Genomic DNA, 50,709 nt, shown 5'->3' with positions numbered 1-50,709 from the left:
GGATTGTGCGGATATTGGTCAGCAAAACCAAATCTTTGCGTTGACGTTCAGACATGGGCCGCTTTCGCCAATCATAATAACCGCTGAGGCTGACGTTGAAGGCTTTGCACAGCAGGTCAAGCGGATGGTCGGCCTTTTTCGCATCAATGAACTTGAACCTCATCGCTTTTGACTCGCAAAGAAGGCCGTCGCTTTTTTTAGAATCTCCCTCTCCTCCCGCAATATTCGGTTTTCTTTGCGAAGGCGAGCCAGTTCCTTATGAAGGTCATCGTGCGGTCCTGACATCAAATCGTCATGCTTATGTTTAGCAACCCATTTGTTCAACGTGGAAAAGCCGATGCCAAGATCGGCGGCAACTTGTTTGCAAGATAAGCCACTTGTCAGTGCAAGCTGGACGGCTTCGCTTTTAAATTCATCAGATTTTTTGAGACTCATTTATTCCTCCTGTAAATCTCAGTTTAACAGAAGGTGCTCTCCAGTTTTAGGGGACGGGTCCAAATTCAATCTGGCAGGAAAAGTTTATAGCTTAAACCCGACCTGACAGTCACCGCATCAAAGCGGTTCAGTGTCAGATCAAGTAGCGACTACTACACCTGATGGGTAGCTTCTGAAAAGCCAGTCAGGTCGCGACAAATCAGCTTTATGGGCATTCTTTGCTCGTAAAAAAATATACTGCCCCAAATCATTCTTTCGAAATTCAATGTGATCTCTCAAAATGTTTAAATCAAAATAAGAAGTTGCATGAGGCGGGTTTACATCAGATGTAAACATTTCTACGATCTCAAACCCAAGTTGGCTAAGTAATAAATAAAGCTCATGCTTGTTATATTCTCTATTGTGTCGCCCATAAATCCCATAACCAGAATATGGATCGTAAATATTTGCTCCAGCAAGCATTTTTGCAATATTTTCCAGTCGTGCTACGTTAGGCGTTGTCAAAATTAAGTCACCTCCCGTTTTTAAGACTTCTTTAATTCGTAACAGAGCGTGTAATGGGTCATTGATCAAGTGCTCTAAGACTTCACAAAAAAGAACGACATCCACCTGCTCTTTAAGGGGGAGGGGAGAGTGGTCAATGCTATGGTTAACATATTGGAACTCAATTTCTTCACCTGTTTCTTTATGTCGGTGAAATTGCGTTTCGGTTTCACTGTTTTCAAAGCCAAAATAATTGGTACTTTGAAAATTAAAACAGGTGAATTTTTTAACCAAAATTGACATAAAAAACGGATGACTACCGATTTCCAGAAGTTTTTTATTCTCGCCATCGTTGACTCGCATCAATAGGTTCAACGTTAGTACAAATCGTTTGAAATCAGATTTCAAGTATTCAACCATTTCTTGATGATGCTCTCCATTAATTTCAAAAGCTGACAGATAGGACAATAAGGCCTGCTCATCATAACCTTCTGGATAGAAAATCGGATAGTTTTGCTCTGGAAACAAGGTCATTGAAAACTTTCCCTCTATAGCTTTCGACAATGGAAATATTGGATGTAGCAATCATCCATATTACGCGAAATGGCATTGCCACGAATAAAATCTTTGTAATCAAATTCTTTCGTCTTTGCTGTGACAGGCATTTCGCAAATACCGTATTCATCTTGAATCGTAAAATTGGTATCTAGAAGAATTTTTCTCAGTTGCGCAGGTGTATATTCCAAAAAATGTTCTGGATGGATAAAACCGCCCCCTACAGTTGCAGTGTGAATTTCCGTGATCAGCCTATTGGGTGTATCCAAGCAAAAATGTCCACCAGGTTTCAATACACGGAAAGCTTCTTCACACATTATTATGCCTGCTGCGGCAGGGATATGCTCAATGCTTTGCCCCGACCAAACAAAATCGACGGAGTTGTCTGGAATATGTGCGAGGTTTGTCATGTCAGAGTAGTGGATTACAACTTCGCCTTCCACGCCTTCAGAATCTAAGGACACATTGCCATAGAGCTCATGGCGTTCATCTTCTGGTAAGTCGACAAGTGTGAGTTTCTTGAAGTTATACTTGTATCCCATACGGTAGAGTGGCGCATTAGCTCCTCCAAGGTCAAGAATGATATCACCATCGGGCAGTAGTTCATGAATCATCTTGATCCTAGCGCTGTGAATACAATAGAGATGGTTTTCAATAGATCTTGAAAGAGACTTCTCGTAAAACTCGGTTGATAACATCATGCGATAGACTAGATCGAATTCTGAAACGTGCCCGGATTCGAAAAGTTCTTTGGTATGTTGTAATTCCCCACAGGTATAAGAGGCATCAAAGATTAGTTGGTGTAAGTGAGAAAGCCGTTCGGTAAGCTCGGATGAAAAAACATTAGACATAAGACTACAATCGACAATTTCATGGAATAACGCATAGAAATTATACAATACACTGGATGAGCGGGATGTCTAGTGGATTGGCTCCAACGTTTGGCCCCCTCTTTTGACAGCGGCGATAATTTCATCGGGGTCAGCTTTCCAATTGAAAGGCTCGGGGCTTTGATTATTTGTAGAAGTCGCGACTTGATCTGACGCTTACCCGCTTTGATGGGGTGTCTGTCAGGTCGGGTTTAAGCTATAAACTTTTCCTGCCAGATTGAATTCCCATCCAACAAGGTCTCCATGGGTGTGCGTCCACAGCAGATTTTTCCTTGATGGGTGCGTTTATTGTTATAGTAATCCAGCCATTCGTCCAGATCATTTCGTAATTGTTCAATGGTTTCATAGATTTTCTTGCGGAATGTAACCTGATAAAACTCCTGCAAAATAGTCTTGTGAAAGCGTTCACAAATGCCATTTGTCTGCGGGTGTTTAACTTTCGTTTTTTTGTGTAAATCCTGGAGCAATAATCCCCCACAGTAGCGGTCATATCGTTTGATTGCAGTGGAGTAAAATTCCGCTACTGTTGAGCCTTTCGTTTTTGTTGCATATCTAACCGATGTGAAAAACGTCTTAACTTAGTGCCATACGGATCTGCTCTAGGCAATGAATTACGGCGATTCGACCGAGGTCAATCAAAAAATGAGTAATCTAAAAACTTATGGGTAATTGAAAGGTGGCCGCATTGCTTACTTATATTTTGATATCAGTTGAATTCGTTAAACGGGTTCTCAGCTCTTTCATAAATGTCCTCAAATCTAACGATGTCATCTTCACCAAGATACTGACCACACTGTACTTCAATTACTTGCAAAGGAAGCACGCCTGGGTTTTCAAGACGGTGGGTGTGACCCGCAGGTATGAAGGTGGATTCATTGACACTAAGCAGTAATTTGTTTTCACCATTTTGGACTTTAGCCATACCTGAAACGACAACCCAATGCTCACTTCTGTGATGGTGCATTTGCAGGCTTAACACGCCTCCAGGCTTTACATCAATTCTCTTAATTTTATAGTTTGGAGCTTCTAGTAATACAGAATAACTACCCCAAGGGCGATGGACCGTTGTGTGGTTTTTATAGGCTTCAGAGCCAATTGCCTTTAGGTGTTCATAAACTTTTTTTACGTCTTGTGCGTTATCTTTATTTAAAACCAGTAATGCATCAGGCTCTTCAATGATTGCGAGATTATCGACACCTACAGCAGCTATTTTGCGCTTAGTTGAGCGGATAAAGCAATTGGTTGAATTGATAAGAATATTGTCATTTGTCGTTTGATTATTGTTCGAGTCGCAATCACCAATTTCACTGAATGATTTCCAATCACCGACATCCCGCCACCCGATGCTGCAAGGAACAACTGCAGCAGATTTTGTCTTTTCCATAATTGCATAATCGAAAGATATTTTTCGGATATTTTGAAAAGATTTATTGTCGATTTTTAAGTGAGAGAAATGATCTGTTTTTTCAAGAGAAGATTTAGCAAGGCATTCTGAAGTTGTTTCATAAACGTCTGAAGCATATTCCTTAAGTTCTCTTTGCAATGTTGTCGCGAGAAAGCAAAACATCCCTGAATTCCAGAGGAATTGTTTTTGAGCGGCTTGAGTGAACTCAACGGCTTTTTCATAGTTTGGTTTCTCAATAAATCGTAAAACCTTGTTACCGTCTGATTCGATATACCCATAGCCTGTTTCAGGACTAGTCGGAGTAATGCCAAAGGTTACAATCCGTCCGTCACCAGCAAGTGCAGACGCTTCTTGAACAGCTTGAATATAGGCATCTGGATTTTCAATCAAATGGTCGGAAGGCATTACGAGTATTGTTGCGTTCTCACCGTGTTTTGCAGAAATATGTGCCACTGCTATTGCAATTGCGGCCAGCGTGTCTCTTCCGCAGGGTTCAGAAAGAATGCTGAAAGGATGATTTGTATCATTTATTTCTGTGATGCAGTTTTTGGTTTCAAAAAAGAAATTTTTACTGGTAACAAAAGATACTTCGCCAGCATTAGGTAGTGATGTGGCTCGTCTAAATGTTTTTTGAAGAAAGTTTTCTTTGTTATCAACGCGTATAAATGGTTTGGGGTGCATTTCTCGGGAAGCTGGCCAAAGACGAGAACCTGCTCCGCCACATAAAATTATTGGATAAATCACGTTATTACCTCATTTAGAGTGATACACAAAATATGGATATATCTACATGTAGGTCATGTGCTTTCCCATCCATTTTGCAAAGCGATGCGGACGGCTTGGGCGCGGTTGGCGGCTTCCATTTTGCGATAGATGTTGCGCAAATGTACTTTGACGGTGATCTCTTGTAAGCCGAGTTTGCGGGCAATTTCTTTATTCGTACTGCCTTCAATTAGATGGCCGAGAATTTCTTTTTCACGGTCACTTAAGCGTGACAGCGGGCCGTTTTCCATGTTGTTGCTGGTGGCACTGCGCCCGATCGGGCTGTCGTCATTTGATTCAGGCGTATCCTGAAAGGCGGCAGAGGGAATGTATTTTTCACCGGACAAGACCAGACGGAGCGCATTGACCATAGCGGACCCGCTGATGGTTTTGGGGACGTATCCTGCCGCGCCGCGTTCAACGGCTTCCAGAACATCATGGCGATTGAAATGACCGGATAAGATGACAACGGGGACATCTTTATGGGCCTCGCACATTTTGACCAGACCATCGAAGGCATTCATTCCTGGCATTTTAAGGTCCATTAGAATAAGACCCCAGCCAGTACTGGCCTGAGAAATTTCATAAGCCTGATCGAAGGATGCTGCTTCCATGATTTCAACGTCCGGGCTTAGCTCTTCAAGAAAGGGACGAAGGCCTTCGCGAACGAGATTGTGGTCATCTGCAATAAGAATTTTCATGTGCGCTTTTTCTTTTTTACCAATAATTGTGCATATCATATTGTAATATTATATATTTCTCAATCCTCAATAGTAGAAAACCTGTTTTCGTTGACGGATTGCAGGGCTTCTTCAATGCTTTCGGATAAATAAGAAAGGCTGACCGGCTTTTTGAGGATTTTAAAAGCCAGCGTATTCAGGTCATGTTGATCGGCATCATCCATCCCGGTATGCCCAGTGACAACGATGACGGGAAGGGAGGGATTGCGCTTTTTCAAATTCTGGATCAAGACATAACCGTCCATGCGGGGCATGCGCATATCGGTGACGACCACATCAACGGCTTCCATGTCGTAGAGTTCTAGGGCTTCTTCGCCGTCACCTGCAATATTGACCTGATATCCTTGGTCGAACAAATATTCCATCATGGCTTCGGCGGCGTATATCTCGTCATCGACAACCAGAACTTTTGCGCCATCGGCGTTCATATCCAGATCGTCGTCTTCATCCTCAGTCAATTCGATGATTGGCAGTGGTGTGTTTTTGTTGACCATTTTTTCGGCAAGACGCAGGGGAGAGAATTTTTCCTCTTCTTCGATGGCACAAGGCAAGGTGATATCAAACCGCGCCCCCTTATGAATGTTGCGTGCCCGAATGGTCCCGCCCATAGCGGCAATGATTCCATAACTGACGGAAAGCCCAAGACCGGTTCCTTTGCCCACTTCTTTGGTGGTGAAAAAGGGATCAAATAATTTGGCAAGGGCATCTTCGGGAATGCCGCCACCGTTATCTGTAATCGCAATATTGATTTTATGGTCTGCCTGATCATAGGTGATTTGCAGGATGATTTGTTTATTCTCGTCTTCTTCCCAGTTTGCTGTTTTGTGTCGTTGATTTATCGCATCACGTGCGTTGTTAACGAGGTTCAGAATCACTTGTTCCAACTGAATGGGGCGCCCGTTTAGCATGGCGTAATGGGCAGGATAGCGGACATCCAAATGAATACCTTCTGCAAGGAATTGAGATTCAATCAAATCCACAGATTGTCGAACAACTAAAGTCGGATCAAAAAGTTCAAGATCCCCGGTATCTTTGCGGCTGAAAATGCGCATGTGATCAATAATGTCTGCCATGCGTCCGCATTGCATGCTGATGAGATCAAATTTCTTCTGGCTTTCGTCCTTTTCAAGTTTGCCACGTTGCATTTTAAGCAAGGAACCTTCAGCCGCAAAACGCATGATGTTGAGCGGTTGGCTGAGTTCATGGGTGATCCCGGCGGCCATTTCCCCCAAGGTTGCCAGTTTGGAAGTCTGTGCAAGATGTTCATTAACGCGGTTGCGTTCGGTTACGTCACGGATAATGAGCAACCGGGTTGTAAGGCCCGCATAAGAAACCGGACGGGCGGTGATATCGGCTTCGAATAATCGACCATCCATACGCTGCAAGGTGACCGACCCGATAAATTGTGTCGGGTCATCATCGGTGATGCGCGGCGCATTGGCAAAAAGATCCTGTTCTTTCTCCAGAAAATCATAGAAGGATTTGTGATAGATTTCCGCCCGGTTTGTGGTGGCAAACAACACATGACCTTCGGGGTTGGAGAAAACGATTTTATGCTGTTCGTCCAAAACCAAAATAGCATCCGGTGACATATCAACCAGACTGCGGTATCGGCTTTCACTTTCACGTAAGGCTTCTTCTGCAATTAATCGACTGTGTTCGCTGCGCAAACTGGTCAGGCCATATCCGACATCATTGGCAAGTTCAGACATAAGATTGATATAACGATTATGGAACGTTCCCGGGTCGCTTGATACAACGCTTAGAAAGCCTGTGAGTTTTGTATCGATCCAAATTGGAAAAATTCCGGCCGTGCGTGCACCTGTGTCTTGAAAGAAGGCTTTGAAGTCAGGGTAAGCCTGCATCAAAAGATTTTCATTCAGGATCATATATTCTTGTTTGATGAAAGCCTGCTTTAGTGTGCTGGACGGGCGATAGGAGGTCAGCGGAAGTTGACGACCACGCAGCATATTCACTTTTAGAAATTCCGGTAATTGCCCTGTTGTATTGAACAGAGAAATCCACGCCGTATCAAAGGGAAAGGTGTCGGTGATAATGCGGCAAATTTCTGAAAGAATGAAACTTTCGTTGCGGGCATGAAACAGGATGTTGCTGCAAGAACTAAGGGTTTCGGATATTTTCTTGCCTTCAAGGATTTCCTTTTCACGCTCTTTCAACGCGGTAATGTCGGTGTAAATGCCCACAATCCCGCCCTCGGATGTTTTGTGTTCGTGAACGAGAAGGTGGCGTCCATTGGTCAGTTCAACTTCGTTAATGCCACAGGTTTGGTGTGCGTGCACAATGGCTTTTGCGTAAGTTTTGGTAAAGGGGCGCGGGTATTTAATGACCTTTTCACGATGACAAATTTGCATCAATTTAAGAAACGTTGGTTTTTTGTTGGCATAAGGGGTGAGGGCAGGGAACATATCGAAGATGGTATTGTTCCACATGATTAAACGGTCTTGAGAATCCCACATTAAAAAACCATTGGGCAGTGCGTTTAGTCCCTCTTCAAAACGGGCTTTGAAAACGGTGCTTTCCGTGTGATCGGAACCGGTACCACGATATCCGGCAAATTCGCCATTTTTATCAAAAAATGGTTTGCCGTTGCTGGTGACGCTGATTTCGCGATCATTTATACGGGTTGTGTATTGGAAATTGCGAAACGGTCTGTGGTTGTCCAGATCTTCCAGATGTTGTTTCCATTTGGCGCTTTGTGATGCGTGCGGTTTTAAGTCGAGACGTGTTTTTCCAATGAGTTGTGTTTCATCAATGCCGGTTAATCGTGTGAACTGGTCTGAAAAATAGCTAAAACAATGATTACGGTCCGTTTCCCAATACCAATCGGAACTGGCATCCACAAGGTCGCGCAATTTCGTTTCGTTATCGGTTAAGTTTTCTTGTGCTTTTTGTAATTCCGTTGTCGATAGATAAAGGGAAACCAGATCCGCAACGGCGTTGGCAAATTGTCGGTCGCTGTCATCCCAATGACGGTGTTGTCGTCGGGTATGTATTTGCAGAATACCGTGTGTTTTTTGTCCGAAATTAATAGGCACCATCAATACGGATAACGGCCTGTCATTTTTTGCGTATATTTTATCCAGTTCTATAGAGCGAAGATCGTTTTTAATATCTGGAATACTCAAGGCCTTTTCACGTTGAAGGGTCGCAAAAAGGGTCGGGTGCAGCTCTGAGGAAACTTGCAGAGAGGGCGTGGGATTATCGTGCTGGCTCTCAAAACAATAACATTGGGTGAGGGTGCTGTTTTCCTCATCAAAACGCCATAAACTGACTTGTGCACTATCAATCGTTTTTGCAGTTTCTTTCAAAAGCCAATGGATCGTTTCTTCTGGGGTGTTTTCAGGCGAGGGTTGCAGAAGATGGGGCTGCAACTTGTGTGACATGCTTTCAATTGCGCCGAGATATCGCTTTAATTTTACAGTGATGTTATTGCGAGGTTTAAGTCGGGGAATGAAATGCATTGCAACAGAGATGATCATCAAAATGGCAAGAACGAGAATAAGAAGGGTCTCGGGCGATGTATCGCTCGGCGTGACACTTGCGAGTGCAGCATTGGGGATGATGCTTAACCCAAGAAAAAGAAGCTTGTGAAAGCGTGGATGCATGGTCTGTTGTACGCTTTTGATGAATTGGGCCAGAGTGTTCTTTAATCAACGTTTGATCACTCTATCTCATTGCCTGACAATGGCAAAGTGTTGAGAGTGAATAATTTGTGACACTCAATCGCAACCAATATGATTGTGTGAATTCTAATTTGCCACTTGCGTTAATTTTCTGCGCATTTTACAATTTAAAGTAAGTAAAATATGACACTATTGTTACATTTATTTTTTGCTGTGTACTTTTTATGACGTAAAAGTTACAAGCTCCTGACTTCAATAGGGCGAATGGTGTTCAAATGGCTGAGAATCCTCTTCCATCCGGTGATCTGAAGAAACTCGATAAAGAGTTGAAAAACATCAGTAGATTCGAAGACGCGGTACAAGAAATTAGTCGCGGGAATCTGAAATTCGGTATTTGTATTCTTTTTTTGGTGATGGTCGGATTCTTCGCCTTCACCCAGGTTGCGGATGCCAGTAATCAGGTCTTTATTGTACTAGCAGGCTTGCTGGGTGCCTATATGGCATTGAATATTGGGGCCAATGATGTGGCTAACAATATTGGTCCGGCGGTTGGTTCCAAAGCATTGACCATGACCGGTGCGCTTATCATTGCCGCTGTTTTTGAAGCGGCGGGGGCCATTATTGCCGGCGGTGATGTTGTGTCGACGGTACGCAAGGGTATTGTCAACCCGGCTGCGATGGAAAGCGACGTCATGTTTATTCATGCTATGATGTCGGCTTTATTTGCTGCTGCATTATGGGTAAACCTTGCGACATTTATTGGCGCGCCTGTCTCCACAACACATTCTGTAGTCGGTGGTGTTATGGGGGCCGGGATTGCGGCAACGGGTCTAGGGGCTGTTAATTGGGCGACAATGGGAAAAATTGCAGCAAGTTGGGTCATTTCACCCGTGATGGGCGGGATTATCGCAGCGGCCTTTCTTGCGCTGATTAAATTCCAGATTCTCTTTAAAGAAGATAAGGTCACGGCAGCTAAAAAATGGGTTCCGGTTCTTGTTGGTTTTATGGCGGGTGCTTTTGCCATGTACCTGACGATGAAGGGCTTGAAAAAGCTGTGGAAGCCGAGTGGCGAAGTTGTCATGCTGATCGGCCTTGTTTTCTTTGTCAGTACGTGGGTGATCGTGAAGCCTGTTGTGGCCAAGGCGGCTGAAAAAATTGAAAACCGTCGTCGTGCAGTTAGTGATCTCTTCACGATTCCGTTGATTTTCTCTGCGGCTCTGTTGTCCTTCGCGCACGGTGCAAACGATGTTGCAAATGCTGTTGGACCCTTGGCAGCGGTTGTCGGTGTTGCCAGTGGGGCGGACATGACGGGCAATGTTGGCTTGCCGATGTGGATTTTGGTCGTAGGTGCCTTGGGTATAGCGGCTGGCCTACTGTTGTTTGGTCCCAAACTGGTGCGTACAGTCGGTGAAAAAATTACCAAATTGGACCGCGCGCGCGCCTATTGTGTGGCCTTGTCAGCGGCGATTACGGTTATTATCGCCTCTGCGTTGGGGTTACCGGTGAGTTCGACGCATATCGCGGTTGGCGGTGTATTTGGTGTCGGTTTCTTCCGTGAATTTCTGAATAATAAGAAAAAACGGGAACGTCTGGAGAAGGTTTTACCGGAAGCCGGTGAACCCGGTGTGGATAAAGGCCGGGGTGAAGCGTTGGAACGCCTGACCAAAAAACAGGAAAAATCACGCCGCCGAAAGCTGGTTCGTCGTCAGCATTTAACAACGATTGTGGCTGCCTGGTTGATTACCGTACCGCTTTCGGCCTTATTGGCGGCGATCCTTTATTGGATGATGTCCACGTTGATGTAAGTCAAAACGATTATAAAATACTACTTAAAACGGCCTTCAGTTGAATGAAGGCCGTTTTTCTTTGGGGGAGAGGGCATTGATTGGTTGTTGTTGATTTTGAAAATTGCTATACCTTTCACCCAAATAGGAAAGTGTGTTTTATCCGTTTGAAAAGCATGCTTTTAATGAAGATATAACAGATTGGGTTAGTCACTTGACCAGCGACAACGAACAAACACCATCACGTATGGACATTGCACCGGTTTCTATCGTCGACGAAATGCGCAGCAGCTATCTCGATTACGCGATGAGCGTAATTGTTTCCCGGGCACTGCCGGATGTGCGCGACGGCCTAAAGCCGGTACATCGTCGTATTCTCTATGCCATGAAAGAAAGTGGTTACGAGTACAATAAACCTTATCGTAAATCGGCCCGTATCGTCGGGGATGTCATGGGTAAGTATCACCCGCATGGCGACAGCGCGATTTACGATGCGATGGTGCGTATGGCGCAGGATTTCTCGATGCGCCTGCCTTTGATTGATGGGCAGGGGAACTTTGGTTCTATGGACGGTGATCCGCCCGCTGCCATGCGTTACACCGAAGCCCGTATGGATAAGGCTGCGCATAACCTGATTGCCGATATCGACAAAGAAACGGTCGATTTTAAAGCCAACTATGATGATTCTACGGTTGAGCCCAGTGTTCTGCCTGCGCAATTCCCCAATCTGCTTGTGAATGGGGCAGGCGGTATTGCGGTTGGTATGGCGACGAATATCCCGCCCCATAACCTTGGGGAATTGATCGATGCCTGTTGTGCGCTCATTGATGACCCGCACCTGTCGATTGACGATTTAATCCGGGATTATGTTTTCGGTCCCGATTTCCCGACCGGGGGGATTATCCTCGGCCAATCCGGTTTGCGCTCCGCGTTTCATACCGGGCGTGGCTCCGTCATTATGCGCGGACGCACGGAAATCGAGGAAATTCGCAAAGACCGCATGGCGATCATCATTACGGAAGTTCCGTATCAGGTCAATAAGGCCCGCATGATCGAAACGATGGCGGGTCTGGTGCGTGATAAGAAGATCGAAGGCATTTCCGACCTGCGTGACGAGTCGGACCGTCACGGTGTTCGTGTGGTTGTCGAAATCAAAAAAGGCCATCACCCGGAAATCGTCCTTAATCAGCTCTTTAAATTCACACCGCTGCAAACAAGTTTCGGTGTGAATATGCTGGCCCTGAACCAAGGCCGCCCGGAATTGATGAACCTGAAGCAGATTTTGCAGGCCTTCATTGCATTCCGTGAAGAAGTTATCACCCGCCGTACTGTGTATGAACTGGGTAAAGCCCGCGATAAAGCACACGTATTGGCCGGTCTGGCTGTTGCGGTTGTCAATATTGATGAAATTATTGCACTGATCCGTCAGGCGGCTGACCCGCAAATTGCACGTGCGGCCTTGATGGAACGCGCGTGGGAAGCGGGCGAAGTTGAACCGTTGATCCAATTGCTGGATGAACCGGACCGTCAGGTTGTTGACGGGAAATACAAACTGTCTGAAACACAGGCCAAAGCCATTCTGGATTTACGCCTGCACAAATTGACAGGTCTGGAACGCGATAAAATCGCCAATGATTTACGTGAGCTAGGTGCAGAGATCGAAGAATATCTTTCTATCTTGCGTTCGCGTGAAAAATTGATGACCTTAATGCGCAACGAATTGTTGGATATGCGCACACAGTTTGCAACACCGCGCCGTTCTGAAATTCAGGAAGCGGAATTTGAACACGATATCGAAGATTTGATCCAGCGCGAAGATATGGTCGTAACTGTGACCAATTCCGGCTATATCAAGCGGGTACCGCTGGATACATATCGGGCACAGCGCCGGGGCGGTAAGGGCCGTTCGGGGATGAGCACCAAGGAAGAAGATATCGTCGAAAAGGTTTTTGTCGCCAATACCCACACACCGCTGTTGTTCTTCTCTTCCAGCGGGATGGTGTACAAAATGAAAGTATATCGCCTGCCGTTGGGTAACCCGCAATCCAAAGGTAAGGCAATGGTGAACTTGTTGCCGTTGGATGAAGGGGAAACCATTTCAACCGTGATGGAACTGCCGGAAGACGAGAGCATTGCAAAAGATATGCATATCATGTTCTCGACCGCATCGGGTGGCGTGCGCCGTAACCTGTTGTCCGATTTCACAAATGTGAAGGCCAATGGGAAAATCGCGATGAAACTGGACGAAGGCGATTCGATGGTGGCCGTTTCTGTCTGTTCACCGGAAGATCATGTCTTCCTGACCACACACAATGGTCAGTGTATTCGTTTTGCGGTTGAAGATGTCCGCGTCTTTGCCGGGCGAAATTCGACAGGTGTGCGCGGCATCCGTTTGCAGGGCGAAGATCGCGTGATTAGTATGTCGATCCTGCATGGCGGGAAATGGACATCGGAAGAACGTGACAGCTATTTACGTTATGCCAATGCGAAACGCCGTGGTGAAGAGGTTGTTGCAGAAGGACTGAGCGAAGAACAAATCGCGGAAATGGAAGCGGCAGAAGAATTCCTGCTGTCCGTTACCGAACGTGGTTTTGGGAAACGGTCTTCTTCCTTTGAATATCGTACAACCGGGCGCGGCGGTAAAGGGATTGCCAATATTGAAATGTCCGAACGCAATGGCAAGGTTGCAGCCTCCTTCCCGGTCGAAGTTGAAGACGAGATCATTATGGTGACCGATGGCGGACAACTGATCCGCACGGGCGTTGACCAAATCCGTATTGCCGGGCGTAAGACCCAGGGCGTGACCCTCTTCCGTGTTGCAGAAGGGGAGAGCGTTGTCTCCGTCAGCTGTTTCCGGGATATGGGTGACGATTCTGATATAGATGTGGAAGGTGGTGACACCGAGGCCACATCCGAAAATGAGACACCTTCTACAGAAGGTATGGAACAACAGGCAGAACAAACTGCCGATATACAGGAAGGCACTGACGAAGGCGTGGAAGGCTAAAAGCTTTCTACGCACTGCCTGTTATGCTTTTGAGGAGTGATGTCTCATGGTTAAAAAGCGCATTGGTATTTACCCGGGAACCTTCGACCCGGTAACAAACGGTCATCTGGATATTATTGAAAGAGCGACCAATATTGTTGATCACCTGATCCTCGCCGTTGCAATTAATCGCGGCAAAGGCCCTTTATTTTCGTTGGAAGAACGTGTTGCAATGGTCGAACATGAGCTTTCTGCCATCATGGAACGTACTGGTGCCACGATCGAGGTCAAACCCTTTGAAAGCTTGCTGATGAATTTTGCAGCGGCACAAGGGGCGAAAACCATTGTGCGGGGGTTACGTGCCGTGTCGGATTTTGAATATGAATTCCAGATGGCGGGGATGAATTCCCATTTGGAACCGGATATCGAAACGGTTTTTTTGATGGCTTCAGATAAATGTCAGTTTATCTCCTCTCGCTTTGTCAAAGAGATTGGCAAATTAGGGGGCGATATCAGTAACTTCGTCACACCGAATGTGCGTGAAAAGCTTATGGAACGTTTTAACACGGACGAATAGGATAGAATCAGAACAATGCGCCGTTTTCAAAACGGGGTGATCTCGTGGTTTCGACTGAACGAGATTCCCAGCTAAATTGAGAACGGCGCTTTTTTTTGTCATGAATGTACAAGAAAAGGGTCTGTAACTATTTGTTTCTAAATATTTTTAAAAGAAAATGCATTTTTTTAAAATTCTTTGTTGACCAGAGGCTTCGACCCCACTATGTTCCGCCTCACCAAACGGGACGGACACACCGCCAAGCGGTACAACGGACCACCTCAAATGAGGGCACTTAGCTCAGTTGGTAGAGCATTCGACTTTTAATCGAACGGTCACAGGTTCGAATCCTGTAGTGCCTACCATTCAAAAAACCTCGCTTACTCAAGCGAGGTTTTTTTGTTTTGGGATTTGAGTGTATCAAATATGATTTTCCTTTCATTAATTGATAATGATTATGAAAAACACTTGCAATTGAGGGTGATGTTTATTAAAAGCAACTTGTTGATAATGATTATCGTTATCTATAACCTTTTAATTTTGAGCAAACCGGTAAGTGAATCAAATGTCATTAACGTTTCCATTCAAAAAAATTGCCCTCATGGGGGTGACTTCTGCCTTAACCTTAACGTCCGTTTCTGCAATGGCGGCTGAGCCAACGCGTGAAGAATTGTTGGCTATGCTGTACAAGCAGCAGAGCCAGTTGAATGAGCTTCATAAAATGTTGAAACAGACTCAGGCGCAAGTTGAGAAAACCGAACAGAAAGTAGAAGAAGAAAAGGCTTCTCCTGCGTTTTTGGATACGGTCCAAATCGGCGGTGTTCTGGAATTTGAAGCAACATCCACAGAAGACTTTGCCGGTGCCGACAGCAGCGATTTGTCCTTGGCAAAGGCTGAGTTGTCTTTTTCTGCAAAACCGCACGAATACGTGACCACAAACATTGTCGCCTTGTATGAAGATGGTTCCAACAATATCACGTTGGATGAAGCAACCATCGAGATTGCGAACAAAGAAAACTTCCCGCTCTATACAACAGTTGGGAAATGGGCTTTGCCGTTTGGCAATTATGATACGGCGATGAGCTCTGACCCGATTACAAAAACATTGGGTGAAACCAAAGAGAACGCCATTTTGGTCGGTGCGACATATGCAGGCTTTAGCGTCGAAGGTTTTGCCTTTAATGGTGATACACAGCAAGCCGGGGAAGGCAACAACATCGACCAATATGGTTTAAATGTTGCTTATGAAGGTGAAGATGCAGGTCTGACTTATGTATTGGGTGCCGGGTATATTAATAACATTGCAGATTCTGATGGGGTTACCGATGTTGTGACCGGCCCGAGCGCATTGAACAGCTATGTGGGGGGCATGAGCCTGAACGGTTCTGTCACGGTTTCCGATATTACATTCAATGCGGGTTATGTGAAGGCAACGGATACGTTTAAAGTTGGCGAACTGGCCTTTAACGGTCAAGGGGCGCAACCGCGCGCATGGAATACGGAACTCTCCTATGCAACTGAAATTATGGGTAAACCGACCACTTTTGCGGCGACTTACCAAGGTTCGGATGAAGCATTGGCTTTGAGCCTGCCGGAAACACGTGTGGGTGCGGCGGTAACTGTTGAAGTTTACGATAAAACGGCTTTGACGTTAGAATATCTTGCGGATGAAGATTACAGCACGACAGAAGGCGGTACAGGTGCTGATGGCCATACGGCAACGGCAAAACTGGCTGTTGAATTCTAAAACTTAAAAGCCCTGAAAACGATAAAAATCTTTTCAGGGCTTTTTGCCTATAACCGGAAACTGCTTTTACGCGAATTAAGCTGGTTTAACGGGTAAAAATATGCGACTAAAGAAATCTACGGATTACTTTAGCGCATTTTTTTATGACATTACCTGATCAAAATAACCGACTGGCGGCATTGGAAGCTGAAAATAAGCGATTAAAAGAGGAAGTGGAGCGTGCACGCCTTTCCGAAAGACGCTTTCTGGATGCTCTGCGCCTCAGTCCGATGGCGATGTGTCACCATGATCGGGATTTGCGTTACACATGGCTCTATAACGGTCATATGGGCTTTGTGCAGGATGATGTCATCGGACTGACCGACTGGGACATTCTCGATAAAGATTTAGCCGACCGTATGGGGACGATTAAACGCCGGGTTCTGGAAACGGGAAGAGGCGAACGTGTCGAGATGCCTACAGTCGCAGGGGACGAAAATTCTGAATATTTTGACCTGGTTGTCGAACCGTTAAAAGATGAGGCAACAGGCGATATTGTCGGTTTGTCTTGCAGCGGTATTGATGTCACACAGGATCGGCGGCGCCGCGAAGCCTATAAGGCAAGTGAAGAAAATCTGCGTTTTATTTTTAATGCGTCCCCCATGCCGATTGTTGTGGTCGAACAACACGATGACCGGGTCTTGTTTTTCAATCGGGCGGCACAAGCCGTTTTCAATCTGGAGAATAATCAGAAAATATTTGATGAACTTGATCTACCGGCGGATGTTCGTCAAAACTTGATCGATCAGCAGGGGATCGAAGATTACAAACTTAGCTTCTGTAACCGCACAGGGGAAATTTTGGTTTTAACGCTTTCCTGTACGCCCATTTTTTATGATGGGCTGTCGGCTTTTCTGTGTACATTTCATAATTTAACCAAGGAAGTGCACTATCAGCGCCAATTGGAAGAGGCCAAGGAAAAAGCCGAACTGGCAAGTCTGGCCAAGTCGCAGTTTCTGGCAGCGGCCAGCCATGACCTGCGCCAACCTCTCCATGCCATCGGGTTGTTGTTAGGGGTTCTGGAACAACATATCCCCGGCCCAGAAGGGCTTCAGGTTCTGGAACGTGTTATGACATCTTTGGAAACCATGAATGAACTGTTTTCCGGTATCCTTGACATATCCAAGCTGGATGCAAACGCGGTTCCCGTCAGGCTGGAACCTGTGAACGTGGCGCGGTGTTTTGAGTCTTTGGAAGACGAGTTTGCACCGATTGCCGCCAGCAAGGGATTGAAACTTGTTTTCGTGAAATCATCTCTTTGGATTCTCAGTGATCCCCTACAGTTTGATCGTATTTTGCGAAACCTGATCGCAAACGCTGTGCGTTATACGCAAAGCGGTCGAATTTTAGTCGGTGCTCGTCGCGAAGGAGAACGTTTGCGCATATGCGTTCTGGATACCGGCATCGGTATTGAAGAAAAAGATCATGAAATCATTTTTCAGGAGTTTCGCCAAATTGGCAACCGGGAACGCGACCGCCGTAAGGGACTCGGTTTGGGATTGGCAATTTGTGAACGGGTTGCCAAACTTTTAAAGACGAAAATCCAGCTCACATCGGTCTTGGGAAAAGGCTCCATGTTCAGTTTTGACGTTCAGACCTGTGAGGTCAAAGAAAGTGAGCGGGCCAATACTTCACGGGCGGGCGGTTCGGTCCTGCAGGGAAAGCGCATTTTATTTATTGAGGATGAAATTGACGTTCAAACCGCCACAAAATATATGCTGGAGGCATGGGGGTGTGTGACTTTCCTGGCCGCGACAGAACAAGAAGCCCTTGAATTTTGTACGCAGGTTGATCAGGGGTTGCCCTTTGATGCGATTGTTGCCGATTTCCGTTTACGCGGTGAGGAAACAGGTTTGGACGTCATTTTGTCGTTGCGGCGCAAGCTCGGGGTGAATGTGCCTGCCATCGTGCTTTCCGGTGAGACGGCAGCGTCTTTAATTCGTAAACTGGAAATACAAAATGTACCTTTACTGACAAAACCTGTTATGCCTGCTAATTTGAGAGAGGCACTCAACAATCTTGTGACTTAAAAAGTGTTATTTTTTAATATAATAGCATAAGAAGCTTGTGTTTTTTCGAGCAATAAGTCAATTTATGGGAGGTGCAGGGGTGAAAAATAGGCTGAATAGATAAGGCATGAACGAACAGCTAAAAATTTTGCTGGTGGAAGATTCTGAAGACGATTGCGAACTCCTTGGGTTGGAGTTGCGACGTGGCGGTTTGAACACGGCTATCACGCGGGTTGAAACCGCACGTGAATTTGAAGAACAATTGATTTCCGGCGAATGGGATCTCATTCTATCCGATTATAATTTACCTGCCTTTAATGCGCCTGCGGCCCTGAATATTGCCGTTAAACACGAAAGCGATTTGCCTTTTATCATTATCTCCGGGGCCGTAAGTGCCAAGGATGCGGTGATCTTGCTTAAGGCAGGTGCGCATGACTTTATCGAAAAAGGCGACTATGCCCGACTGGTGCCCGCGATCGAGCGCGAATTGCGCGAAGTGAAAATGCGCAAGGAACGTTTGGGGGATCAAGCAACGCTGCGTAAACTGTTCCGCGCGGTGGAACAAAGTCCGATCAGTATTATGATTACGGACGGTAAAGGGCGGCTGGAATATGTAAACCCCCATTACGAACAGATTACCGGGATCGGGCGTAAAGAAGTGCTGGGTCAATTACCGGATATTCTTGCGGGTGATTTTGTGTCTTTGGAACAAAATGCCGCTGTCTGGGAAGCGGTTAACAATGGCAAGGAATGGCGCGGTGAATTTTGTAACCAGCGCAAAAATGGTGAACTTTTTTGGGAAAATGTCAGCGTTGCCCCGATCCGTGATGAAAATGGTATTTTGACCAACCTATTGATTTCCAAGGAAGATATTACCTATCGCAAAGAGACGGAAGAAAAACTCTATCGTCAGGCAAATTTTGATGAATTAACCGGGCTTCCCAACAGGGGGCTGATTTTGGATCGATTGGGGCAGGCGTTGCGACGTTCCGATACTGTCGCGCTGATGACCGTCGATATGGATAATTTTAAAAAGGTCAATGAATCGTTAGGCCATAGTTTTGGGGATGAACTGTTGGTCATGGCCTCTCTTCGTTTGAAAAACTGTTTGGATAATAATTACGGGATCGGGCGTGTAAGTGGTGATGAATTTGCCATTGTGATGTCCGATATTTCGCGGATCGGTGATGTTGAAAATGTGGTGCGTGATGTTTTGGATGCCTTCAGCGCGCCATTTGATATCCGTGGGCATGAATTGTTTGTAACGATCAGTGCTGGTTTGACGGTTTGCCCGGAAGATGGCAACGATGCCTCTATATTATTTAAGAATGCAGAAGCCGCCATGCGTCTGGCAAAAGAAGACGGGCGCAACGGGTTTCGTTTCTTCCGTCCGAATATGAACCGTGCTGCGGAAGAACGCCTCGTTCTGGAAGCCTGGCTGAGAAAGGCGTTGGAAAAAGAAGAATTGACCCTATATTACCAGCCGATTATTGAACCCAAAACCGGACATATTGCCGGCGCGGAAGCGTTGATCCGTTGGTTGCATCCTGAAAAAGGGTTGATCCCGCCTGATAAATTTATTCCGTTGGCAGAAGAAACCGGCCTGATCGTTTCTATCGGGCAATGGGTTATTGAAACAGCCTGTCAGGCCTTGAAGGAACTACATGCCAGTGGGTTTGATGACCTTTATATTGCGGTCAACGTATCACCCCAGCAAATCTGGTCCCAGACTTTGGTCGATGTCGTGAAAAATGCCCTTGTCCAATATGACGTCCCAAAAGGAAGTTTGGTGATTGAGGTGACGGAAAGCGTTTGTATGGCTGAAACAGAAACCACGTTGACCGCTTTGAAGGCCATGTCGGATTTGGGTGTCCGTCTGGCAGTAGATGATTTTGGGACCGGGTTTTCGTCCCTGAATTATTTAAAACGTTATCCGTTTAATATTTTGAAGATTGATCGGGCCTTTATTTCCGATTTGCCGGAATCCAATGATGATGCAGCTTTGGTCAATGCCATGCTTGCGATGGGGCATAGTCTGGGGCTGAGTATTGTTGCCGAAGGGGTAGAGACAGAAGAACATGTGGCGTTTTTGGAAGAACGCGACTGTGACTTGCTGCAAGGCTATTATTTTAACCCGCCAATGGAAAAAGAAAAGTTCCTTAAACTTAAGGACTATACGTGAGGATAGGTTTCTTTTACCTGTCGTTATAGTTTAATAGTTCGCGCATAACGTTCTTTAATGGGACGACATAAAAATCACGGCGCGGAATATCTCACATATGGCAAAATATCAAATTGAAAATATTAGTATCCTTATTGCGGATAGTAATCGTCAACTGCGAAGCAGTTTAAAGGGTGTTCTACACCATTACGGTTTTCGTAAAATTACAGATGCCTACGACATCGAAAGTTTTGAAGACGCCATTCGGGCGCATAGCCCTGATCTGATTTTATGTGATGTCAATTTAAAGGGCGAACAGGTTTGCGAAGTGATCCATCGCCTGCGCCATAACCATTTAGGGCAAAATCCTTTTGCAGCCGTGATTCTGTTTATTGACGAGGCGGGTGAAGAAATCGTTCGTCAGGCCTCTCGGGCGGGTCTGGATGATTTACAGATAAAGCCGGTTGTGGCCCAAAAAATCATCGACCGTGTGAAATTCCTGATCGAAAAAAGAAAACCGTTTGTGGTAACAACGGACTATATAGGGCCGGACCGTCGTAAAGAAACGCGTCCAGAAGGCCAAGAAGTTCCGCTTGTCACGGTTCCCAATACCTTGGCGCTAAAGGCCACAGGGGATTTTGATCCCAATAAAACACAACGCCAAATCGCCAATGCCGTGTGGAGTGTGAATGCACAAAAGATTGAACGTCATGTGTTTCAGGTTAAATATCTGGTGGACCGGATTGTGCCAGCCTTTAAAACAGGGCAGGTTACAAAGGAAAGTGCCGAAATGGTGCAACGTTTGATGAACGTTGGTCAGGATATCAGCAAACGACTGAAAAACAGCGATTATGCACATGTTTCAACATTGGCGGCGACATTGGTGACTGTGACCAAATCCATTTGGCAAAGTGGTGGACAGCCCAAAAATAAAGATTTGGATTTATTGCCCGAGCTTGCAACCGCATTGTGCACAACGGTAAATGCAGGAAATGCGGAAAATACAACGGTCAGCGAGATACAATCATCCATTAAACAGGTGTATGGCAAATAAATTTATAGTTTATGCCTATGGGTTGAGTTAAGATAACCCTGATAATAAAGGGCATCGAAAGTATTTGAATTTGTTGGATGAGATTCAAAAAACAAGGTATGGTACTTTCAGATATAAAAGGTGCAAGTTGGAAAGCAGCACTGTTTAGTTTAGACGAGGAAAGAACATGGAATATAACGTTCGTGGCGATGACAATAGTAAGGAACTGTTCCTTCAGGGGCGCTTGACATTTTCCGACAATGTTGTGTTTCGTAAAATTGTTGATGACTTGAAAGAGTACAACGGTACGAAATGTGTTTTTGATTTGAGCAGTCTGGAATTCATCGATTCTGCGGGTTTGGGTATGTTGATGTTGTTGCGCGATGCAACTGTGGGAAAACCTTTTACCCTGTCTATCCGAAATGCAGACGGTCAGGTACGCCGTATGTTGGAAATTGCAAAATTTGATGCATTAATCCCGTTTGAAGACTGATTTAGAAATAAAAGTTAGTGAAAGAAAGCACCTGATTTCAGGTGCTTTTTTGATTTTGGTTTGAGAATTTGTCTCCCAAAAAAGTAACAGCAGCGTGACATCCTTCTTCATCAATTGCATGGGGCAGGTGGGGGCGTTTTAAGACTGAAACGTCAATGCCGCCTTGTGTTAATCCCTCAGCAGCCAAATCCACGGCGTGAATGGGGAGCATCTCGTCCGCTTCGCCGTGAACCAGTAAGACGGGGCATGTGCATGTCTTGTCCGATATCAGGTGGGATGCACCGACGAGCGCCCCGGAAAAACCGACAATCCCGGCAAATGGTGTCTTTTGCCTGAAAGCAAGATGTAGCGCCATCATGGTGCCTTGTGAAAAACCAACCAAAGCGATTTTGTCTGCACTGACGTTGTGCTTTTTTTGCACATGGTCAATGTAAGACTGAAGGCTGCCTGAGGCATCTTGTGCCCCTTCGTACATGGCTTCAAAGGCTGTTGCCTGGGTTGCGGTTTGTCGCCGCAAGTAATCGGCATCGTAACGCGCAAGGCTGAACCATTGTCTGCCAAAGGGGGAGATTTCACATATTTCCGGGCCGTCGGGGGCATAAAAGGCTGTTGTCGGTAAGTGAGAGGCAAAAAAAGGTGCCAATCCAATCAGGTCCTGCCCATCCGCGCCAAAACCGTGAAGGAAAATAACAACAGAATCTATTTGGTTGTGATCGGGAAGATATTCGGGGCCGTTTAAGCGGGGCATAGGCTGTATCCTTGTGTTTCTTATTCCCAAGGATGTAGCTAATCTTTCCTTCTTCATCAAATACATATTTTAAGTGTTAATTTAAATAAATAACAAAAATAATTGACAAAATTAAAGGATTGAACTAAATCGTAAGAACCAAAATGAAATAAGTTGAGATAGACAAAATGAGCGCAACATCAACAGCCGTTTCTTTTAGCCCTTTGAACGCCACCTCGAGCGATAAAGAAGCTCGTTTGCAGGAATTGATGCAGCGCTATGGCAAACTTGAAGGTCAGGCGTTGTTGGAAGTCATGTTAAAAGAGGAATTCCCCGCCAAGATTGCCATTAGTTCGTCTTTCGGGGCTGAGGCGGCTGTTTTGTTGAAACTGGTCGCTGAAGTGGATAAAGCCACGCCAGTTTTGTTTATCGACACCGGGCATTTGTTTGAAGAAACACTTCAATATAAATCGACGATCGAAGAACATTTGGGGTTAAGCAATATTATCACGGTTCAGCCGGAACAAATCCATCTGGACAATGCCGATCGTGATGCCACCCTTTATCAACGTGATACGGATTATTGTTGTCATATCCGCAAGGTTCTACCGTTTGAAAAAGCCTTGGGTCCGTATGATGCGTGGGTAAGTGGTCGCAAACGTTTCCAAAATAGTGAACGTGCAAAATTGCAGGGAATTGAATTGGACCATGATGGTCGTTTCAAGATCAATCCCCTTTACAACTGGGATTATGAAACGGTGGTGTCCCAGTTTAAAATGATGAATTTGCCCAAGCACCCGTTGGTTGACAAGGGCTATCCGTCCATCGGTTGCGGCCCCTGTACCCGGGCGGTGAAAGATGGCGAAGATCAACGTGCCGGTCGCTGGTCAGGTCAAGGCAAGACTGAATGCGGCATTCACAAGTCGCCCTCCTTCGAAGCAATTTATATCTAGCAACGCCAAAGAAGCCCTCGGAAATCAAACGAGGGCTTCTTTGTATCTATGTGTAATTTTCATTTTGTTTATAAAATCCCTATATCTGCTGAAATCTCCTTGTTATAAAGGCGCCCCGCTTTCACAAGGATAAGAATTCATGCTGTCTATCATTGATCGTCTTTCTTCAGAGTTATCTATCGCACGCCAGCAAAGCGAGGCCGCCGTTCGCCTGTTGGACGAAGGGGCCAGTGTCCCGTTTATCGCGCGATATCGTAAAGAGGTGACGCACGGTCTGGATGATACCCAGTTGCGACAACTGGAAGAACGTTTGCGTTATATGCGCGAGTTGGATGAGCGACGCGATGCAATCTTAAAAACGATTGATGAGCAAGGCAAGCTAAGCGATAGCTTAAAAAAGGAAATCGAAAAAGCTGATACCAAGGCCACGCTTGAAGACTTATATTTGCCTTACAAGAAAAAACGCCGCACAAAAGCACAGATTGCCCGTGAAGCGGGGTTGGAGCCTTTGGCGGATATGCTGTTTACCGACCCGTTGAAGATGCCTGAGGAGGAAGCCCAGGCGTTTGTGGCGAGCGATAAAGGTATCGAAGATGTGAAGGCAGCCCTAGATGGGGCGCGTCAGATCTTGATGGAACGTTTTGCTGAAGACGCGGGTCTTATTAAACAGTTGCGCGATTATCTGTGGGAAGAGGGCAAGGTTGTTTCGCAAGTGATTGCCGGGAAAGAAAAAGAAGGCGCAAAGTTTTCCGATTACTTTGACTATAGCGAAGCAATTCATAAAATTCCGTCACACCGGGCCTTGGCTCTTTTTCGGGGGCGCAATGAAGGGATTCTGAAAATTGCGTTGCTGTCAAACGAAGAGGATGCCAGCGATTGTATTGTAAAAGTGGCCCGTCATTTTGGGGTTCACGATAGCGGGCGAGCCGCAGATAAATGGCTTGGTGACTGTGTCCGCTGGGCGTGGAAGGTCAAGCTTTCCCTTCATCTTGAAATGGATTTACTGACCCGGTTGCGCGAACAATCCGAAGATGAAGCCATTATGGTTTTTGCCCGCAATTTACGTGATTTGTTGCTGGCTGCACCTGCCGGAACGCGCCCGACACTGGCCCTTGATCCCGGATTTCGAACCGGGGTGAAGGTTGCGGTTGTCGATGATACGGGGAAACTATGCGAGACTGCGACGATCTATCCCCATGAACCCAAACGCCAATGGGATCAATCCATTGAAATACTGGCACGCTTGTGTCGTGCGCATAAGGTGGAATTGATCAGTATCGGGAATGGAACGGCCTCGCGTGAAACCGATAAATTAGCCGCAGACCTGATGAAACGTTATCCCGAATTGAAACTAACCAAGCTGGTGGTGAGTGAAGCGGGCGCATCGGTCTATTCCGCATCTGAATATGGTGCGCAGGAATTCCCCAATCTGGATGTTTCCTTGCGTGGTGCCGTTTCCATTGGTCGGCGTTTACAGGACCCGTTGGCGGAATTGGTCAAAATTGATCCCAAATCCATAGGGGTCGGGCAATATCAACATGATGTGTCACAAGTCAAGCTGGGGCGGATGCTGGATGGCGTGGTTGAGGATTGCGTAAACGGGGTTGGTGTCGATCTGAATACCGCTTCTGTGGCGTTGCTGAGCCGCGTATCGGGGCTTAACGAAGGTTTGGCACAAAATATCGTACAGTACCGCGAAGAAAAGGGACGTTTTAAAAACCGTAAAGAATTGAAAGCTGTGTCCCGACTGGGGCCGAAAGCCTTTGAACAGGCTGCGGGATTCTTGCGCATTTTAGGCGGGGATAATCCCCTGGATTGTTCTTCTGTTCACCCCGAAGCCTACCCGGTGGTGGAACGCATTATTGCAGAGGTCTCAAAATCCATTGATGACTTAATCGGGGATCGTGAAACCTTGTCCAGTTTGGATGCGCAAAATTTCACGGATGAGCGTTTTGGCTTGCCGACAGTGCGCGATATTCTGGCGGAGTTGGAAAAACCCGGGCGTGACCCCCGTCCTGAATTTCATACGGCAACCTTTCAGGAAGGGGTTGAAAAACCGTCAGATCTGAAAGAGGGGATGCGTCTGGAAGGTGTTGTCACCAACGTGACCAATTTTGGCGCCTTTGTGGATGTGGGGGTTCATCAGGATGGTTTGGTCCATATTTCTCAACTTGCAGATAAATTTGTCAAAGACCCGCATGAGGTTGTGAAACCCGGTGATGTTGTACAAGTGCGTGTTATGGAAGTGGATTTGCCAAGAAATAGAATATCCCTTTCAATGAAACTACAAGAAGCAGTAAAAAATGACAAATATGCGTCAAATGACAAAAAAGCCGGTTCGCATCGTGTGAAAAATAAGGTACAGTCACCGCAAGCTTCTCCTACAAGGTTCAGCCGAAAAGATAATCTAGGGGCACAAGGTGACAATGCATTGGCAGCAGCCCTTGCAAAGGCTAAGTCTAAGCTAAAATAGACCTTGTAATAAGGTAAAACAGGGACAAATAAGACATAATGGCGATTGAAGAAACCGTTGTGAATTTAGATATCCTCGATCTGGCCCATGCAGGCTGGGCGATGAATCTTGTTCAGTCGGCATCCAATCTGTTTACCATTTGTGTGGATGATCGTATCCAGTATATGAACCCCGCAGGATTGAAGTTGTTAGGCATCGATGCAGCCGAAGATGCCATCAATCAGAAGTTTATAAATTTTATTCATAATGATTATAAAGAATATCTCGCCTTTGGGTTAGAGGTCCTTGCTGAAGAAGATGATTTTATCCCGCTTAAGTTAGTGACCCTAAAAGGGGAAGAGTTGGATGCAAAACTTTTAATTCACGAACTCCAGATTAAAGGCAAAGCGGCCTATATTGTCGAAGTTCAGGATATCACGGCCTATAAACGGGCATCTGAAGCGGTGCGAGATCGCGAACACCGGATTAAAAGTATTTTGAATACGGTGAGCGAAGGCATTATTACCTTTGATTCCGAAGGGAAAATCCAAACTTTCAATCCGGCGGCGGAAAAAGTGTTTGGGTGTACGGCGAACGAGATTATCGGGCATCATGTCGTGGAATTGCTTCCCCATGATAAACATGAAAAATTCCGGCGGATTTTTGATCGTAAAGTTGCGCATGGACGGTCCAGTTTGATGGGCAAGCCGATAGAATTCAACGGCTATAACCGTACCAAAGGCAAGTTCCCGATGGAGATTACCATCTCCAGCATGCAAGTCGGGCACGAACGTATTTTTACGGCTGTTTTACGCGATATTACGGAACGTATTCAAACAGTTGAACGCATTCGTCATTTGGCGCACCATGACACGCTCACGGGGTTGCCAAACCGTCATTTGTTTACAGATCGCTTGCATCATGCCATTAAGCTGTCTCATCGTTATGATCGTGCGCTTGTGTTGATGTTCATTGATCTGGATAAATTCAAACCGATTAACGACACATTGGGCCACGAGGCCGGTGATGTGGTTTTAATTGAAGTCGCACAACGTTTTAAAAATATTATTCGGGAGTCCGATACGGTTGCGCGCATCGGCGGGGATGAATTTATTATCTTGCTGGAAGAACTCGATAGCGTTGAAATCGGCCCGGTCGTGGCGCAGAAAGTATTGGATTGTCTGGAAGAACCCATCATGGCTGGTGGGCGGGAATGTACGTTGGGGGCCAGTGTTGGTCTTGCCTGTTATCCCGATGATACGATGGATGCAGAAGAATTGATGCGCTACGCGGATGAAGCCATGTATGCGGTGAAAACCAGTGGTCGCAATGGATATCGTCGATATGATTCCAAATTATCTGTTTTAGGGACGTAGAACTTCTCGTATTTTCAGGCTTTCTTTACGCCTATCTTTTAGGATAGTATCTTTGAAATGGTTGCAGCTTCAGGGTGAGGTCAGGCGTGTTTAAATCAATTAAAATGAATTTTCGTTTTTTTTGCGCCGCAATGCTTTTGAGCATAGCCACCTGCAACGCAACAATGGCATCTGGCGAAAAGTCCTCCTTTTTTGGTTTGCAGATTCAGGGGATGACGCCAGCTATTGCGACTGCCTTGGGGCTGGATGAACCCACGGGGGTGATGGTGCGCGATATTGCGTTTCCGGGGCCGGCCAGTTTATCTGATCTTCGCCGTGGGGATGTGATCGTGGAACTGGATGGAAAGGCCGTTCAATCGGTTGATCAAATTACAGTACGGGTCAAGGCCTTTAAACCGGGGATGACTATTCCTGTGACGGTTTGGCGACGTGGCAAGACGATAGATGTTGATATTAAGCTGGGCGATTTACCGGCAAGCTGGGCGATTACGCGCAACAGTTTTTCAACGATCCCTGCCTTGGGGCTTACTTTTGCGTCTTTGACCGATAAAGTGCAGCAGCGTTTTGATGTGGCATGGAACACGCGAGGGGTTGTTGTCTCCCTCGTTGATAAAGAAAATGCCGCAGGGCTAGACCTGAAAGTCGGGGATGTGGTGGTGCAGGTCAATCAGTCCGATGTCTGGACACCCGCCCATATTGTCAGTTATTTCAAAAAGGCGCAGAAAGAGAAAAAGGAAATGGTGGTTTTGCTGGTTGCGCGCAACAACGGCTACCGTTTTGTTCTATTGCCCGTTCCTGTGTTGAAATAGGCCGCAAACTCATAAGCTTGCGGCTTGTTTGAATACATTATTCGTGCATCATCGGCGGGTCGAGATCGTCGTACCAGTCATTTTCCGGTTTCGGATAACGACCAACCCATCCTTTGAGCATTTCAACATGTTCGCTTTCTTCTTCGGCAAATTCCTGAGCCATAGCGCAAACTTCCGGGTTCCTGCTTTCTTTGGCAATGCCGGCATAGAAATCGCGTGCGCCTTTTTCAACTTTCATGGCCAGTTGCAAAACGTGATAGGGTGTCATTTTGTAATGGGTTTGAAAATGGTCAGCTGCTTCGGGGCTGTCTTTATCTTCCCAGGCAAAATCCCATGGGGCAATATGGGGAATAACCAGATCTTTGGCGCGTTCTTCCATTTCAGCGGCATGTTTGTCAGCATATCCAGCCAAGACGCTAAAAAGTTCAGCGACCTCAGGATTATTGTGTACTTCCATAGCATCTGCAATTTCGCGGTAGCGTTCGCCCGCATCAGTTTCCATAGAGATGGAGTGCGCAAGAAGCTCTTCTACAGTTTTGATATTAAGTGACATGCTTGTCTTCCCCCTACTTCTGTCTTTCTTTTGCAATTGCTTCTTTCAAGCCTTCTGGTGGAATGGCCCCCGGAATGATCTGATCCCCGATAATAAAGGCGGGCGTCCCTGTGATATTCAAACGTTGTGCGATGGCACGTGTAGAAAGGATTTCAGCACTGACGTCATCGCCCTGCATATCGGTTTTCAGGCGCTGAACATCCAGTCCAACGTCTTCTGCAATTTTGATAATTTTATCGGTGTTCAGGCGACCGCGAATAGTCATTAATGCCGTATGCATTTCAAAGTATTTGTCTTGTTTTTGTGCTGCCAATGCGGCACGGGCGGCGACTTCTGATTCCGGGCCAAGGATTGCAAATTCTTTCAAGACATAACGAATGTTTTTATCGCTGTTGATCACTTCCATGACGCCGGGGAAGGCGCGTTTGCAATAACCGCATTGGTAATCGAAAAATTCGATCATCGTCACATCGCCGTCAGGGTTGCCGGCGATGGGCGTTAAGGGACCGTTTTCGATAGAATCACCAAGGGATAATAGTGCGGCTTTTTGCGCTTTTTCTTTTTGTTCTTCCTGACGTTGTTGCAGGACGTTCATGGCTTCCATTAAAATTTCAGGATTGGTCAATAAGGTTTCGCGCACCAGCTTGCGCACTTCGTCTTGTTGAGTGGTCGAAAGTTGATCTGCCGCATTTGCGGGGGAGAAAAGAATAAAGGAAAGGAATAAAACAGTAAAAATGCGTAACATGAATTCGTGAACCTAATATTAGTTTTTCATTTTCCCATCATGGGCCAGTCAGGCACAAGAGGCAAGTAGACTTATCGTGAAAGCGTTATCTTTGAGAAGGTTATTCCGCCGATACCGGGCTGGTTATCGGCCCAAAAACCGACAAAGGTGATAAAGGTATTTCCGGCATTGTCTTGTGGCCAGGCCATTCGATAAATAATTGATAAGTCGGCGGCCTCGAAATACCACTGATTTGTCTGTTCAATGCCACCGCGCTGCACATAATATTTCAGATTGCCCATAGGATAGAGGGTGGCCCGTTTTAACGCCAGATCATCAAACCCGATGGCGAGTAAACGATCATAAGGGGGAAGTTTGTCTTTGTCCCAGACAAACTGTTCTTGCGAAAGGGCGGGGGATTGCGCAACGCCGCCATAAAAACCGATCAGAAGGCGTACCGGATGGCGGGTTCCGTTATGTTCGGATACATTCCAGTACCAAGACAGGTAGGGCGTGACGAGAAGTCGGGTATTTGTATATCGTGCCAGAATATAGTCTTGTTTGAAATTCTGGATATGAAGTCCTTGTTGTCCCTCTTTTTGGGTTTGAAAGATATGACGCACTTGTTTTTTGGGGGAAAAGATCATGTCTTCGTCAAGACCGGACAGTGTCCAGCCGCGTGGTCTGTGGCCTTTATAAAAACGTTCACGACCATCAAGAATGTCAATTCGGCTTCCGGTTCCAATTTTGTAGGGCTGTTCGTCATAAGAGGCCTTTTGTATCATGCACCCATTCAGGATGAAACAAAGGCTCAGAAAACTGAATAAGGAGGGTAAGCGTGTCATTTGTTTTGTTTTTTCAGTAATCTTTCAGAGGTAAGGCGCAAATCTTGCGCTTGAATCCATTCAGGCGAGCCTGTTTTGAATTCTTTTTCTGCCCGTCCTGCTAAAAAGATGGCTTCTTTATAACGGCGCTGAAGATAGGCTTCTTCTGCCAGGGCAAGGGAGCTTTCAGCCATGCGATTGGCACGTCCATAGGCGATACCGAGTTGACGCCATGTAAATGAAGACGTGTTATCCTGTTTGATGGATTGTTCAAGCAGGTCAATGGCATTCGGTAGATACTCATCCTTGCCGGACTCCTGATAGGCGCGCCCTAGTGCGAGCAGGAGCAAGGGGTGTTTAGGCAATAAGGCAACTGATTTTTTATAGGCTTCAATTGCATTTTCAATGTCGCCGTTTTCAAAATAAATTTGGCCTTTAAGTTCATAAAAATAAGGATCTTTCGGGTGTTCTGCGATCAAGCCGTCAATTTCCGCAATGGCTTTTTCATGTTGGTTGTCCTTGTGATAGGCCTGTGCACGGGCATAGCGGGCGGCCAGCGAGGTATTGCTTGTTGGATACAGGCGAAAGGTATGGGTTGGGGATAAAAGATAGGAATCCAGTTTTGCGCGCATGCGTTCATGCAATTCAATAAATTCATCCGAAACCCGTTTGTCACTCAGCGGGGATTTCGCAACATGTTCTGCCAAAAAAGAAATACGTTCTGCCGTAAGGGGGTGGGTGCGGACATAGGGATTTTGTTCGGAAGTTGAGCTTAATTCCGTCTTTTTCAGAATTTCAAAAAATTCCAACAGACCGCGTGTCGATGTTTTGGTTTGGTCCAGATAAGTGACGGCGGCTTGGTCGGCGGAACCTTCCTCGGTTCGGCTGTATTTCAGCAGTGATCGTGTGGCCATATCTTGCCCCCCCATGATAATCGCACTGCCGGCGCCGGGTTGTCCGGCAAGGATAGCTGCACCGCCCAAGATAAAGCCGAGAATGGATTCGGGGGAAGTCTCTTCCATTTTTTGGCGAATACGTGATAAGTGCCCGCCCGCAATGTGCCCGGTCTCGTGTGCGATGACACCAATAACCTGCTCAGGGCTTTTGCTACGTTGTAATAGGCCTGTATGGATGAAAAGTTTTTGTCCATTGGCAACAAAAGCATTGAGTCGACTATCGTTTACCAGATAGATTTCAATGTTGTCGGCGCTGAGGCCGGCGGCCTCGAATATCGGTTTCGCAAACAGAGCAATCGTTCTTTCGATTTCTGCATCGCGCACAAAGGATATGGCGTGCGATTTGGAAACCGGGAATGTCACGCTCCACAGAACGACAAAGAAAAGTAATTTAATGGTTTTTCGCACGCTTTATCACCGTCTAAATCAAAAGGTCTCTATGGAAGCTAGCCTGACAACAGGGTTGCGTCAATTGGCGGCTTGCACTTTGATCGTCTCACTCAGCGCGTGTAGCGCACTGGACACCGCCGAAGACAAAGGAAAAATCGGTTCTGTAAAGGGATATATCGGTGCAGTCGTTGCCGATGAACCGCGCGCGGCTCTTATCGGTCGCGATGTGTTATCTGCCGGGGGGACGGCTGCGGATGCGGTCACGGCGATGTATTTTGCCTCGGCAGTGACCATGCCGTCTTCGGCCAGTCTTGGTGGGGGCGGGGTTTGTGTTGTCCATGATCGTAAAGACAATAAAACCGAAGCCCTTGATTTTTTAAGTAAAGCACCGCAATCGGTTCCTGCCGGGACTGTGCGTCCGGTCGGTGTCCCGATGAACGCGCGCGGGTTTTTCATTTTGCAATCCAAATATGGCGATTTGCGTTGGGCACAGTTGATTTCCCCGGCGGAAAATCTGGCCCGTTTTGGAACGCAGGTGTCAAGGGCGTTGGCGGCAGAACTGCGCCCGGTGGGGGATGCGCTTATCCGTGATGGTGAAGCTGCACGCGTTTTTGCCAAAGAAGACGGAACACCGGTTCACGAAGGCGATTTTATTAAACAATATGACTTGGCTGCAACTCTGACCGAAATTCGAACCAAAGGGCCGGGGGCGTTATATGTGGGCACCTTTGCCAAGCGGTTTTTAGAGTCGGTTAAAAAAGCAGGCGGTTACCTGACAGCCGAAGATTTACGAGATGCGCTTCCTCAGTGGCGTGAAACGGTAAAAGGGCTGCCTTATAATTTCAGCGTTGCCCATTTTGCCCCACCAGCTGCGGCCGGTGGCGTTGTTGGCGCACAAATTTGGTCGATGTTGGTGGAAAACGGGGATTTTGTATCTGCGGATGAAGCAACGCGTGCCCATCTTCTGGCTGAAGCATCCATGCGGGCTTATGGAGAACGTGCAAGATGGGGCAGCCCGGATGGGCGTGCGCGTGAAGACGTCAATGCCCTGTTGACGCAGGATTACATCGAAAACCTGATGCAAGGCATGAGCATGGATCGTCATCAGCCTGCAAACGCACTGTCCAGTCCTCCGCAATTGACACCGGAAGCCCCTTCTGCGCTGAGTTTGGTGGCGGTTGACAGTTTTGGTATGGGGGTTGCCTGTAACGTCAGTATGAACAGCTCGTTTGGTGTTGGACGTATCGCCCCCCAAACAGGGGTTTTGTTGTCGGCTTTACCGGGGCTGAATGGTCGCGGGCCGATGCCTTTGGGGCCGATGTTGATCGTGAATAATAATTCCAACGAAGTTTATTTTGCCGGTGCGGCTTCACGCGGCGTGACGGCACCGACACAGTTGGTCAATATTGCCGCGCGTACATTTATGGCAAAACAAACCATGCAAGAAGCCATGAGCCAACCGCGCACCCATCATGGCGGGGCACCGGATAAGGTCTTTTATGAAAGCAATCTGGACACAAATGTTGTGGGCAAATTGCAGACCTTGGGCTATGAACTTTCCGGTGTTGAAGGTGGGATTGGTATTGTAAATGCAATCGTTTGTCCCGGCGGCCTGCATGCAGAACCGGAAAGCTGTCGTGCCATGAACGATCCGCGCGGATACGGTTTGACAACAGGGGCTGAATAATGGCTTTAAAAATTTCAAAACGCGGCAGTGTTGCCCCCTTTATTGTGATGGACGTAATGCGCGCTGCGAACGAACGGGAAGCACAGGGCGGGGACGTTATTCATCTGGAAGTTGGACAACCCAGCACAAGTGCACCGCGTGGCGTATTGGAAGCCACACAAAAAGCATTAATGTCTGATAAAGTCGGTTATACCGAGGCACTGGGCATTCCGACCTTACGTGAACGCATCGCACAATATTATAAAGAATATTACGGTGTAAGTCTGGATGCGCGCCGCGTTGTTGTGACAACCGGGTCTTCAACCGGTTTTTTACTGGCTTTCTTATCTGCCTTTGAACAAGGGGACAAGGTGGGCTTAACGGCCCCCGGATATCCGGCCTATCGCAATATTTTAAAAGCATTGGGGTTTGAAGCTATTGAAATCCCTGTCGGCCCGGATACCCATTTTCAGCCGACACCACAAATGCTGGATGAGTTAGGCGTGGAACTGGATGGTTTGATTGTAGCAAGTCCAGGAAACCCTACGGGAAGCATGCTGTCACGCGAAGATTTGCAGGGATTGTGCCGCTATTGTGATGCCAAAGGTATCCGGTTTATTTCTGACGAGATTTATCACGGTATTACCTATGATCATCGTGCCGATACGGCCATTGAATTTAGTGAAGATGTTATCCTGATTAACAGTTTTTCAAAATATTTTTCCATGACGGGCTGGCGTTTGGGCTGGATGGTTGTGCCGGACAAGATGGTGCGTGCCATTGAATGTCTGGCACAGAACCTGTTTATATCAGCACCGACTTTATCGCAGTTTGGTGGTGTAGCTGCGTTTGATTGTCGTGCGGAATTGGATGCCAATGTCGCGCATTACGCACGCAACCGGGAAATGTTGTTAAACGAGCTACCTCTGGCCGGTTTTGATAAACTGGCCCCGAGTGATGGCGCATTTTATATTTATGCAGATGTGGCGCACCTGACGAACGATGCACAGGAGTTTTGCAAGACGATTCTGGCAAAGACGGGCGTTGCAACAACGCCCGGCGTCGATTTCGATGGGGCACGTGGGAATCACTTTATGCGTTTTTCATATGCGGGCAGCTTCGAACATATGGTTGAAGCGGCAAAACGCTTGAAGGTGTTCCTTAAGTAACGTTTTTAATAATATGTTTTGAAGAACCGGGTTTATCTGAAAACCAGTCGCAACGGCCCAGCTTGTTTTTGCTAAAGTGTACAGGATGGTTGGCACTGTTAAAGGTGCCATTGAATTTACAGTGTTGGCAATGTTCGCCTTCACCGCATTTGATTGTAACGGGCATGGTCTTTTCATTCCTTTGAATTAAGCATTATATGAAAAAACGTGTTTCTCTGAGCTTTCGTAATATAGCACGGTTTTTACGGAAATAAAGTGTTCAATTGTTACTGAACTATGAACAAATAAAGCCCGAAAGACGGATCTTTCGGGCTTTATTGTTGTCAGGTTAGGGGGGCGTTAGCGGCTCCACCATCCTTTGCGTTTCGGTTTATCGTCAACGATTTCCTGTTGGGAACCATCGCTGTTTTTGACAAGGACACCCGTTGCGGCAATCGCGACAGTTTCAACCTTGTTTTCAACAACCGCTTTGGGTTCGTCTGTCTTTACCGTTTCAGCAGTCTTTGCCTTACGGGCTGTGCGACGTTTGGGTTTTTCCGATGGTGTGTCATCCGATGTTGGGGCATCGGTTTCATTTCCATCCGCTTCAACCTTTTTCTTGCGTGTGGTTGTCGTGCGTCGACGTGTTGTGGTTTTACGCTTTGGCTTTTCTGCATCAACCTCAGCCTCGACTTCACTTGTTGCATCGTCTGACTTAGGCGTTTCAACAGGTGTATCGGCACTTTCGTCAGAAGAGGCTGGTGCGGTTTCCTCGTCTTTCTTTTTACGAGTTGTGCGACGACGTACAGGCTTGCGTTTCGGTTTTTCTTCTTCTGCGTCTACGCTCAAAGCCTCTGCATCGGTGGAGACAACAGCCTCAGTAGCTGTTGAGGCTTCATTATTTGACGGGGACGCTTCCTCAGTTGCTTCGACAACAGAAACATCTGTTGTTTCACGAGGTGTATCGTCATTGCGACGACGGCGCATGCCGCGACGGCGTGGACGACGGCGTGTTCTTTCTTCCTGCGTATCGTCGTTGGATATCGTTTCGGGTTCGCTGTTTTCTGCGTCCTGAACATCTTCGGAAGGACCCGCATCTGAGTCATCTTGTGAAGACTCGTTTTCATCAAAATCAGGATCATCTTCATTGGGACGGCGAGAACGACGACGACCACCGCGTTTACCGCGACGACGACGCTTGCGCGGTTTGTCATCATCGTTTTCGTCATCTGAATCCGTTTCAGCTTCGGTTTCAGCAGTTTCTAAAACCTCTAAATCCTCTGAAATGTCTTCGCTTATCTGGTCTTCATTTTTGCGACGGCGCGGGCGGCGGCGGCGGCGGCGTTTGCGTCCGTCATCTTCCTGTTCCTCGTCATTGCTGTCGAGAACTTCGCCACGGATTTCGTCCAAATGGGTGGAATCTTCCGGGCCGAGTGGGCGAACGCCAGCGTCTTGTGCGCTTTTGGCTTTGATCCGTTCCAGTTTATATTCGGGCGAAACAAGGCTATCGTCGCCCAAAAGCTGTACGGTCATTTGATAACGTTCTTCAATACCCGCTAGTTGGTCGCGTTTTTGGTTGAGAATATAAAGCGCAACCTGTGTCGGTACATGAACGGTGATTTCATCGGAACGCCGACGAATGCCTTCTTCCTCGATAACACGCAGAACATGAAGAACGGTTGATTCAAGGGAACGGCGCACGCCAGTTCCATGGCAGAAATGACAGGTTTCCGTGCTGGTTTCTGTGAAGCTGGGGCGTAAGCGTTGACGCGACAGTTCCAACAGACCAAACGGACTGATACGTCCGATCTGAATGCGGGCGCGGTCATTTTTCATCGCTTCTTTGATGCGGCGTTCGACCTGTGCCTGATTGCGTGAAATCTCCATATCAATGAAATCGACAACAATCAAACCGGCAAGATCGCGCAAACGCAAAGAACGTGCAATTTCGTCAGCAGCTTCCAGGTTGGTTTTTAACGCCGTTTCTTCGATATTGCGTTCTTTTGTGGATCGACCGGAATTGACATCAATGGCGACAAGTGCTTCGGTCGGGTTGATCACAATGTAACCGCCGGAAGGCAATTGAACGATGGCGCTGTGCATTGCATCCAACTGGCCTTCCACCTGATAGCGGTGAAAGAGCGGAATTTGCAATTCATCACGATAGGGTTGAACTTTTTTTGCATGGCTGGGGATCAACATTTTCATGAAGTCCTTGGCTGTGCGATAGCCTTCTTCACCTTCTACAAGGACTTCGTCAATATCGCGGCTGTACATATCGCGGATTGACCGTTTGATCAGGTTGGCTTCTTCATAAATAAGCGAAGGCGCCTGACTTTGCAGGGTTACGTCACGGATATTGGACCAAAGACGCATCAAATATTCAAAATCGCGTTTGATTTCTGCCTTGGAACGTTCTGCACCTGCCGTTCTGACGATAACGGCTGTCCCTTTGGGGATGCTCAGTTCAGATAAAACAGATTTGAGACGTTTGCGGTCTTTGACGTTGGAAATTTTACGCGAAATCCCGCCGCCTTTATCCGTGTTGGGCATCAAGACGCAATAACGACCGGCAAGGGACAGGTAAGTGGTCAAGGCTGCACCTTTATTGCCGCGCTCTTCCTTAACGACCTGTACCAGAATGATCTGGCGTTTTTTAATCACTTCCTGAATTTTATAGCGGCGTTGATTGCGATAATGCGGTCGGATATGTTCGACCTGTTCGCTATCATCTGAACCGGACTCTTCAACCTCTGTTGCGGACGAAGAAGTTGCATCTTCGTTATTATCCTCAATATCGGCTTCAAATTCTTCACGATCCGATACAGGGATTTGATAATAATCCGGATGGATCTCGTTAAAAGCAAGAAATCCGTGACGATTGCCGCCGTATTCAACGAAGGCAGCTTGTAAGCTGGGCTCTACACGGGTGACTTTTGCGAGATATATGTTTCCTTTGAGCTGTTTACGGCTCGCTGATTCAAATTCCAGTTCTTCTAGTCGATTTCCATCGACGACGACCACCCGGGTCTCTTCCGGGTGAGTCGCATCGATTAACATGCGTTTGGTTGCCATTAGGCCTGTAACTCCGATATGCAGAAACCGTTCTTTTCGGGGAGCGCTTCTCAAAGCATGCTGAACCCGCCAATGTATTTCTGCGATAGTCTGTATTGAAATAAATGGTCGAAATGTCGGCGGCGCCCAATGCAGAACATAAAACGGACAGTTCCGTTTTTTGCGTTCTGGTCATGTGGTCTGCTCTTGCCGGCATGAAAACCTCGAAATTAAGTGTATAGTCGCTTTAGCACTTCGTTTCGCGCAAATTGAAAGTTGCGTCAAATCGGCGTGAACATCGGTCTTGCTTAAACCTTGTTCCATTTTTGTGAGGATAATTTATTCCGAAAATGGAGTTTTTACAGACAGGAGTGCTTTTTCACGCGGTCGTTAACATAACGGTAGGAATTTAATTTCACAATGTCTTAATCGCGTCATTTATGATTTTCTTTCTTTTAAGCTTGAATGAATTTTGCATCACCCTCTTGCAGTAAGGGATAAAATTGAGGTAAATCATAGGAGTCGCACTTATATAATCCGTATTTTAGTCTATTGTCGTTGAGCGAAGATGTCGAGCTATCGAACCGTAAAGGGACCATTTTTCAGAACGTTATTGCTCTTTTGCTATCTGTTAGGATTCGCAGATATGGCATTGGGGCAGGATGGTGGCATGCCTGTTGTACAAAGCGTACGTGTCGGTCAACATCCCGATCATACCCGTTTTGTTATGGAGGTCAGCGATAATGTGGGCTTTAAGGTGACAACCTTGGCCGAACCTTACCGGGTTGTTGTTGATTTTCCCGAATTGGGCTGGCAATTGCCCGAAGGGTTCAATCCCCGTATGTACGGGGCGTTAAGCGGTTTTCGCTACGGTCTGTTTAAAACGGGAACATCGCGCATTGTGCTGGATGCAAATGCACCCGTGAAAATCAAGCAAACTTTGATGCTGCCTCCGCGTGGGCAGGTGCGCAACTGGCGTTTCGTCATGGATTTGGTACCAACGGATCATTCATCCTTTATGGCTTTGATGAAGCCTGCGGTTTATCCCGATCAAGTGGCATCTACGCCAACGCCGACAGTTGTTGAAAACCGTGCCCATGTGCAGCAAGCGCGGGTGCCTGCAATTTTACCACCATCCAAGCCTGCCAAGAAAAGCAAACATGTGGTGGTTATTGATGCCGGGCATGGCGGCGTGGATCCCGGTGCACGGGGCGTAAGCGGGGCATATGAAAAACACATCACGTTGGCGATTGCGCGCCAGTTACGCGATGTTTTGCAACAAACAGGACGATACAAGGTGGTGTTGACCCGCGACCGTGATGTTTTTATTCCTTTGCGTGAACGAACCGCGATTGCGCGTCGGGCCGGGGCTGATTTGTTTTTATCATTACATGCCGATACGCTTCGCGATAAATCGGTTCGCGGGGCATCGGTTTACACCCTGTCTGAGCGGGCCTCGTCCAAAGAAGCGCAAGCCTTGGCTGAACGCGAAAACAAGGCGGATTTAATTGCCGGGGTGGACCTGTCCTCCACAACGGATGATTTAAGCTTTATTTTGCTGGATATGGCACAACGTGATACGAAAAACCAATCTTCGCGCTTTGCAGAAACCTTGGTGAAAGATATTTCCTTGTCCGGTCATGTCTTGCGGAATCCGCATCGTTTTGCAGGATTTGCCGTCTTGAAAGCACCGGATGTCCCGGCTGTTTTGATCGAACTTGGATTCTTGTCAAACAAGCATGATGAACGGGCATTGCGGTCCAAAAAACATCGTGCCAAATTGGCGGAGGCGATTAAAACGTCAATCAATCGGTATTTTAACCGGGTTGAAGAAGCCAATCGTTTATAAAATTCAAGACATTTAGTCCCGAGCGGTTATACTGCCGTCCTTTCATCGTTGGATTGTTTGGTTAAGACTTGTGAAAATATTAAAAATCATCACTGGATTATTGGCGGTTTGTCTGTTTTTTGCCCTTTTGGGTGCAGGGGCCGTTTTGTATGGTTTTTACCATTTTGGCAAAGGCTTGCCCGATTATACCCAGCTTAAGGATTACGAACCGCCGGTGATGACCCGTGTGCATGCCGGTGATGGTCAGTTGATGGCGGAATATGCCATTGAAAACCGTGTTTTTGTCCCGATCAAAGCCATTCCGTTGCGGGTGTCTCGTGCGTTTTTAGCGGCAGAAGACAAAAATTTTTATGACCATATCGGTATTGATCCGATGGGGGTGGCGCGCGCGATTGTCACCAACCTGCGCAATGTCGGGTCCGGGCGTAGACTGGTCGGGGCATCCACCATTACCCAGCAGGTTGCGAAAAACTTTTTGCTGACAAATGAAGTATCATATGTGCGCAAAATCAAGGAAGCCATCCTTGCCTTGCGTATCGAAAAAGCACTGAGTAAAGACCGCATTCTTGAACTGTACCTCAACGAAATTTATCTGGGATATGGATCTTACGGGGTGGCGGCTGCGGCGTTGAACTATTTCAACAAGTCGTTAGGCGATTTGTCGATTGAAGAAATTGCCTATCTGGCCGCCTTACCCAAAGCACCCAATAACTACCATCCCATTCGTAAAACCCAAAAGGCCATTGAACGACGCAATTGGGTGATTGAACGTATGGCGATTGAAGGTTTGATTAGTCAAGCCGAGGCTGAACAAGCCAAAAAACAACCGTTAAAAGTAGCATCGCGTTCTGAAACAGAATTTGTCAATGCACCTTACTTTGCGGAGGAAGTCCGCCGTGAACTGGTGGACATGTACGGGGAAGACAAACTTTATAAAGGCGGGTTGTCCGTACATACGACATTGGACCCCGATCTTCAGAATGTCGCCCAACGTGTTTTACAGGACGGTCTAGAAACCTATGATAGACGGCATGGTTGGCGCGGTCCGGTAACCCGGGTGGAAAATATCTTGTCATGGGAACAGCAGTTATCCGATTTGGCAGCGCCCAAAGGGGCACCTGCGGACTGGCAACTGGGTGTTGTGTTGAAAGTCGATGAAAACAGTGCAGATGTCGGCTTTGTTGGCGGCAATCAGGGAACGGTTCCTTTAGAAGAAATGAAATGGGCGCGCCCGTGGATTGAGGGGCAGAAGCTTGGCCCACGGGTTTCTCGTGCCTCCGATGTTCTTAAACTGGGTGATGTCGTCTGGGTTAAACCTGTTTTTGCGCAAAAAGAGGGCGAAGAAAAACACATTCAGCATTATGCGTTGCGCCAAATCCCCGGTGTGCAGGGCGGCATTGTCGCAATGGACCCGCATACGGGGCGTGTGCTGGCAATGGTCGGGGGCTATTCATATGAACGTAGCCAGTTTAACCGTGCAACCCAAGCCAACCGCCAACCCGGTTCCGCCTTTAAACCGTTTGTCTATCTGGCAGCCTTGGATGAAGGTTACACGCCATCCACGCTTATTCTGGATGCGCCGTTTGTTCTGGATCAAGGGCCGGGGCAGCCGAAATGGCGCCCTGATAACTACAGTAATAAATTTTATGGTCCGTCAACCATGCGTCTGGGCGTTGAAAAGTCACGAAACCTGATGACGGTGCGTCTTGCGCAGACATTGGGCATGGAAAAAGTTGCAGAATATGCCAAACGTTTCGACATTACCCCCAACTTACAAGAAACATTATCAATGGCGCTAGGGGCCGGGGAAACAAAACTGATCAATCTGGCGGCGGCTTACGGGATGCTGGTAAACGGTGGCAAGCGCATCATGCCGACCCTGATTGACCGCATTCAAAATCGGGACGGGATTACGGTTTTCAAACATGATACGCGCGATTGTACCTATTGTATGGCGATGCAATGGCAAGGTGACGAAGCCGTCCCGCAAATTATTGATAACCGTGAAAGTGTGACATCACCGGAAAGTGCTTATCAGATCGTGTCTATTCTGGAAGGCGTGGTCAAGCGCGGTACCGGGCGGCGTGTCGCCGCCGTGGGTAAACCGCTTGCTGGTAAAACCGGGACGACCAACCAGGAACGCGACAGTTGGTTCATGGGCTTTAGCCCCGACCTTGTCGCGGGTGTATTTGTTGGCTTTGACACCCCCATTCCTTTGGGTAAACGCGAAACCGGTTCCAGTGTCGCTGCACCGATTTTCCGTGATTTTATGAAGGAAGCTTTGGCGGACAAGCCTGCAACACCGTTTCGTATCCCGGATGGGGTACGGATGATCCGTGTCAATGCGCGTACCGGACAGGATGCGAAAATTGGCGATCAAAATGTTATTTGGGAAGCCTTTAAACAAGGGACATCGCCCAGCCAAAGCAACAGCGTTTTGGAAGGGCAAAGTGATGAAATTATCACGCCGGGCGATGTGGACACAGGCGGTGGTCTATATTGACCGCAAGCCTATTACAGTTTAAATAGCGTCCCATCAGATTATTCTTTTCTTTAGGAAAATATCCATGCGTGCCGAAGTCGAAACTCAGGTCGAAAAAATCCGCAAATCTCTTACCTTGTTGCGCAAGCATCTGGATTACGACAATGCTGTGCGACGACTGGAAGAACTGAATGCGTTGAGCGAAGATCCCAACCTTTGGAACGATCCGCAAAAAGCACAAGAACTGATGAAGGAACGCACACGTCTTGAAAATGGCATCAAGGCGTTGGAAGAGTCCGAACAGGAACTTGCCGATAATATCGAATTGATCGAAATGGGCGAGATGGAAGATGATGCCGATACGGTAAAAGAGGCAGAGCAGGCCTTGACCGTCTTGCAGGAACGCGCCGCCAAAGAAGAGATCGAAACCCTGTTGTCCGGTGAGGCCGATGCCAACAACTGTTTCCTTGAGATCAATTCCGGTGCAGGCGGGACGGAAGCGTGTGATTGGGCAAATATCATGTTGCGCATGTACACCCGCTGGGCGGACCAACATGGATGCAAGGTTGAATATATCGAAGAAACACCGGGGGAAGAAGCCGGTATTAAATCGACAACCATCAAAATTTCCGGTCATAATGCCTATGGCTGGTTAAAAACCGAAAGTGGCGTTCACCGTTTGGTGCGCATTTCACCGTTTGACAGTTCCGCACGCCGACATACAAGTTTTTCATCTGTCTGGGTCTATCCCGAAGTTGATGATAATATCGAGATTGAAATCGAAGAAAAAGACCTGCGCATTGATACCTACCGTGCCTCTGGCGCCGGGGGGCAGCACGTTAACAAAACAGACTCAGCCATTCGTATTACACATATTCCGACCGGGATTGTGGTGCAGTGTCAAAATGACCGTTCGCAACATAAAAACCGGGCAGCGGCTTATAAAATGCTGCGTGCCCGCCTATATGAAGCTGAACTGCAAAAACGTGAGGCTGAAAGTCAGGCTGAACATGATGCAAAAACGGATATCGGTTGGGGCCATCAGATCCGGTCTTATGTCCTGCAACCCTATCAGATGATCAAGGATTTGCGCACGGGCGTGGAAACCTCCAATTCCCAAGCTGTTCTGGATGGGGATCTTGATCAATTTATGGCGGCGGCCCTTGCCAGCCGGATTAAAGGATCGGATGACGAGTAAGTGACATGACAAAATCAAAGGCACAGATATTTTACGATCTTCACCATAAAGGCGTGCCTTTTATTTTGCCAAACGCGTGGGATGCCGGCAGTGCGAAAATGATTGTACGCGCTGGCTTTCCAGCAGTTGCGACGACCAGTGCGGGCATTGCCTTTTCCCACGGCTTGCCGGATGGCAACAACCTTGATCCTGAATTAATGTTTGCGGCTGTTGAACGCATTGTGCGCGCTGTCGATGTCCCTGTTACAATGGACATGGAAACGGGATATGGCGATATCACAAAAACCGTTAATCGGATTATCGAAATCGGGGCCGTTGGTGCGAATTTGGAAGATGCCGGAGGTGGGGCGGTTGATGATTTATTTCCAATTGATGAGGCGGTTCAAGCCGTAAAAACTGCGAAAGAGGCTATTGGGGATCGGGTCTTTGTTTTAAACGCACGCTGCGATACCTATTTGACAGGGCAACCTGATGCGCTGGATCAAGCCGTTTTACGTGGTCGGGCTTATGCAGAGGCTGGCGCGGACTGCGTCTTTATCCCCGGTGTGGTGGACCATGAAGAAATACGCACTTTAGTCCGCGAGATCAAGGCCCCCATCAATATTCTGGGCGGTGTCTCTGCAAGCCCTTTGTCTTTAAAGGATTATAGCGATCTCGGCGTAAACCGTATCACAACAGGCGGATCCTTAATGCGCGCAACCTACGCACACCTGAATCGCACCCTTGCGCAGTTGCACGACGAAGGCTCGTTCACTTACGCCTGCGATGCGATCCCGGATGCGACGATTAACGACTGGATGAGCTAAAATAAATTCAGGATCGAGACTGATTTGAAAGACATATATTAAGAGTCCTTTCGAACTCTTCAACTTATTTACAGAATTATGCGCATGATGTATGCTCATTCTAGATGTTGGAGGATCAGATGCCCGGAACACAGACACTTAAAAAACCGACGAATTTATCACTGGATAAATCGTTATTGGCGGAAGCAAAGGCGCTGAAAATCAATTTATCAAATGCGGCCGAGGCGGGTTTGCGTCAGGCTGTTGCCCGTGCGAAAAGCGAGTGTTGGAAAGCTGAAAATGCGGCGGCCCTTGAAAGCTCCAATGATTGGGCTGAGACACAAGGGCTTCCTCTTGAAAAGTACCGACAGTTCTGATGGCAAAGTACAACGTGTACCCGAACCCAAGCGGCGCCGGTTATTTGTTAGACGTTCAGGCTGATTTGCTTGATGGTCTGATACCAAAATGTACCTGCTAATTTCTGGGGAGATTATCTTTCTTTAGGGCCTGTTGACAATTATCTCCCCGCAATGATGGCGGCAGCCAGAAACCAATTGGCTTTATAGCTTTCATCGGTTTTGTCATAGCGGGTGGCTATCCCTCTGAATTCCTTAATCTTTGCAAAGAAATTTTCGACGAGATGCCGCCACTTATAGGTTTCTTTGTCAAAAGAAATTTTAGTTTTTCTATTTACCTTGGGAGGAATGACAACGCTTGCTCCACGTTTATCAAGTTCTTCTCGCAACCAATCAGCGTCAAAGGCTTTGTCGGCCAGAAATGCTTCAAACTCCAGCCCTTCGATCAAAGGGGGAACGCCCACGATATCGTGGCGTTGACCGGGGAGCAGAATAAAACTGACCAAGTCGCCCAAGGCATCGACCAACGCCAATATTTTAGTGGTCAATCCGCCTTTTCAACGCCCAATGGCCTGATTTTGAGTCCCCCTTTTGCCCCGCTGGCCTTCTGATGAACGCTAACGATTGTGCCGTCAACCATGACATATTCAAAGTCTTGATCGGAGGAGAGTCTATCGAAAATTCGATCAAATATTCCACGTTCTGCCCAACGGCGAAATCGTTTGAACACGCTGTTCCAGTTGCCAAAATCATCAGGCAGATCACGCCAAGGCGTTCCTGTGCGAACACGCCAGAGCACAGCTTCTAAAAACAGGCGATTGTCTTTGCCTGTAACGCCACAGTCACTTGATTTTCCAGAGAGAACAGGTTCAATCTGTTCCCAAATATGGTCACTAATGACAAAACGATCCGTATTCATTCTAAAAATCCCAAAAGGACTCTTGAATCATAAATTGGAACGTTTGGGAATCCCTTAATTGTCAACAGGCCCTAGTGCACAATTTAATTAGGTGGCTGATCTCGAAATCTGAAGACGGTTGAATCATAACCGGTTGATATCACTCATCTACTTTTTAAACGGGCTCTAAGCGCTAGAACTATCGATCAAGTATTGTAGTGTCGCAGTTAGTTCTTTTTCCATCTGTTCTAGGCTTGCGCTTGCTAGATCAAAGTAATATTCGTACAGGGTGACTTGGTATTCACTGCCAACCGCCCCTAACTTAACGAGGCTATCACCATTGTATGAGGTCTTTTTAGGCAATATTAATACTGCCAATTTTGCATTATAACTTAATGCATGGGATATCACCTGATATCGGTCAGCCTCTTTCGTTGACAGTTTGTATTTTGCATCTGCAATTAATGAATATTTATCCCCTGTTTTTAGAATTATATCCGGCTTTGCATCACCTTTTCCGTGGCTTGGCGGATTGAAAAATTTCTTTCGTCCTTCGTTATTACCATCCAATATGGAAACATCTTCATTCAATAAATTTCGGTTATTTCTAATTGAATTTAGAAGGTATTTTTCAAAAATAACCGACATATCCAAAGTGAATGAATTTAGGGTCAAATCCCCTTTCAATTCGTCAAAATTAACGCCAATACGGTTGATGATAAGCCGACAAATTTCACAAATATTAACGTAATATTCCCTAAGGACTGGAACTTTACCATTCTTTATGGCTTCAAGTGCAAGTTCTAAATCGCTTTCAGGCTCTACCAATGGGATATTGTCAAACAACGAATATGCATGGATTAGGTTTCTTTTAAGAAAAGTATCCTGAGGATCAACAGAACTCAGCTCATTCAGGCAGTAATGCAGTGTGAACTTTATTAATCGGTTGAAAGGGTTGTTTGGTGTAAACTCAAAGAAATCGATCGAGGCTTTATTAAAATGCCCATGGGACCAGAAGTTCTTTATTGAAGAATTTAGGTTTATCCGACCTTTTACATTAGAGGTATTGTCAGACATCCTCTGATAATTTTTAAAAATCCCCTCGACTTCAAGCGTCTTAAGTTCATTTACCAAGCACTCTGCAAGAAAATCGAAAATTACTGGGCTATAATTTGCCTGTTCAGCATATTTTCTCGAAAAAAAACTTAAGGTGTTAAAGTTATCTTCTGCAATGCTAACAATTCTGGTCAGGTTGGATATTGAAAACTTCGGCTTTATCTCAATAGCTAAATCAGTATTGATTGGAATTAAACCAATAAACCCGCCAGCAACCAGAGTAAGACTGTCTTTACGTGGTTTATAGTCAATACTGAAATATTTTTTAACATCAGGCAGGATGTTGAATTTGCCACCTTCTTTAACAACCTCAGAAACGGGTAAGTTAATCTCGCTACGTTCTTCTGCCTGTTTTATTCTCATATAATCTGTTCTTTAGCATCTTCACTGAGAATACTTAAGTATGCATCTTTGACTTCGGTAAATGCATCCCCTTGAAAACGAAACATTTTCTCAAATAAGAATTTCAATTTGTGATTCCACAATAAAATGAAATCTTCTTCCTCGCTCATACTCTTAAAATAAGTATGACCAAAGCCATGGGGAGACAAGCGGTTTGCTACATTAAAAAATTTTACAACCTTTTCAATATACTCATTCGCAAGCCCTGCTGTCTGTAACAGGTCTGTCAATAATGGAACTTTCGGTGCCAGTTCAATTACATGAAAACGTCTCTCCATTGCAGCATCAAGGTCTGCAACTGATTTATCATAAGGGTTCATTGTTGCAAGAATAACTATATTCTGCGGAATAGATATCATCTGTTCGGAATAGGGAAGTCGAAATTCCAATTCACGATAATCTGGTTCGATATAGGTCAACAGCTCACCAAAAATTCGACTAGGATCGCCTCGACTGAATTCATCGATAACTAAAATGTACAGATTATCTTTATCTTTTCTAGCTTTAGTACACAGGTTTAAAAATACTTTGTCCTTGGGTTTAAAAAGTGCTCCGCCACCTGTGACGTTGGTGTCGTTAGACACAAGTCCTTCAATAAAATCCTCATAAGAATAGGCTGGATGGAACTGAACCCGCTCAATCCTGCTTTCATCACCTTCAACAATTTTGATAGCAATTTTTAACGCATACCAAGTCTTACTCGTGCCCGGGGGACCAGAAAACAATATCCCTTTAGACCCTCGGCTAAGTAAATTCTGCACAGTGATAAATACAGAGTCTTCATCAGGTAAATCATCAATTAGAATGCGAGGGTCGAAATTTACTTCTTTTTGCTTCTCATCGACATTCATTAAATCAGAAAAATCTGGTTTTTCTTCGGCTATCAAATCCTCTGAAAAATCATTGAGAAACGCCTCAATAACTCCTACCTCAGGCAATATCGCCTGAGCAATATCATCACTATAGCGGTGCTCAATAACATTTCTGATAAGGCTTTCAAGCCTGAGAGGTAAATCTGGCGTTTCATCAATATCCAGATACTCATTACGGACAAGCCATACACATAATTCAGTCCGAATTGCGCCAATCCCATATTTCTCCAGACTTTCTTTAAAACCATCATAAACAGAAACTTTTTCTTGCTGCAAATACAATAAATGCCCATATCTGCCGGGATAGAAAATATCTTGGTTGCGACTTTGAGCCAGTCTTGTTGTGAAGAAATTACTACCAACTTTATAGTCATAGCCAGCTTGAAAATCTGCATTGAAATCATTTGTGTAATGGCCGCTTTCATTTATTGATACAACCTTACCAACGCATTCAATAAATCTCTTTCTCAGTTCGGCGCCCTGTCCTCCGACTGATAGATCAAGCTGATCTGTACTTTCTTGCTTTAACAACTCGCTCGTAGCAAGTAAATGCCTCAGAGCGCTAATTTTTTCCTGCCGTGACTTACCTGTTGATGGGTCAATCTTTCCCAAACCGGAAAAGGCATACTTAATTAAATTACTAGATAAATACATAAGATTATTTATGCCGTTTTATATAAAAATTTTCTGTTTATGAATCGGCTGATTTACATTCAATTCAGTGCTTTCAACCTTTCGTCGAGTCAGTGTACTAATTTGTGTTTTAAATAGATAGTGTTTAAGTTGTTCAGCTATTTGTTTTGCCATATGAGGCGGTACAGCATTACCAATTTGCTGATATTTGGATTTAATACTGCGCCCTAAAAATTCAAATTGATCCGGAAAAGTCTGAAATCTTGCAATTTCTCGAACGGAGTAAATCCGGTCTTCTGTTGGGTGCCACACCCCAGCATTTTCGGGCTTGAACGCTGCAGTAATTGTACCTTGTATTTCACTACGCGCATATCGTCGGAAGAAATTTGGGTAATGATATTTCGCCATATTGTCACGAATTTTCTTCCACCGATCAGGCAGAACATCATATTCCAAATCTTTCCATGACCCACCCTCTGGAATCATAGAACCATAATAAATTGCCTGTGGGTTCAAACGCATCAGTTCATTCTGATTTAGCATTTTTTTACTAACGCCTTTAAGGGTCGCTTGAATAGACAGGTCTTTATCTTCCGTTACTTCTGGGAAAATATGATCAATATAATTTTTGTTTTTAACCGCAATGATAATTAACCGTATACGGTTCTGAGGTACCCCAAAATGGCTAAAATTCAGCAACCGGTATGCAACATGGTATCCGTATTTATTGGTAAGTGTATCAACGATCTCGTCTATGAGCTTACCGTTTTGAGTTTTTGTACTCAAAAGGCCTCTCACGTTTTCGAAAACCACGACCTTTGGGTCTAGATTTTCAATAAACTTAAATGTCTGTTGATACAAAACCCCTCTAGGGTCATTTGTACCTTTGCGGGAACCAGCATTAGAAAACGGCTGGCACGGAAAGCCAGCAACCAGAACATCAAGGTTTTTTACATTGGGGATCTCTAATTTTGTAACATCACCGGGGATTATCTTACCAATATTATGGCTATAGGTTTCACATGCATCCTCATCCAGATCGTTTGCCCAGACAATATCGTAACCAGCTTGTTTAAAGCCCAAATCCATGCCACCACAACCTGAAAACATACTGACAACTTTTAACTTTTTGCTTCCCTCAGATGTCATTGCTTCGACCCCATATGCAACTAATTTAGAATATTTTCTTTAATTCGATTAAATGTAACAGATTACAGAGTTTTGTTCATACTCAATTCGTAGAAACACTAACGATCAGTCATTTACTACGATAATCCACAATCGACTACAATTATTAACATAATAACAGAGGTTCTATCTTTGTTCTATCAATTTTACATTCACCATTCAGCAATTCTGGGCCAATTCCAGGGTAAGTTGCGAAATTAAATTACGTTTTTGCCGCTATTAGACAATGGTTACCGAATGGTTGAATGTTTCTGAGGTCATCAGGAACTGCTCTTTATGGATAAAAAAACGGCGGACCTTTTGGTGTGTGTCCGCCGTTTTTAGTCTATCTCATGCAACTGCTGTCAGAATTAAGTGATCTGGAAGCGGCGCAGGCAATCGGCGATATCGTCGCCGAAATGTTTTCCTTTGCGCACCAGCCCGACAGAATGGGGCAGGGTTTTCAAGCTGGGTAATCGCTCGTTATTCCGGTTTCATTTCACAGCTGGTTTAAAAATAACAAGGTAAAAAGGTAAAAATGTATAAATGTTTTATTAGCCATAATAATAGTAAGGGTATATTGTTCTCTGTCATAATATTGTAATTAACAGGAGATGGGCATATGAAAAAAATTCTGGGACTCGGATTGGGCATTTGTATTGTAGGAAGCTCAATGGTTGCATTTGCAAATGACGAAATATCTTCCATTGTTAGGGGTGGATTGCTTTATGATAAATGGTACAAAGTCATTAACGCAGAAAAGCCAACAGACACGCATCCGGCATGGCCAGTATCGAACACTAAAAAGAAGGGGGATGCAACTCAGCGATGTAAGGCTTGTCATGGTTGGGATATGATGGGTAAAGATGGTGCCTATGCAAGCGGCTCTTACAAAACGGGGATTAAGGGCTTGCGTCAAATGGAAGGTGTCGCCCCCCAAGAAATTGCCGCCATTATCAAAGATCAAACACACGCCTATGAAGGCAAAATGTCTGAACAAGATATTCTGGATTTGGCTTTGTTTGTATCCAAAGGGCAAGTCGACATGGATATGTTGATTGAGCGCAGCACTAAAAAAGCAAAGGGTGATGCGGCACAAGGTTCAACCTATTACAATACCATGTGTGTGAACTGCCACGGAAAAGACGGTAGCCAGCCTAAAGAAATGCCGCTTCTTGGAATGTTGGCTAATGATAATCCTTGGGAAATTTTGCATAAAATCCTGAATGGACAACCTGCGGAGCGTATGCCAGCACTGAGAGCTTTGGATCATCAGGTGTCAGCAGATGTTTTGTCTTATCTGCAAACTCTACCAGTAAAATAATACCAAAATGTAGCTGTCTTGACTCTTGGGGGATTCCCAAAAGCTTTAAAATATGATTCAACATAGGAAACGAACAGGAGTTTTCTATGAGTGCCCCAATTCCCTTACGACCTGACTTTAATGCAGATGATTTACGCCAATGTGCTAAACAAAGTAAAAATGCAGATCAAACCCGCCGGTTATTGTGTTTGGCGGCCATTTACGATGGTTGTTCTCGTAAAGATGCCGCCGGTCTTGGCGGAGTGACAGTTCAAATTGTCCGAGATTGGGTCA

Annotated in this window: 37 protein-coding genes, 1 tRNA gene and 3 pseudogenes; 23 read left to right on the top strand and 18 right to left on the bottom strand. The window is 46.1% G+C overall.

Translation table 11 applies throughout. The features are described from left to right. Window positions 1-159: 159 nt before the first annotated feature. From IEW74_RS14215 to IEW74_RS14185, 7 genes and pseudogenes are all read right to left on the bottom strand, one after another. Window positions 160-435 (bottom strand): transposase, encoded by a 276-nt coding sequence (locus IEW74_RS14215; RefSeq protein ID WP_188666374.1) that lies wholly within the window; start codon window positions 433-435, stop codon window positions 160-162. Between the two features lie 138 nt (window positions 436-573). Further along, entirely contained in the window at window positions 574-1,452 is an 879-nt protein-coding gene (locus tag IEW74_RS14210) for a class I SAM-dependent methyltransferase (protein ID WP_188666372.1), read from the bottom strand. 14 nt (window positions 1,453-1,466) lie between these two features. Then, the gene (locus tag IEW74_RS14205; RefSeq protein WP_188666370.1) at window positions 1,467-2,324 is read right to left on the bottom strand and encodes a class I SAM-dependent methyltransferase; all 858 of its coding nucleotides are present in this window, start codon (window positions 2,322-2,324) and stop codon (window positions 1,467-1,469) included. Window positions 2,325-2,554: 230 nt separating this feature from the next. Then, window positions 2,555-2,857: pseudogene (locus IEW74_RS14200) on the bottom strand (integrase core domain-containing protein); the annotation flags it as partial. Window positions 2,858-3,069: 212 nt separating this feature from the next. Then, a complete protein-coding gene (locus tag IEW74_RS14195; RefSeq protein WP_229734374.1) occupies window positions 3,070-4,512 on the bottom strand; it encodes a mannose-1-phosphate guanylyltransferase/mannose-6-phosphate isomerase in 1,443 nt (480 codons plus the stop codon). A gap of 53 nt (window positions 4,513-4,565) precedes the next feature. Continuing rightward, the gene (locus IEW74_RS14190) at window positions 4,566-5,231 is read right to left on the bottom strand and encodes a response regulator transcription factor (protein ID WP_188666368.1); all 666 of its coding nucleotides are present in this window, start codon (window positions 5,229-5,231) and stop codon (window positions 4,566-4,568) included. A gap of 59 nt (window positions 5,232-5,290) precedes the next feature. Continuing rightward, window positions 5,291-8,896 (bottom strand): response regulator, encoded by a 3,606-nt coding sequence (locus tag IEW74_RS14185; RefSeq protein ID WP_188666366.1) that lies wholly within the window; start codon window positions 8,894-8,896, stop codon window positions 5,291-5,293. A 293-nt stretch (window positions 8,897-9,189) separates the two neighbouring features. On the opposite strand from IEW74_RS14185, the gene IEW74_RS14180 reads away from it, so the two are divergent. From IEW74_RS14180 to IEW74_RS14140, 9 genes are all read left to right on the top strand, one after another. Next, complete coding sequence (locus IEW74_RS14180; protein WP_188666364.1) at window positions 9,190-10,719, top strand: inorganic phosphate transporter; 1,530 nt, start codon at window positions 9,190-9,192, stop codon at window positions 10,717-10,719. 226 nt (window positions 10,720-10,945) lie between these two features. Then, complete coding sequence (gene gyrA / locus IEW74_RS14175) at window positions 10,946-13,705, top strand: DNA gyrase subunit A (RefSeq protein ID WP_188666378.1); 2,760 nt, start codon at window positions 10,946-10,948, stop codon at window positions 13,703-13,705. Window positions 13,706-13,751: 46 nt separating this feature from the next. Beyond that, window positions 13,752-14,261: a pantetheine-phosphate adenylyltransferase gene (gene coaD, locus IEW74_RS14170; protein ID WP_188666362.1), complete on the top strand. Its 510-nt coding sequence runs from the start codon at window positions 13,752-13,754 to the stop codon at window positions 14,259-14,261. Window positions 14,262-14,529: 268 nt separating this feature from the next. Further along, a tRNA-Lys gene (locus IEW74_RS14165) sits at window positions 14,530-14,605 on the top strand. A gap of 200 nt (window positions 14,606-14,805) precedes the next feature. Further along, window positions 14,806-15,987 (top strand): LbtU family siderophore porin, encoded by a 1,182-nt coding sequence (locus IEW74_RS14160; protein WP_188666360.1) that lies wholly within the window; start codon window positions 14,806-14,808, stop codon window positions 15,985-15,987. A 143-nt stretch (window positions 15,988-16,130) separates the two neighbouring features. After that, window positions 16,131-18,056 carry a hybrid sensor histidine kinase/response regulator gene (locus IEW74_RS14155; RefSeq protein WP_188666358.1) on the top strand — a complete coding sequence of 642 codons (1,926 nt, stop codon included), beginning with the start codon at window positions 16,131-16,133 and terminating at the stop codon, window positions 18,054-18,056. Window positions 18,057-18,162: 106 nt separating this feature from the next. Continuing rightward, on the top strand, window positions 18,163-20,217 hold the full coding sequence (locus IEW74_RS14150) for a putative bifunctional diguanylate cyclase/phosphodiesterase (protein ID WP_188666356.1): 2,055 nt from the start codon (window positions 18,163-18,165) through the stop codon (window positions 20,215-20,217). Window positions 20,218-20,314: 97 nt separating this feature from the next. Further along, window positions 20,315-21,250: a response regulator gene (locus tag IEW74_RS14145; protein WP_188666354.1), complete on the top strand. Its 936-nt coding sequence runs from the start codon at window positions 20,315-20,317 to the stop codon at window positions 21,248-21,250. A 166-nt stretch (window positions 21,251-21,416) separates the two neighbouring features. Continuing rightward, window positions 21,417-21,722 carry an STAS domain-containing protein gene (locus tag IEW74_RS14140; RefSeq protein WP_188666352.1) on the top strand — a complete coding sequence of 102 codons (306 nt, stop codon included), beginning with the start codon at window positions 21,417-21,419 and terminating at the stop codon, window positions 21,720-21,722. Between the two features lie 37 nt (window positions 21,723-21,759). On the opposite strand, the gene IEW74_RS14135 is transcribed toward IEW74_RS14140, so the two are convergent. Further along, window positions 21,760-22,470, bottom strand: coding sequence for an alpha/beta hydrolase (locus IEW74_RS14135; protein WP_188666350.1), 711 nt, complete (start codon window positions 22,468-22,470; stop codon window positions 21,760-21,762). A gap of 167 nt (window positions 22,471-22,637) precedes the next feature. Between IEW74_RS14135 and IEW74_RS14130 the strand changes: the two genes are divergently transcribed. The 4 genes from IEW74_RS14130 to IEW74_RS14115 all read left to right on the top strand — a co-directional run bounded on the left by IEW74_RS14130 (window position 22,638) and on the right by IEW74_RS14115 (window position 28,039). Next, a complete protein-coding gene (locus IEW74_RS14130) occupies window positions 22,638-23,402 on the top strand; it encodes a phosphoadenylyl-sulfate reductase (RefSeq protein ID WP_188666348.1) in 765 nt (254 codons plus the stop codon). 139 nt (window positions 23,403-23,541) lie between these two features. Beyond that, on the top strand, window positions 23,542-25,875 hold the full coding sequence (locus IEW74_RS14125) for a Tex family protein (RefSeq protein WP_188666346.1): 2,334 nt from the start codon (window positions 23,542-23,544) through the stop codon (window positions 25,873-25,875). A gap of 38 nt (window positions 25,876-25,913) precedes the next feature. Next, complete coding sequence (locus tag IEW74_RS14120; protein ID WP_188666344.1) at window positions 25,914-27,230, top strand: sensor domain-containing diguanylate cyclase; 1,317 nt, start codon at window positions 25,914-25,916, stop codon at window positions 27,228-27,230. Between the two features lie 212 nt (window positions 27,231-27,442). Next, window positions 27,443-28,039: a PDZ domain-containing protein gene (locus tag IEW74_RS14115; protein ID WP_188666342.1), complete on the top strand. Its 597-nt coding sequence runs from the start codon at window positions 27,443-27,445 to the stop codon at window positions 28,037-28,039. 37 nt (window positions 28,040-28,076) lie between these two features. Here IEW74_RS14115 and IEW74_RS14110 read toward each other — a convergent pair whose 3' ends face one another. The 4 genes from IEW74_RS14110 to IEW74_RS14095 form a co-directional block, all read right to left on the bottom strand. Further along, window positions 28,077-28,592 (bottom strand): ferritin-like domain-containing protein, encoded by a 516-nt coding sequence (locus IEW74_RS14110; protein WP_188666340.1) that lies wholly within the window; start codon window positions 28,590-28,592, stop codon window positions 28,077-28,079. A gap of 13 nt (window positions 28,593-28,605) precedes the next feature. Continuing rightward, complete coding sequence (locus IEW74_RS14105; RefSeq protein ID WP_188666323.1) at window positions 28,606-29,337, bottom strand: DsbA family protein; 732 nt, start codon at window positions 29,335-29,337, stop codon at window positions 28,606-28,608. Window positions 29,338-29,408: 71 nt separating this feature from the next. After that, window positions 29,409-30,101, bottom strand: coding sequence for a hypothetical protein (locus tag IEW74_RS14100; RefSeq protein WP_188666322.1), 693 nt, complete (start codon window positions 30,099-30,101; stop codon window positions 29,409-29,411). 56 nt (window positions 30,102-30,157) lie between these two features. After that, window positions 30,158-31,504: a M48 family metalloprotease gene (locus IEW74_RS14095; RefSeq protein WP_188666321.1), complete on the bottom strand. Its 1,347-nt coding sequence runs from the start codon at window positions 31,502-31,504 to the stop codon at window positions 30,158-30,160. Here IEW74_RS14095 and IEW74_RS14090 point away from each other — a divergent pair. After that, complete coding sequence (locus IEW74_RS14090) at window positions 31,491-33,173, top strand: gamma-glutamyltransferase (protein WP_188666320.1); 1,683 nt, start codon at window positions 31,491-31,493, stop codon at window positions 33,171-33,173. The two genes, IEW74_RS14095 and IEW74_RS14090, sit on opposite strands and share 14 nt — an antisense overlap. Then, window positions 33,173-34,321 (top strand): pyridoxal phosphate-dependent aminotransferase, encoded by a 1,149-nt coding sequence (locus IEW74_RS14085; protein WP_188666319.1) that lies wholly within the window; start codon window positions 33,173-33,175, stop codon window positions 34,319-34,321. Before IEW74_RS14090 ends, IEW74_RS14085 begins: the two co-directional genes overlap by 1 nt. Here the strand turns inward: IEW74_RS14085 and IEW74_RS14080 are convergent. Then, window positions 34,314-34,487, bottom strand: a complete 174-nt coding sequence (locus tag IEW74_RS14080) for a hypothetical protein (RefSeq protein ID WP_188666317.1) — start codon at window positions 34,485-34,487, stop codon at window positions 34,314-34,316. The two genes, IEW74_RS14085 and IEW74_RS14080, sit on opposite strands and share 8 nt — an antisense overlap. Before the next feature lie 173 nt (window positions 34,488-34,660). Then, a complete protein-coding gene (locus IEW74_RS14075) occupies window positions 34,661-37,375 on the bottom strand; it encodes an Rne/Rng family ribonuclease (protein ID WP_188666316.1) in 2,715 nt (904 codons plus the stop codon). Between the two features lie 625 nt (window positions 37,376-38,000). Here IEW74_RS14075 and IEW74_RS14070 point away from each other — a divergent pair. The 5 genes from IEW74_RS14070 to IEW74_RS14050 all read left to right on the top strand — a co-directional run bounded on the left by IEW74_RS14070 (window position 38,001) and on the right by IEW74_RS14050 (window position 44,045). Next, on the top strand, window positions 38,001-39,203 hold the full coding sequence (locus IEW74_RS14070) for an N-acetylmuramoyl-L-alanine amidase (RefSeq protein ID WP_188666315.1): 1,203 nt from the start codon (window positions 38,001-38,003) through the stop codon (window positions 39,201-39,203). 76 nt (window positions 39,204-39,279) lie between these two features. Further along, window positions 39,280-41,706, top strand: a complete 2,427-nt coding sequence (locus IEW74_RS14065) for a penicillin-binding protein 1A (protein WP_188666376.1) — start codon at window positions 39,280-39,282, stop codon at window positions 41,704-41,706. 64 nt (window positions 41,707-41,770) lie between these two features. Further along, on the top strand, window positions 41,771-42,883 hold the full coding sequence (gene prfB, locus IEW74_RS14060; protein WP_188666314.1) for a peptide chain release factor 2: 1,113 nt from the start codon (window positions 41,771-41,773) through the stop codon (window positions 42,881-42,883). A gap of 5 nt (window positions 42,884-42,888) precedes the next feature. Then, on the top strand, window positions 42,889-43,689 hold the full coding sequence (locus IEW74_RS14055) for an isocitrate lyase/PEP mutase family protein (RefSeq protein WP_188666313.1): 801 nt from the start codon (window positions 42,889-42,891) through the stop codon (window positions 43,687-43,689). A 119-nt stretch (window positions 43,690-43,808) separates the two neighbouring features. After that, complete coding sequence (locus IEW74_RS14050) at window positions 43,809-44,045, top strand: type II toxin-antitoxin system CcdA family antitoxin (protein ID WP_188666312.1); 237 nt, start codon at window positions 43,809-43,811, stop codon at window positions 44,043-44,045. Window positions 44,046-44,185: 140 nt separating this feature from the next. Here IEW74_RS14050 and IEW74_RS14045 read toward each other — a convergent pair. The 4 genes and pseudogenes from IEW74_RS14045 to IEW74_RS14030 all read right to left on the bottom strand — a co-directional run bounded on the left by IEW74_RS14045 (window position 44,186) and on the right by IEW74_RS14030 (window position 49,094). Further along, window positions 44,186-44,943 (bottom strand): annotated as a pseudogene (locus IEW74_RS14045) (IS5 family transposase). Window positions 44,944-45,108: 165 nt separating this feature from the next. Continuing rightward, entirely contained in the window at window positions 45,109-46,401 is a 1,293-nt protein-coding gene (locus IEW74_RS14040; protein ID WP_188666311.1) for an McrC family protein, read from the bottom strand. Beyond that, window positions 46,398-47,966, bottom strand: coding sequence for an McrB family protein (locus IEW74_RS14035; RefSeq protein WP_188666309.1), 1,569 nt, complete (start codon window positions 47,964-47,966; stop codon window positions 46,398-46,400). The genes IEW74_RS14040 and IEW74_RS14035 overlap by 4 nt, the downstream gene beginning before the upstream one ends. 18 nt (window positions 47,967-47,984) lie before the next feature. Continuing rightward, the gene (locus tag IEW74_RS14030) at window positions 47,985-49,094 is read right to left on the bottom strand and encodes a DNA cytosine methyltransferase (RefSeq protein ID WP_188666307.1); all 1,110 of its coding nucleotides are present in this window, start codon (window positions 49,092-49,094) and stop codon (window positions 47,985-47,987) included. Window positions 49,095-49,465: 371 nt separating this feature from the next. Between IEW74_RS14030 and IEW74_RS17520 the strand changes: the two genes are divergently transcribed. The 3 genes and pseudogenes from IEW74_RS17520 to IEW74_RS14020 all read left to right on the top strand — a co-directional run. Further along, the gene (locus IEW74_RS17520) at window positions 49,466-49,588 is read left to right on the top strand and encodes a hypothetical protein (protein WP_268233812.1); all 123 of its coding nucleotides are present in this window, start codon (window positions 49,466-49,468) and stop codon (window positions 49,586-49,588) included. Between the two features lie 146 nt (window positions 49,589-49,734). Beyond that, a complete protein-coding gene (locus IEW74_RS14025) occupies window positions 49,735-50,436 on the top strand; it encodes a c-type cytochrome (RefSeq protein ID WP_188666305.1) in 702 nt (233 codons plus the stop codon). Between the two features lie 86 nt (window positions 50,437-50,522). After that, window positions 50,523-50,709 (top strand): annotated as a pseudogene (locus IEW74_RS14020) (IS630 family transposase); the annotation flags it as partial.

Source organism: Terasakiella brassicae (genome assembly GCF_014641495.1).
Classification (GTDB): domain Bacteria; phylum Pseudomonadota; class Alphaproteobacteria; order Rhodospirillales; family Terasakiellaceae; genus Terasakiella; species Terasakiella brassicae.
Note: the sequence above shows the minus strand (reverse complement) of the source record. Positions and strands in the feature narration are given on the sequence as shown.

Excerpts from the sequence above, each read along its gene's own strand:
- IEW74_RS14215 (WP_188666374.1), bottom strand. The coding sequence starts at position 435 with ATGAGTCTCAAAAAATCTGATGAATTTAAAAGCGAAGCCGTCCAGCTT.
- IEW74_RS14210 (WP_188666372.1), bottom strand. The coding sequence starts at position 1,452 with ATGACCTTGTTTCCAGAGCAAAACTATCCGATTTTCTATCCAGAAGGT.
- IEW74_RS14205 (WP_188666370.1), bottom strand. The coding sequence starts at position 2,324 with ATGTCTAATGTTTTTTCATCCGAGCTTACCGAACGGCTTTCTCACTTA.
- IEW74_RS14190 (WP_188666368.1), bottom strand. The coding sequence starts at position 5,231 with ATGAAAATTCTTATTGCAGATGACCACAATCTCGTTCGCGAAGGCCTT.
- IEW74_RS14185 (WP_188666366.1), bottom strand. The coding sequence starts at position 8,896 with ATGCATCCACGCTTTCACAAGCTTCTTTTTCTTGGGTTAAGCATCATC.
- IEW74_RS14180 (WP_188666364.1), top strand. The coding sequence starts at position 9,190 with ATGGCTGAGAATCCTCTTCCATCCGGTGATCTGAAGAAACTCGATAAA.
- gyrA (WP_188666378.1), top strand. The coding sequence starts at position 10,946 with ATGGACATTGCACCGGTTTCTATCGTCGACGAAATGCGCAGCAGCTAT.
- coaD (WP_188666362.1), top strand. The coding sequence starts at position 13,752 with ATGGTTAAAAAGCGCATTGGTATTTACCCGGGAACCTTCGACCCGGTA.
- IEW74_RS14160 (WP_188666360.1), top strand. The coding sequence starts at position 14,806 with ATGTCATTAACGTTTCCATTCAAAAAAATTGCCCTCATGGGGGTGACT.
- IEW74_RS14155 (WP_188666358.1), top strand. The coding sequence starts at position 16,131 with ATGACATTACCTGATCAAAATAACCGACTGGCGGCATTGGAAGCTGAA.
- IEW74_RS14150 (WP_188666356.1), top strand. The coding sequence starts at position 18,163 with ATGAACGAACAGCTAAAAATTTTGCTGGTGGAAGATTCTGAAGACGAT.
- IEW74_RS14145 (WP_188666354.1), top strand. The coding sequence starts at position 20,315 with ATGGCAAAATATCAAATTGAAAATATTAGTATCCTTATTGCGGATAGT.
- IEW74_RS14140 (WP_188666352.1), top strand. The coding sequence starts at position 21,417 with ATGGAATATAACGTTCGTGGCGATGACAATAGTAAGGAACTGTTCCTT.
- IEW74_RS14135 (WP_188666350.1), bottom strand. The coding sequence starts at position 22,470 with ATGCCCCGCTTAAACGGCCCCGAATATCTTCCCGATCACAACCAAATA.
- IEW74_RS14130 (WP_188666348.1), top strand. The coding sequence starts at position 22,638 with ATGAGCGCAACATCAACAGCCGTTTCTTTTAGCCCTTTGAACGCCACC.
- IEW74_RS14125 (WP_188666346.1), top strand. The coding sequence starts at position 23,542 with ATGCTGTCTATCATTGATCGTCTTTCTTCAGAGTTATCTATCGCACGC.
- IEW74_RS14120 (WP_188666344.1), top strand. The coding sequence starts at position 25,914 with ATGGCGATTGAAGAAACCGTTGTGAATTTAGATATCCTCGATCTGGCC.
- IEW74_RS14115 (WP_188666342.1), top strand. The coding sequence starts at position 27,443 with ATGACGCCAGCTATTGCGACTGCCTTGGGGCTGGATGAACCCACGGGG.
- IEW74_RS14110 (WP_188666340.1), bottom strand. The coding sequence starts at position 28,592 with ATGTCACTTAATATCAAAACTGTAGAAGAGCTTCTTGCGCACTCCATC.
- IEW74_RS14105 (WP_188666323.1), bottom strand. The coding sequence starts at position 29,337 with ATGTTACGCATTTTTACTGTTTTATTCCTTTCCTTTATTCTTTTCTCC.
- IEW74_RS14100 (WP_188666322.1), bottom strand. The coding sequence starts at position 30,101 with ATGATACAAAAGGCCTCTTATGACGAACAGCCCTACAAAATTGGAACC.
- IEW74_RS14090 (WP_188666320.1), top strand. The coding sequence starts at position 31,491 with ATGGTTTTTCGCACGCTTTATCACCGTCTAAATCAAAAGGTCTCTATG.
- IEW74_RS14085 (WP_188666319.1), top strand. The coding sequence starts at position 33,173 with ATGGCTTTAAAAATTTCAAAACGCGGCAGTGTTGCCCCCTTTATTGTG.
- IEW74_RS14080 (WP_188666317.1), bottom strand. The coding sequence starts at position 34,487 with ATGCCCGTTACAATCAAATGCGGTGAAGGCGAACATTGCCAACACTGT.
- IEW74_RS14075 (WP_188666316.1), bottom strand. The coding sequence starts at position 37,375 with ATGGCAACCAAACGCATGTTAATCGATGCGACTCACCCGGAAGAGACC.
- IEW74_RS14070 (WP_188666315.1), top strand. The coding sequence starts at position 38,001 with ATGGCATTGGGGCAGGATGGTGGCATGCCTGTTGTACAAAGCGTACGT.
- prfB (WP_188666314.1), top strand. The coding sequence starts at position 41,771 with ATGCGTGCCGAAGTCGAAACTCAGGTCGAAAAAATCCGCAAATCTCTT.
- IEW74_RS14055 (WP_188666313.1), top strand. The coding sequence starts at position 42,889 with ATGACAAAATCAAAGGCACAGATATTTTACGATCTTCACCATAAAGGC.
- IEW74_RS14050 (WP_188666312.1), top strand. The coding sequence starts at position 43,809 with ATGCCCGGAACACAGACACTTAAAAAACCGACGAATTTATCACTGGAT.
- IEW74_RS14040 (WP_188666311.1), bottom strand. The coding sequence starts at position 46,401 with ATGAGAATAAAACAGGCAGAAGAACGTAGCGAGATTAACTTACCCGTT.
- IEW74_RS14035 (WP_188666309.1), bottom strand. The coding sequence starts at position 47,966 with ATGTATTTATCTAGTAATTTAATTAAGTATGCCTTTTCCGGTTTGGGA.
- IEW74_RS14030 (WP_188666307.1), bottom strand. The coding sequence starts at position 49,094 with ATGACATCTGAGGGAAGCAAAAAGTTAAAAGTTGTCAGTATGTTTTCA.
- IEW74_RS17520 (WP_268233812.1), top strand. The coding sequence starts at position 49,466 with ATGCAACTGCTGTCAGAATTAAGTGATCTGGAAGCGGCGCAGGCAATC.
- IEW74_RS14025 (WP_188666305.1), top strand. The coding sequence starts at position 49,735 with ATGAAAAAAATTCTGGGACTCGGATTGGGCATTTGTATTGTAGGAAGC.